The sequence below is a fragment of the Massilia sp. GCM10023247 genome, assembly GCF_042653325.1.
In the GTDB taxonomy this organism is placed as follows: Bacteria; Pseudomonadota; Gammaproteobacteria; order Burkholderiales; family Burkholderiaceae_D; genus Telluria.
This window is the reverse complement of the sequence record NZ_JBHSIB010000025.1, coordinates 1-57,671: the sequence shown is the minus strand read 5'-3', so window position 1 is coordinate 57,671 and position 57,671 is coordinate 1. Positions and strand designations below refer to the sequence as shown.

At 67.7% G+C, this 57,671-nt stretch carries 43 protein-coding genes (1 of these 43 running past the window's edge); 18 read left to right on the top strand and 25 right to left on the bottom strand.

What is annotated here, in order from left to right; translation table 11 throughout:
- Positions 1-145, top strand: partial view of a glucose-6-phosphate dehydrogenase gene (gene zwf / locus ACFPAH_RS20875; RefSeq protein ID WP_379749188.1) — the final stretch only. Its footprint begins 1,322 nt before the window's first position; 145 of the gene's 1,467 nt are visible here — the last part of the coding sequence; its start codon lies off the left edge, out of view; its stop codon occupies positions 143-145.
- Positions 146-185: 40 nt separating this feature from the next.
- On the opposite strand, the gene ACFPAH_RS20870 is transcribed toward zwf, so the two are convergent.
- The 6 genes from ACFPAH_RS20870 to ACFPAH_RS20845 form a co-directional block, all read right to left on the bottom strand.
- Complete coding sequence (locus ACFPAH_RS20870) at positions 186-683, bottom strand: DUF421 domain-containing protein (protein ID WP_379749186.1); 498 nt, start codon at positions 681-683, stop codon at positions 186-188.
- 101 nt (positions 684-784) lie between these two features.
- On the bottom strand, positions 785-1,468 hold the full coding sequence (locus ACFPAH_RS20865) for an SOS response-associated peptidase (RefSeq protein WP_379749184.1): 684 nt from the start codon (positions 1,466-1,468) through the stop codon (positions 785-787).
- A 109-nt stretch (positions 1,469-1,577) separates the two neighbouring features.
- Positions 1,578-2,417, bottom strand: a complete 840-nt coding sequence (locus tag ACFPAH_RS20860; protein ID WP_379749182.1) for an SDR family NAD(P)-dependent oxidoreductase — start codon at positions 2,415-2,417, stop codon at positions 1,578-1,580.
- A gap of 47 nt (positions 2,418-2,464) precedes the next feature.
- Positions 2,465-4,162 (bottom strand): class I adenylate-forming enzyme family protein, encoded by a 1,698-nt coding sequence (locus ACFPAH_RS20855; protein ID WP_379749180.1) that lies wholly within the window; start codon positions 4,160-4,162, stop codon positions 2,465-2,467.
- A 94-nt stretch (positions 4,163-4,256) separates the two neighbouring features.
- Positions 4,257-5,786 (bottom strand): acyl-CoA carboxylase subunit beta, encoded by a 1,530-nt coding sequence (locus tag ACFPAH_RS20850; protein WP_379749178.1) that lies wholly within the window; start codon positions 5,784-5,786, stop codon positions 4,257-4,259.
- A 380-nt stretch (positions 5,787-6,166) separates the two neighbouring features.
- Entirely contained in the window at positions 6,167-7,783 is a 1,617-nt protein-coding gene (locus ACFPAH_RS20845; protein WP_379749176.1) for a methyl-accepting chemotaxis protein, read from the bottom strand.
- Between the two features lie 355 nt (positions 7,784-8,138).
- Between ACFPAH_RS20845 and ilvD the strand changes: the two genes are divergently transcribed.
- Both ilvD and leuA read left to right on the top strand, forming a co-directional pair.
- Positions 8,139-10,001: a dihydroxy-acid dehydratase gene (ilvD, locus tag ACFPAH_RS20840; RefSeq protein ID WP_379749174.1), complete on the top strand. Its 1,863-nt coding sequence runs from the start codon at positions 8,139-8,141 to the stop codon at positions 9,999-10,001.
- Positions 10,002-10,647: 646 nt separating this feature from the next.
- Positions 10,648-12,342: a 2-isopropylmalate synthase gene (leuA, locus tag ACFPAH_RS20835; protein ID WP_379749172.1), complete on the top strand. Its 1,695-nt coding sequence runs from the start codon at positions 10,648-10,650 to the stop codon at positions 12,340-12,342.
- A gap of 42 nt (positions 12,343-12,384) precedes the next feature.
- On the opposite strand, the gene ACFPAH_RS20830 is transcribed toward leuA, so the two are convergent.
- Together ACFPAH_RS20830 and ACFPAH_RS20825 are read right to left on the bottom strand one after the other, a co-directional pair.
- Positions 12,385-12,849, bottom strand: a complete 465-nt coding sequence (locus tag ACFPAH_RS20830; protein WP_379749170.1) for a nucleoside deaminase — start codon at positions 12,847-12,849, stop codon at positions 12,385-12,387.
- A gap of 17 nt (positions 12,850-12,866) precedes the next feature.
- Positions 12,867-13,547, bottom strand: coding sequence for an ankyrin repeat domain-containing protein (locus ACFPAH_RS20825; RefSeq protein WP_379749168.1), 681 nt, complete (start codon positions 13,545-13,547; stop codon positions 12,867-12,869).
- A 154-nt stretch (positions 13,548-13,701) separates the two neighbouring features.
- On the opposite strand from ACFPAH_RS20825, the gene ACFPAH_RS20820 reads away from it, so the two are divergent.
- The gene (locus ACFPAH_RS20820) at positions 13,702-14,343 is read left to right on the top strand and encodes a class I SAM-dependent DNA methyltransferase (protein WP_379749166.1); all 642 of its coding nucleotides are present in this window, start codon (positions 13,702-13,704) and stop codon (positions 14,341-14,343) included.
- Positions 14,344-14,373: 30 nt separating this feature from the next.
- On the opposite strand, the gene yddG is transcribed toward ACFPAH_RS20820, so the two are convergent.
- From yddG to ACFPAH_RS20770, 10 genes are all read right to left on the bottom strand, one after another.
- Positions 14,374-15,279: an aromatic amino acid DMT transporter YddG gene (gene yddG / locus ACFPAH_RS20815; protein ID WP_379749164.1), complete on the bottom strand. Its 906-nt coding sequence runs from the start codon at positions 15,277-15,279 to the stop codon at positions 14,374-14,376.
- A gap of 149 nt (positions 15,280-15,428) precedes the next feature.
- Entirely contained in the window at positions 15,429-17,636 is a 2,208-nt protein-coding gene (locus ACFPAH_RS20810) for an OsmC domain/YcaO domain-containing protein (RefSeq protein ID WP_379749162.1), read from the bottom strand.
- Between the two features lie 148 nt (positions 17,637-17,784).
- The gene (bla, locus tag ACFPAH_RS20805; protein WP_379749160.1) at positions 17,785-18,669 is read right to left on the bottom strand and encodes a subclass B3 metallo-beta-lactamase; all 885 of its coding nucleotides are present in this window, start codon (positions 18,667-18,669) and stop codon (positions 17,785-17,787) included.
- A gap of 118 nt (positions 18,670-18,787) precedes the next feature.
- Positions 18,788-20,353, bottom strand: coding sequence for a dienelactone hydrolase family protein (locus ACFPAH_RS20800; RefSeq protein WP_379749158.1), 1,566 nt, complete (start codon positions 20,351-20,353; stop codon positions 18,788-18,790).
- 114 nt (positions 20,354-20,467) lie between these two features.
- Positions 20,468-21,856: a hypothetical protein gene (locus ACFPAH_RS20795; RefSeq protein WP_379749156.1), complete on the bottom strand. Its 1,389-nt coding sequence runs from the start codon at positions 21,854-21,856 to the stop codon at positions 20,468-20,470.
- A 12-nt stretch (positions 21,857-21,868) separates the two neighbouring features.
- On the bottom strand, positions 21,869-22,300 hold the full coding sequence (locus ACFPAH_RS20790) for a DUF305 domain-containing protein (protein ID WP_379749154.1): 432 nt from the start codon (positions 22,298-22,300) through the stop codon (positions 21,869-21,871).
- A complete protein-coding gene (locus tag ACFPAH_RS20785; protein WP_379749152.1) occupies positions 22,297-23,103 on the bottom strand; it encodes an anti-sigma factor family protein in 807 nt (268 codons plus the stop codon). Before ACFPAH_RS20785 ends, ACFPAH_RS20790 begins: the two co-directional genes overlap by 4 nt.
- Entirely contained in the window at positions 23,100-23,609 is a 510-nt protein-coding gene (locus ACFPAH_RS20780; RefSeq protein WP_379749151.1) for an RNA polymerase sigma factor, read from the bottom strand. The genes ACFPAH_RS20785 and ACFPAH_RS20780 overlap by 4 nt, the downstream gene beginning before the upstream one ends.
- A 29-nt stretch (positions 23,610-23,638) precedes the next feature.
- Positions 23,639-24,016 carry a hypothetical protein gene (locus ACFPAH_RS20775; RefSeq protein ID WP_379749149.1) on the bottom strand — a complete coding sequence of 126 codons (378 nt, stop codon included), beginning with the start codon at positions 24,014-24,016 and terminating at the stop codon, positions 23,639-23,641.
- Between the two features lie 142 nt (positions 24,017-24,158).
- Positions 24,159-24,590, bottom strand: coding sequence for an HIT family protein (locus ACFPAH_RS20770; protein WP_379749147.1), 432 nt, complete (start codon positions 24,588-24,590; stop codon positions 24,159-24,161).
- A gap of 419 nt (positions 24,591-25,009) precedes the next feature.
- On the opposite strand from ACFPAH_RS20770, the gene ACFPAH_RS20765 reads away from it, so the two are divergent.
- The 3 genes from ACFPAH_RS20765 to ACFPAH_RS20755 all read left to right on the top strand — a co-directional run bounded on the left by ACFPAH_RS20765 (position 25,010) and on the right by ACFPAH_RS20755 (position 34,128).
- Positions 25,010-29,581, top strand: a complete 4,572-nt coding sequence (locus ACFPAH_RS20765) for an AAA domain-containing protein (RefSeq protein ID WP_379749145.1) — start codon at positions 25,010-25,012, stop codon at positions 29,579-29,581.
- Positions 29,582-30,511: 930 nt separating this feature from the next.
- Positions 30,512-33,100 (top strand): hypothetical protein, encoded by a 2,589-nt coding sequence (locus tag ACFPAH_RS20760; protein ID WP_379749143.1) that lies wholly within the window; start codon positions 30,512-30,514, stop codon positions 33,098-33,100.
- A complete protein-coding gene (locus ACFPAH_RS20755; RefSeq protein WP_379749141.1) occupies positions 33,097-34,128 on the top strand; it encodes a ComEC/Rec2 family competence protein in 1,032 nt (343 codons plus the stop codon). Before ACFPAH_RS20760 ends, ACFPAH_RS20755 begins: the two co-directional genes overlap by 4 nt.
- A gap of 152 nt (positions 34,129-34,280) precedes the next feature.
- On the opposite strand, the gene ACFPAH_RS20750 is transcribed toward ACFPAH_RS20755, so the two are convergent.
- Positions 34,281-34,742, bottom strand: a complete 462-nt coding sequence (locus tag ACFPAH_RS20750) for a universal stress protein (RefSeq protein WP_379749139.1) — start codon at positions 34,740-34,742, stop codon at positions 34,281-34,283.
- A gap of 237 nt (positions 34,743-34,979) precedes the next feature.
- Between ACFPAH_RS20750 and ACFPAH_RS20745 the strand changes: the two genes are divergently transcribed.
- The 9 genes from ACFPAH_RS20745 (at position 34,980) to ACFPAH_RS20705 (ending at position 45,377) form a co-directional block, all read left to right on the top strand.
- On the top strand, positions 34,980-35,999 hold the full coding sequence (locus ACFPAH_RS20745) for a hypothetical protein (RefSeq protein ID WP_379749137.1): 1,020 nt from the start codon (positions 34,980-34,982) through the stop codon (positions 35,997-35,999).
- A 173-nt stretch (positions 36,000-36,172) separates the two neighbouring features.
- Entirely contained in the window at positions 36,173-36,676 is a 504-nt protein-coding gene (locus ACFPAH_RS20740) for a universal stress protein (RefSeq protein ID WP_379749135.1), read from the top strand.
- A gap of 61 nt (positions 36,677-36,737) precedes the next feature.
- On the top strand, positions 36,738-39,287 hold the full coding sequence (locus ACFPAH_RS20735; protein ID WP_379749133.1) for a cation-translocating P-type ATPase: 2,550 nt from the start codon (positions 36,738-36,740) through the stop codon (positions 39,285-39,287).
- Positions 39,288-39,334: 47 nt separating this feature from the next.
- On the top strand, positions 39,335-40,159 hold the full coding sequence (locus ACFPAH_RS20730) for a universal stress protein (protein ID WP_379749131.1): 825 nt from the start codon (positions 39,335-39,337) through the stop codon (positions 40,157-40,159).
- A gap of 176 nt (positions 40,160-40,335) precedes the next feature.
- Positions 40,336-40,767: a universal stress protein gene (locus tag ACFPAH_RS20725; protein WP_379749129.1), complete on the top strand. Its 432-nt coding sequence runs from the start codon at positions 40,336-40,338 to the stop codon at positions 40,765-40,767.
- Positions 40,768-40,779: 12 nt separating this feature from the next.
- Positions 40,780-41,622, top strand: coding sequence for a universal stress protein (locus ACFPAH_RS20720; RefSeq protein WP_379749127.1), 843 nt, complete (start codon positions 40,780-40,782; stop codon positions 41,620-41,622).
- 31 nt (positions 41,623-41,653) lie between these two features.
- On the top strand, positions 41,654-42,709 hold the full coding sequence (locus ACFPAH_RS20715) for an NAD(P)-dependent alcohol dehydrogenase (protein ID WP_379749125.1): 1,056 nt from the start codon (positions 41,654-41,656) through the stop codon (positions 42,707-42,709).
- A 28-nt stretch (positions 42,710-42,737) separates the two neighbouring features.
- Positions 42,738-43,559, top strand: a complete 822-nt coding sequence (locus tag ACFPAH_RS20710) for a universal stress protein (protein WP_379749123.1) — start codon at positions 42,738-42,740, stop codon at positions 43,557-43,559.
- A gap of 18 nt (positions 43,560-43,577) precedes the next feature.
- Complete coding sequence (locus ACFPAH_RS20705) at positions 43,578-45,377, top strand: PHA/PHB synthase family protein (RefSeq protein WP_379749212.1); 1,800 nt, start codon at positions 43,578-43,580, stop codon at positions 45,375-45,377.
- A 6-nt stretch (positions 45,378-45,383) separates the two neighbouring features.
- Here ACFPAH_RS20705 and ACFPAH_RS20700 read toward each other — a convergent pair whose 3' ends face one another.
- The gene (locus ACFPAH_RS20700) at positions 45,384-45,971 is read right to left on the bottom strand and encodes an NAD(P)H-dependent oxidoreductase (protein WP_379749121.1); all 588 of its coding nucleotides are present in this window, start codon (positions 45,969-45,971) and stop codon (positions 45,384-45,386) included.
- Entirely contained in the window at positions 45,968-48,652 is a 2,685-nt protein-coding gene (locus tag ACFPAH_RS20695) for a GNAT family N-acetyltransferase (protein ID WP_379749119.1), read from the bottom strand. Before ACFPAH_RS20695 ends, ACFPAH_RS20700 begins: the two co-directional genes overlap by 4 nt.
- 381 nt (positions 48,653-49,033) lie before the next feature.
- Here ACFPAH_RS20695 and mgtA point away from each other — a divergent pair, with 381 nt between their 5' ends.
- A complete protein-coding gene (gene mgtA, locus ACFPAH_RS20690) occupies positions 49,034-51,610 on the top strand; it encodes a magnesium-translocating P-type ATPase (RefSeq protein ID WP_379749117.1) in 2,577 nt (858 codons plus the stop codon).
- 7 nt (positions 51,611-51,617) lie between these two features.
- On the opposite strand, the gene ACFPAH_RS20685 is transcribed toward mgtA, so the two are convergent.
- The gene (locus ACFPAH_RS20685; protein WP_379749210.1) at positions 51,618-52,607 is read right to left on the bottom strand and encodes a zinc-dependent alcohol dehydrogenase family protein; all 990 of its coding nucleotides are present in this window, start codon (positions 52,605-52,607) and stop codon (positions 51,618-51,620) included.
- A 220-nt stretch (positions 52,608-52,827) separates the two neighbouring features.
- Between ACFPAH_RS20685 and ACFPAH_RS20680 the strand changes: the two genes are divergently transcribed.
- Positions 52,828-53,313, top strand: a complete 486-nt coding sequence (locus ACFPAH_RS20680) for a hypothetical protein (protein WP_379749115.1) — start codon at positions 52,828-52,830, stop codon at positions 53,311-53,313.
- Here the strand turns inward: ACFPAH_RS20680 and ACFPAH_RS20675 are convergent.
- The 3 genes from ACFPAH_RS20675 to ACFPAH_RS20665 all read right to left on the bottom strand — a co-directional run.
- Positions 53,242-54,369 (bottom strand): ABC transporter permease, encoded by a 1,128-nt coding sequence (locus ACFPAH_RS20675; RefSeq protein WP_379749113.1) that lies wholly within the window; start codon positions 54,367-54,369, stop codon positions 53,242-53,244. The genes ACFPAH_RS20680 and ACFPAH_RS20675 overlap by 72 nt on opposite strands.
- Before the next feature lie 2 nt (positions 54,370-54,371).
- A complete protein-coding gene (gene rbbA / locus ACFPAH_RS20670) occupies positions 54,372-57,098 on the bottom strand; it encodes a ribosome-associated ATPase/putative transporter RbbA (protein ID WP_379749110.1) in 2,727 nt (908 codons plus the stop codon).
- Positions 57,088-57,671: HlyD family secretion protein (locus ACFPAH_RS20665; protein WP_379749108.1), on the bottom strand; the 584-nt coding region annotated here is incomplete at its 5' end. The genes rbbA and ACFPAH_RS20665, both read right to left, overlap by 11 nt.

The following is a 57,671-nucleotide window of genomic DNA, read 5'->3' as shown; positions in this document are numbered from 1 at the left end:
AGAGGCGGCATGGGCCTGGGCCGACCCGATCATCGAAGGCTGGGGCACGCTGGACGAGAAGCCGCACCCCTACGCGGCCGGCTCCTGGGGTCCGCCGGAGTCGTTCGCGCTGCTGGCGCGCGACGGGTTCAGCTGGATCGAGTAAGCCGCCTGGACGGCGCGGGTGCAGGACGCCGCCGCCGTCCTCAGCCCTCGCCCGCCTTGACCACGGTAATCGGGCCCTCGCCCTCGATGGTCGCGCTCTTGACCTGGTCGAGCGAATCGAGGCCCTGGCGGCGCAGCGCGCTCATCAATTCCTCCTCGGTGACGAATTCGCGCCGCATGTTCCTCCTCAGCATTTCACCGTTGCGCACGATCTCGATCGGCGGCGAGGACACCAGTTTCTCGATGAAGCGGAAGCGGTAGCTGCTCGCATTGACGATGTAGTTCCAGCCCATCAGGACCACGACCAGGATCAGGCCTTCGCCCACCGAGGTGTACTCGCCGAATCCGTTCGAGGCCGCTTCCGCGATCAGGAGCAGGAAGATCAGGTCCATCGTGGCGAGCTCGCCGCCGGTCCGGCGCGGCATCAGGCGCATCAGGAACAGGATCGCAAAGTACAGGACGGAGCCGCGCACGAACAGCTCCAGCAGCGGGATGTCGACCACGAACAGCGCGGACCAGTCGTCGGGAAACCAGGTCATCGTTCTCTCTCGAAAAATGGGCCGGCACGCGGAAGCCGGCCCGACAGTGCTACTCTAGAGCCGCCCGGCATTTGGTGACGTCCTGTTGGGCTCTGCCCCCTTCAGAACAACTCGAGGTTAGGCGACGGCTGCACGGCCTTGCGCGCTGCCGCCGGCGCCGGCCAGTCGCGCATGCGCGCCGCCGGATAATGGCGCAGGAAGCTGCGCGCCGTCTCGATGTCGGAACAGGCCAGCCAGTCGCCGATCTCGTCCTCGGGCAGGATCACCAGCGAGCGCTTCTCGTCGTCCGGCCTGTGCATGCGGCGCATCAGCGGATGCTCGTCCGCATTGATCGTGATCTGGGTGAACGAGGACTGGCTGGCGCCGTCGTCCTCAAGCCATTCGCGCCATAGCCCGGCGACGAAAAACAGCGATTCGTCCGCCATGCCGATCGCATGCCGCACGGCGCGCCCGCTCTCGTAGCAGGGTTCGTAGAACCAGGCCATCGGCACCGCGCACAATTGCAGGCGGCGCCAGGCCGGCGCGAACGAGCGCCGCTCGCCGAGCGACTCGGCGCGCGCGTTCATGGTATCGAAGGGTTTGATCTCGGGCGGGATGCGGCGCCGCGGCACCATGCCGTAGCTGGCCAGGCAGGCCTGCGGCCGCCCGTCGGCCCCAAGGCGCAGGATCGGCGCCAGGTAATCCTTCCAGGTCTCTTCCGGCCAGCGCCAGTCGGCGGGGAGATCGCTGAAGGCGCCGAGCCGGCCGAATTGCTCGGGTGTGGGGGGACGGTAGTTGACGCACATGATGGGTTGGAGTCGGAGAGCTGCGGAGACGCTCGATCGCCGGATTGTCGCGCAAAACGGCGTTCCGGTCACGCGGCACCGCGCCGCCCGCCCCGGGGGCGCGTTCGCGCTATTGCTGGCGCCGTGGCGTCGGCAGGTGTCCACCGTCGACATAGATGTTCTGCCCGGTGATCCATTCGCCCTGATCGCTGCACAGGAACGCGACCAGGTGCGCGATGTCTTCGCCGGTGCCTGCGCGCCCCAGGGAGATGTAGGCAGCGACCATGTCGTCCCACACCTTACCGCGCGGCACGTCGTCGAGGCGGCTGGTCTCGACGATGCCGGGCGCAATCACGTTCACCCGGATTTTCTTCGGCCCCAGTTCGCGCGCCATGATGGTCGTCAGGCCATTGATGGCCACCTTGGTGGTGGCGTACGCGCTGGTGTCGGGCGCCAGCAGTTGCGCTGCCAGCGATGAAATGTTGATGATCGCGCCGCCTTCGCCCTGCTCGCTCATGTGCCTGGCGAAGGCGCGCGACATATAGAAGGTGCCGTTCAGGTTGGTATTCATCACCCGTTGCCAGGTTTCGATCGACAGCTCCGTGGCAGGGACCCGGTCTCCGCCACGGGTAGCGCCGGCATTGTTCACCAGAAAATCGACGCGGCCGAATTCGTCGACCACGCGCGCGAGGAGCGCATCGACCGCCTCCGGCTTGCTGACGTCGGAGACGACCGGCAAGGCGCGGCGGCCGAGCTGGCGGATTTCGTCGGCCACCGAGTCGATATCGCGCCAGTTCACCGCGCGCTCGTCGTCGGGATACATTTCCGGAGGGCGGCCCGTGCCGGTCAACACGACATCGCAACCGGCCTGCGCCAATGCCAGCGCAATCGGCCGGCCGATGCTGCGCATCCGGCCTGCGCCGGTCACCACGGCTACTTTTCCTTCGAAACCGGTCAGGGTATACGTCATGTCGCTTCCTTTATGAATGGCTGAACTGTGGACACTGCAAGGCTGAATCAGGCGGCGACGCTGGCGCCATCGACTTGTGTGAGAAATTGCCGGCGCAACTCATGGCGCATGACCTTGTCGGTCGCATTGCGCGGCAAGGCATCGAGAAACCAGACGGCGCGGGGGACCTTGTAGGCGGCGAGCCGCTGCCGCAGGTGCGCGTGCAGGGCCTCCTCCGCGAGCGTTGTGCCGTCGAGCAGGACGACCGCGAGCACGACCTGTTCCCCGAGCCGCTCGTCGGGCACGCCGAATGCGGCAGCCTGCGCAACACCGGCATGCTCCATCACCGCGGCTTCCACCTCGTTGCACGAAATATTCTCGCCGCCCGAGATCACGATGTTCTTCTTGCGGTCGACCACGTGCAGGTAGCCGTCGGCATCGACCCGGCCGATGTCGCCGGTTCTCAGCCAGCCGCCCTGCAGGACGTCGGCCGTGGCTTGCGCCTGCTTGCAGTACCCGCGCATCAGCATGGCGCCACGCATCAGGATCTCCCCTGGCTCGCCGGCAGGCAGGTCGGCATCCTCGTCGTCGACGATGCGGACATCGACCGAAGGGAAGACGCGCCCGGATGCGGTCACGTGCGTGTCCAGCTCCTCGCCGGCGATCGTGCACACGGTCCCGCCGCACTCGGTCATGCCGTATCCGACGCCCAGCACGGCCAGGGGGAAAGCCGCTGCGATCTCCTTGTAGAGTACCGGCGCGAACGCCTGCCCGCCGGCGCCGACCGACAGCAGCGAGCTCACATCCCGCGCGCTGGGGTCCAGGCGCAGCATGTCCCAGTACATCGCAGGCGCGCCCGAGAACGACGCAATGCGCTCGCGCTCGATCAGCGCCAGGGCGGTGGCCGCATCCCATTTGGGGAGGATGACGATCTTGCCGCCACGGAGCAGGCTGGCCAGGAAGACGGCATAGCAGCCGCTGACGTGAAACAGCGGGAATGCCAGCAAGGACGCCGGCTGGCTGGGGGCGGCCCCGCCCAGGGCATCCTTGCCGCGGCGCGCGACGATGTGCGGACCGACCAGGGCGCCGGACAGCTGGATGTGCATCAGGCCCGTCGCCACGGCGCGCTGGCTGAACAGCGCCGCTTTCGACTTGCCGGTGGTTCCCGAGGTGAACATGACGATCGCTTCATCCTCGGGCTGCAGCGCCATCGGCTCCAGTTGCGCGTTCTCCCATCCCCGGCATGCATTGGCGAAGCCGATCCAGCCGGGCCGGGCGGCATGGCCCGTGGCGGCATCGCCGGCGACGATCATCAAGCGCGCGCCGCCGTCGGCCGCCAGGGGCGCGCGCCGCTCGTCCGCGATGACCGCGACACTGTCCGTCTCATCCAGGGCCGCGGCGATCTCCGGCGCGGTCCCGCGGCTGTTGACCAGCACGGCCGTTCCGCCCAGGGCCGTCACCGCAATGAAGGAGATCATCCATTCGGGCCGGTTGCTCATGACAAGCGCGATCCGCTTGCCGCGCAGGTCGGGCCCGCCGATGTCCTGCGTCAGGAAGCGCCCCAGCGCAGCCGCCTTGCCGAGCGCCTCGGCATACGACATGGGCATGCCGTCGAGGATGGTGAAGGTCCGCTGCGCGTGGGTGGCAGCAGTCCGGTAGACGTCGCCCAGGTCCTGCGGCCCGTTGCAAAACACACGGCACGGCTGTCCCTCGACCTCGACGGACCGCATTTCGAACGCTGCCCCCGGCGCCGTCAGCGCGTTCATCGCAGCGTCGACTTCCGTGTTTGTCCCCATGTTTGTCATGACGTTTGTCCCTGTTGTTGGTCGGTTCTCGAATAGGTGGCGGTCTTGGCGGCGATCATGGCGTGATGCCGGGGACCCGTCGCGGGCTGCGGGCCTGCGCGTGCCGGCCGGCGCCGAGCGACAGGCCGCGCAGCAGGGCATTGCGCAGGTCGCGCGGATCGATCACGTCGTCGTAGACCATCCTGTCCGCGACGCGGAAGGACTCGCCTGCCTGTTCGGCTTCGAGTCGCGCGCGCGTGGCATCGTCGAGTTTCGCCGAGTCGGCGCCGCCGGCGACCGGCATGGAGCCGAGCGTCACCGCAGGCAGGGCGAGCGACAGGGTCTGGCCGTCGAACGGATTCATCGCCATGATCGAGGAGCCGAATCCGAAGGCTTTACGCATGGTCACGTGCAGCTTCGGCACCTGCAGCCGGCGCTGCGCGACGAACATGCGCGCCGCATGGCGCAGCACGCCGGACTGCTCTGCCCTGGTCCCGCCCATGACGCCAGGGTTATCGGCCAGGAAAATCATCGGCAGGCCGAACGCACTGGCCACGTCCATGAAATGGGTGGCCTTGTCGGCGCCGTCGGCATCGATGGAGCCGGCCATCACGCTGGGGTCGTTGGCGACGATGCCGACGCTCTCGCCGCCCAGGCGGGCGAGCGCCACGATGACCGACGCACCGAACTGGGGCTGGATCTCGAGCAGGCTGGCGTCGTCCACCAACAGCTCCAGCACCTTGCGCATCCGGTAAGGCGTGCGCGCGTTGGGGCTGACCAGGTCGAGCAGGGCATCGAGGCGACGTTCGCCGATATCGCCGCTATCGCCGCCATTGCGCCTGGGGGCACGCTCCCAGGCGTTCAGGGGGAAGTAGGACAGGTAGCGCCGCGCGAGCGCGATGGCTGCCTCGTCGTCCGCGGCAAGGTTGTGGGCAACCCCCGAGACTGCCACGTGCACCTGGGGGCCGCCGAGCTGCTCCTTGGTCACCGACTCGCCGGTGGCCGCCTTCACCAGCGGCGGGCCGGCGGCGAACATCGATGCCGCCTGCGTCATGATCACGAAATCGGACATCGGGGCGGTCAGCGCGCCATGCCCGGCAGCGGCGCCCATGACCAGGCAGACGATCGGGACCTGGCCGGAAAGGTCGGCCAGCCCCTGCAGATCGTTCGGGCGCCGTCCCGCATGGGTGTTGGTCAAGCGGTGCCCTGCCCCTTCGAGCATGAAGACCAGCGGCACCCGCTCCTGCGCCGCGAGCTGGGTGAGGCGATATCGCTTGTCGGCAGTCGCGTCGCCGATCGAGCCGCCGAGTACCGTAAAATCCTCTGCACCGGCCAGGGCGGGCCGGCCGTCGATCATGCCGAATCCGGCGACCAGCGCGTCGGCGCCGACGGGCCCGGAGCCGGCCGCTGCCATGCCGCCGGCGAAAGCGCCCAGCTCCACGAAACTGCCCGGGTCGAACAGGCGTGCCAGGCGCTGGCGTGCGTCGAGCTTGCCCGTGTCGCGATGGCGCTGGACCTTCTCCGGGCCACCCATGGCCTGCGCGGCTGCGCGCCGTCGCTCGAGCTCCTGCAGGACTGGCTCCCACTCCTGATACCTGGTCGTCATCGAAGTCCCATCGTGAATTGGACGATAGGGACCCGGGCTGAGCCGATGCCCAGACCCGAGCCCGCCGGCTTGGATCAATACGCGTCTGATTATTCATGCGGCAAGAAACAAAACCATCGTCCGATAAGACTACGGAAGGTTTTTCGAAGGGGGATAAGTCGACAGAAACAGGGGACGCGGCCCGGGCGGTGGGCAACCCGGGCATATCCGTGCGGGGAACACGGACAGGGAGTGAACAAGGAAATTCAGGAGGCCGGCAGCAAGCAGCCCGGCGCAGTGCGCCGCTCCTTGCGCGGTTGCGCGTCCGGGCGGCAACGCTGCCCGGACGGCAGTCGCTCAGCTTCCGGCGCCTGATGGCCGGGCCGGCGGGCGCGGCGCCGTCAGGCCGCGATCAGCCGGGGTGCGCCGGCTCGCTGCGTCCCCAGGCGCGGCGGCTGGCCGGCGGCGGACGGGTCGACCGTGAAGGTGCTGACCAGCCGGGCCAGGGCCGCGGCCTGGTCCTCCAGCGAGGCCGCCGCCGCCGCTGCCTCTTCGACCAGGGCGGCGTTCTGCTGGGTGACGCTGTCCATCTGGGTGATGGCGGCGTTTACCTGCTCGATGCCGAGGGTCTGCTCGGTGGTGGCCGAAGCGATCTCGGACATGATGTCGGTCACGCGCGTGATGCCTTGCACGATTTCCTGCATGGTGGCGCCGGCCTGGTCGACCAGGCGCCCGCCGGCGCCGACCTTTTCCACCGAGTTGGTGATCAGGGTGCGGATCTCCTTGGCCGCCCCGGCCGAGCGCTGGGCCAGGTTGCGCACCTCGGAGGCGACGACCGCGAAGCCCCGGCCCTGCTCGCCGGCGCGGGCCGCTTCGACCGCGGCGTTGAGGGCCAGGATATTGGTCTGGAAGGCGATGCTGTCGATCACGCCGATGATGTCGCCAATCTGCTTCGAGGACGCATTGATCGATTCCATGGTCGACACCACTTCGGCGACCACCGCGCCGCCGCGCACGGCGATCTCGGAAGCCGAGCGCGCCAGCGTGTTGGCCTGGCGCGCGCTGTCGGCGTTCTGGCGCACGGTGCTGGTCAGTTCTTCCATCGAGGACGCCGTCTCTTCCAGGGAACTGGCCTGCTGCTCGGTGCGCGCGGAGAGGTCGAGGTTGCCCGACGCGATCTGCTGCGAGGCGGTGACGATCGCCTCGGTCCCGTTGCGCACTTCGGCCACCGTCTTGAGCAGGCTGGCGTTCATGACCTTCAGCGCGGCCAGCAGGTCGCCGACCTCGTCGCGCGAACTGACCCGGATGTCGGCAGTGAGGTTGCCGGAGGCGACTTGCTGCGCGAGGGAGACGGCGCGCGCCAGCGGGCGGGTGATGCTGCGGGTCAGGAAGATGCCGAAGAGCGCGCCGCAGAGGATGGCGCCGATGCCGATGCCGACCAGCAGGCGCACGGCTTCCTCGGTGATGGCATCGATCTGGCTGTTGGCGCTCGCGAACAAGCCCTCCTGGAAGGCGACGACCTCCTCCACCGCGCCGACGTAGTCCTTCATCGCCGGCGTGACGGTGGTCGCGGCATAGGCCTTGAGTTCCTGGTCGAGGCCACCGAGCGCCGCCTTGCGCTTGAACGCCTGGTCGCGCACGGACGTGTAGTGCTTGCGCCGCTCGGCCACCTGGGCCAGCAACTGCTTGCCTTTCTCGCTTACCACCAGCGATTCCAGCTCCTTCTGTACCGTCGACACGCCGGCGCTGACGGCCTTCATGTCGCGCTCGTATTGGCTCTCGTCCGCGGGATCGGTCGCCTGCAGTTTCGCCAGCGTGCGCACGCTGTTGGTGGCGATGCCGCCCAGCCAGTCCTTGGCGAGTTTGACCTTGTGGCTGGTCGCCGCCATGGTGTTCTTGGCCTCGGCGATACGGTTCATCTGCCACAGCGCGCTGCACAGCATGAGGACCAACAGGAAGAGGATGGCGGCGAAGGCGCTGCCGAGACGGGTACCGATACGGAGATTAGAGAGGACCATTGTTTCAAACCATGAGTAAGTCGAAAGAGGTATGCGTTACGACAAGGATCTTGCGGATACACCGCAAGCCGCATGCCGATTTTTTAGAGGCTACACTCAATTTGTTGCTCGGATTCAATTCAACCAAGAAAAATTGTTGTTGCTTATCGACAAGTTAATAAACCAAGTGGGAAAAACAACGATTCGGTAGTGTATTGACATCATCGATGCGGGAAGGGTAGTTGCTAATCGACACAGGTCCAATGTCGGTCGATACGCAAAAAGAATCACAGGGCTCTCCATCATATATTAGACAAATCACCGGCGATCCGGCACCGTAGTGTTTTCACATTCGACCGCTACGCCAGGAGATTGCATGCCGACTTACCGTTCCCACACCACCACCCAGGGCCGCAACATGGCGGGCGCGCGCGCCTTGTGGCGCGCCACCGGCATGAAGGATGGCGACTTCGACAAGCCCATCATCGCCGTCGTCAATTCCTTCACCCAGTTCGTGCCCGGCCACGTGCACCTGAAGGACCTGGGCCAGATGGTGGCGCGCGAGATCGAGGCGGCGGGCGGCGTGGCAAAGGAATTCAACACCATCGCCGTGGACGACGGTATCGCCATGGGCCACGGCGGCATGCTGTACTCGCTGCCCTCGCGCGACCTGATCGCCGACTCGGTCGAATACATGGTCAACGCCCATTGCGCCGACGCGATGGTCTGCATCTCGAACTGCGACAAGATCACGCCCGGCATGCTGATGGCCGCGATGCGCCTGAACATCCCGGTAGTGTTCGTGTCCGGCGGCCCGATGGAAGCGGGCAAGGTGGTCAAGGTGGTCAACAACGACCGCAAGGTCATCAAGCTCGACCTGGTCGACGCCATGATCAAGGCCGGCGACAGCAGCGTCTCGGACGCCGACGTGGCCGAGATCGAACGCTCGGCCTGCCCTACCTGCGGCTCCTGCTCGGGCATGTTCACGGCCAATTCGATGAACTGCCTGACCGAGGCGCTCGGCCTGTCCCTGCCCGGCAACGGCACCGTGCTGGCGACCCACGGCGACCGCAAGGAACTGTTCCTGCGCGCCGGCCGCCTGATCGTCGAGCTGGCCAAACGCCACTACGAGCAGGACGACTATTCGGTCCTGCCGCGTTCGATCGCGACCAAGGCCGCTTTTGAGAACGCGATGGCGCTCGACGTCTCGATGGGCGGCTCGACCAACACGGTGCTGCACCTGCTGGCCGCCGCCCACGAAGCGCAGGTCGCCTTCACGATGGCCGACATCGACCGCATCTCGCGCCAGGTGCCCTGCCTGTGCAAGGTGGCGCCGATGACCGACAAGTTCCACATCGAGGACGTGCACCGCGCCGGCGGCATCGTCGCCATCCTGGGCGAACTGGCGCGCGCCGGCCTGCTCGACACCTCGCTCCCCACCGTGCACAGCCCGACCATGGGAGACGCGATCGCGAAGTACGACATCCGCGTCAGCGACGACCCTGCCGTGCACCAGCTGTTCCGCGCGGCGCCGGGCGGCGTGCCGACCCAGGTCGCCTTCTCGCAGTCCGAGCGTTTCGACAGCAACGACCTCGATCGCAGCGCCGGATGCATCCGCGACCGGGCCCACGCCTACTCGCAGGACGGCGGCCTGGCGGTCCTGTACGGGAACATCGCCGAGAAGGGCTGCATCGTGAAGACGGCCGGCGTCGACGAGAGCATCCTGAAGTTCTCCGGCAAGGCGCGGGTGTTCGAAAGCCAGGACGCGGCGGTCGACGCCATCCTGGGCGACACTGTGCACGCGGGGGACGTGGTCATCATTCGCTACGAAGGCCCGAAAGGCGGCCCCGGCATGCAGGAGATGCTCTACCCGACTTCCTATATCAAGTCGAAGGGCCTCGGCAAGACCTGCGCCCTGTTCACGGACGGGCGCTTCTCGGGCGGCTCGTCGGGCCTGGTAATCGGCCACGCCTCGCCGGAAGCGGCGGAAGGCGGCGCGATCGGACTGGTCGAGGAAGGCGACATGATCGATATCGACATCCCGGCGCGCACCATCGACCTGCGCGTGTCCGCCGAGGTGCTGGCGCACCGGCGCGCGGCAATGGAGGCGCGCGGCGCCGATGCCTGGCAGCCGGTCGGGCGCGATCGCTACGTGTCGCAGGCGCTGCAGGCCTATGCGGCCCTGACCACCTCCGCCGACCGCGGCGCGGTGCGCGACCTGGCCCAGCTGAAACGCTGATCGCTCCTGCGCACCCTATTCATATGAATCCTGAATAAGGGACATAACGAACGATCATTGGATTTATATGCTGCGCGGCAGCATAATCAACCTGTCTCCACTATTCTCCTCCAAGAAAATAGTCTTCAAGCCCGCCGCTAGCGGGCTTTTTTTTTGCTTCGGCGGCGCGGCCTGCCTCTTCCGGAAACACTTGACAAGCCAAGCGCCCGCCGCTTAGAGTGAAGTCAATGTTCACCCAACTGCACCTGTCGACTGTCCTACCGCTAACCGGCCTGCTGCCGGCGCTACTACTACGCGCCTGAAGTTTGTCCGCGTCCGGCCCTGCCGGTTTCAAGTAGCTACAGGATTCGACCGATGTTCGCACTGCCGCATTCCCTCCAAGTTCTCCCTCAGTCGCTCAACCCGAGCGCGCACGCCTTCGTTCGTCTCCTGCGCCAAGCGCCTAACAAAACCTTCAGGGCAAGGCGCATCGTCGAAGACAGTACGCTAGTACGGCGAGACGAATGCAACGCCGCCATGGAGGTTTTGTTAGGCGCGCTAAAACTACCGATCGGTTGCCGGGCCTAGCGTTTCCGTGGCCCGTCCGGCAGCCTGCCGCCACTCCCGCGCCGATCCCGGCACAGAAAAATCTTTAGCAGGAGCTGACATGTTGACCAACCCATCCGCCAAATACCGTCCTTTCGCCGCCGTCCCACTGGCCGACCGCCAATGGCCGAGCAACACGATTACCCGCCCGCCGATCTGGATGAGCACCGACCTGCGCGACGGTAACCAGGCGCTGATCGAGCCGATGAGCCCCGAGAAGAAGCTGCGCTTCTTCGAGATGCTGGTGAAAATCGGCGTCAAGGAGATCGAGGTCGGCTTCCCCTCGGCCTCGCAGACCGACTTCGACTTCGTGCGCATGCTGGTCGAGGAAAACCGCATTCCCGAGGACGTGACCATCATCGTGCTGACCCAGGCGCGCGAGGAACTGATCCGCCGCACCGTGGACGCCGCGGCGGGCGCCAAGCGCGCCATCGTCCACATCTACAATTCGGTGGCGCCGGTATTTCGCCGCGTCGTGTTCGGCATGGGGCAGGACGAGATCGTCAACATCGCCGTCACCGGCACCCGCCTGATCAAGGAACTGGTGGCGGCTCACCCGCAGACGCAATGGGGCCTGGAATACTCGCCCGAATCCTTTTCGACCACCGAACTGGAATTCTCGAAGCGGATCGTCGACGCCGTCAGCGCCGAATGGCAGCCGACGCCGGCCAAGCCGATGATCGTCAACCTGCCCTCGACCGTCGAGGCCAGCACGCCGAACGTCTATGCCGACCAGATCGAGTGGATGTGCCGCCACCTCGAACGGCGCGAGTCCCTCGTCATCAGCGTCCACCCGCACAACGACCGCGGCACGGCGGTGGCGGCCGCGGAGCTGGCCGTCATGGCCGGCGCCGACCGCGTCGAGGGCTGCCTGTTCGGCAATGGCGAGCGCACCGGCAACGTCGACCTGGTGACCCTGGCGCTGAACCTCTACACCCAGGGCGTGCATCCAGGCCTGGACTTTTCGGACATCGACGCCGTGCGCCAGCTGGTCGAGGAGTGCAACCAGTTGCCGGTCCATCCGCGCCATCCGTATGCCGGCGACCTGGTATTCACCGCCTTCTCGGGCTCGCACCAGGATGCGATCAAGAAGGGTTTTGCATGCCAGCAGCAAGACGCCATCTGGGAAGTGCCCTACCTGCCGATCGACCCGGCCGACCTCGGGCGCAGCTACGACGCCGTCATCCGCGTCAACAGCCAGTCCGGCAAGGGCGGCATGGCCTACCTGCTCGAACAGGAATACGGCCTGGCCCTGCCGCGCCGCCTGCAGATCGAATTCTCGCGCGTGGTGCAGGGCCTGGCCGACGCCAGCGGGCGCGAGATCGCCGCCGCCGACATCCACGCCCTGTTCACCCGCGAATACCTGGAGCAGGACACGCCTTACGGCTACCGCTCGCACCGGATGACGGACAAGGGCGGCGCCGGTTCCGCCAATGCGCCGGTCCAGGTCGATGTCGCCATCGCCGACGGCGCGGTACAGCGCGCGCTGCATGGCAGCGGCAACGGCCCGATCGACGCCTTCGTGCAGGCGCTGGGCATGGACATCCGCCTGATGGATTACCACGAGCATGCGATCGGCTCCGGCGCCGATGCGCGCGCCGCCTGCTATGTCGAACTGCGTGTCGGGAATGGCCAGACCCTGTTCGGGGTCGGCATCGACAGCAATATCGTGACGGCCTCGTTCAAGGCGGTGCTGTCGGCGGTGAACCGCCACGTGGCGGCGCAAGGGGCGCCGGTCACGGCGCTGGCGGCCTAGCAGCCGTCGTCGAGCGAAAGCGGCGCAGCGCCAGGGGGCGCGCTAATGCCGCTCTCGCCAGTGCGCGTACAGGTCTTCCCTGCCCTCGAGCCGCGCCGGCACATGGCGGATGCGCATCGATTGCTCGGCGAACGGCTTGGCGAGATCGGCGTAGACGTCCGCGGTGGACAGGCCGAACGGGCTGCCGTCCTCGTTGGAATAGGCGTAGGTCACCTCCGCCACCCCGGCCAGGCGCATGGCCGCCATGCACATCGGGCATGGGTGGCCGCTGGCGAACACGGCGCAGCCGGCAAGCGAGGGCGAGCCCAGTTGCCGGCCCGCGGCCCGGATTGCCAGCAGCTCCGCATGCGCCGTGGGGTCGTTGGTCTGCGCGATCTCGTTGACGGCACTGGCGATGACTTTGCCGTCCTTGACGATCACCGCGCCGAACGGGCGCCCGCCCTGGTCGACATTGGCATAGGCCAGCGCGATGGCCTGTTCGAGAAAATCCTGTTCCATCTGTTTCATTCCTTCTCCTTTCGAATTCAGCGCGCGCCGGCGCCGAGCAGCAGCTGTTCGATCCGGCGATAGCCCCGCGTGCGCGCATGCTGGAGGGGTGTGACGCCCTCGCCGTCGGCGAGATTCGGATTCGCGCCGGCCTCCAGCAGCACGGCGACGATCTGCTGGTGGCGTTCGCCCCCGTTGCCGAGGATGATCGCTTCGAGCAAGGCCGTCCACCCCAGCTTGTTGACGTGGTCGACGGCGACGCCGGCATCGATCAGGGTCTTGACCGCTTCGACATGGCCGCGCTCGGCGGCCGGAATCAGGGCCGTTCCCCCGTAGCGGTTGGTGCTATTGAGATCGGCGCCGTGGGCCAGGGTCATTTTCAGGATGGCGAGGTGTCCCCTCGCGCCCGCATACAGGTAGGGGCTGTCCTGGATCCGGTCTTTCGCGTTCACATTTGCGCCCGCCTCGATCAGCGCCCTGGCGGCGCCCACCTTGTTGGCCCTGGTCGCGACGAGCAGCGCGGTGGCACCGGAACGGTCTCGCGCATCGAGCGCGCTGCCCTGTGCCAGCAGCCGGCGGATGGCGGCAACATCGTCGCGTTCGGCGGCGGCATGCAGCGCATGCTCATCCTTGGGCTTGGCGGAGGTGGAGGCGGAGGCGGAGGCGGAGGCGGCAAGCGCCAGCAGCACGCCGCCGAGCACGGCCAGTAACTTGTTCATGGGGTCTCCAGGTGGATAGCGTAAGCGGAGATACAGCCCGCCATGGGCTGGCCGGACATAAGATTATGGCATGCGCGCCTCCGCAGCCGTCCGCCTCCCGTGCGGGCCGCGCGAGCGCGCCCTTGCCGATCGGCCGCCCGTATATACTTGCGCCATGAACGATCGCGCAGGGCACACTCCGGATCCGACCGCTGCCGCCTACGACATGCTGGCCGAACGCTGGCTGGACGCCGCATTCGACCAGGCGAACGGCCTCGCCCAGCATCGGCGGGCGCTGGCTTTCCTCGAAGGCGACAACCCAGGCTGGGCGCTCAACGCCGGCTGCGGCTGCAGCACGCGCTTCAACAGCTTGTTGCGCAACCGTGGATTGGCAATCGAAGGCGTGGACCTGTCCGCGCGCATGCTGGCCCTGGCCGCGAACGCCGATCCGGCCGTGCTGCTGCACCAGGCCGACATCCGCAGCTGGCCGCTCCCGCGGCGCTACCGTTTCATCTCGGCCTGGGACAGCATCTGGCACGTGCGGCTGGACGAGCAGCGCCCCCTGATGCTCAAGCTCATGCGCGGCCTGGAACCGGGCGGCGTGTTCGTCTTCTCGGCAGGCGGACTGGATACGGCGGGCGAACATGTCGACGCGAGCATGGGACCCGCGCTCACTTACAGCACGCTCGGCATCCCGGGCCTTCTCGCCCTCATCGGCGAAGCCGGATGCGTGTGCCGGCATCTCGAATTCGACCAGTACCCCGAAAAACATCTCTACATGGTCGTACAGCGCTCCGACTCCCGTCCGCGACGATAACGCCGGCCGGTTCGTGCATGGGGTCGGCGCTCAGGTGGCGGCCTGCCGCGCGGCCTTCGCGCGGGTCGCCATCCAGCACAGGACGGCGCCGCCGCAGACCATGGCCGCGCCTTGCCAGAAGGCGCCCGGCAAGTGGGTGCGCAACAGCAGCGACGACAGCGCGGCCGACAGGACCGGAATGAAATAGGACGCCCCTGCCAGGATCGTCACGTTGCCGTGCAAGATGCCCACGTTCCAGGCGCCATAGCCGAAGCCCATCGCCCCGGCTGCCAGCACCAGGTAGACGATGGCCTCGAGGCTGAAGTCCATCCGCCCGCCGCCCTCGAGCAGGTATTTGACCCACAGGCTGGCGGACACCAGGATGAAAAACAGCGTCACGCCGTTCTTGCCGCCGGCGATACGCGCCGTGACCGTGCAGTAGCCGGCCCAGATCAGCGCGCCGGCGAAAGCCAGGCCATAGCTGAGCGGGTTGTCGCGCACGTTGGCCAGCATGCCGGCCGCATCGAAACCCTGCTCGCCGCCCAGCACCCAGCAGATGCCCACGATCGAGAGCAGGAAGCCTGGCACGATGAGCAGATTGGTCGGCTGCCGGTTGAACAGGATCGCGGCGACGATGGTGAAGGTCGGCCACAGGTAGTTGACCATGCCGACCTCGATGGCCTGGCGCGCGTTGTCGGCGTAGCCGATCGAGAGCGCAAGGCACAGTTCATAGGCCACGAACAACAGGCTGCCCCATACCAGGTAGCGGCGCGGGAATTCGCCCAGCTTCACGTGCCCGACCGACAGCAGCAGGAACACCGAGGCCAGGCTGTACATCATGGCAGCCCCGCCCGTCGGACCGAGGTGCTCGCTGACGCTGCGGATCAGGCCGACGATAGAACTCCACAGCAGGACGGCCACCAGGCCGATCATGGTCGCCTTGTTCGTATTTTTCATCACTGGATTCCGATGTATGTGGGCGCGTCGATCCAACCGGTCCTGATCTCGGTGTGACTCGCAAGTCACCGCCTGGACATCGGGGACCGCCCCCTCGTCAGCGAGGGACAGCTACTCAGGCCGGTCCAGGAGGTGCGCGCCCGGCGGCCTTACCGCAGGTTCAGCCCTGCCGCTTTCGCCCGCGCCGCGTGCAGCTTGCGGTAGCTGTCGATCAGGCGATGATGCCGGTCGAGCCCTTCCAGCTGCATGCTGGTCGGCGTCAAGCCGAAGAAGCGCACGCTGCCGTCCAGCGCCCCCAGCGCCGCGTCCATGCGGACGTCGCCGAACATGCGGCGGAAGTTGTGCACGTAATCGTCCAGCTCCAGCTCATCGTCGAGTTCCACTTCCAGCACGACATTCAGGGCCTGGTAGAACAGGCGGCGTTCGACCGTATTGTCGTTGTATTGCAAGAAGGCGCCCACCAGTTCGTGGGCGTCTTCGAATCGCTGCAGCGCGAGGTTGATCAAGAGCCGTAATTCGAGCACCGTCAACTGGCCCCAGTCGGTGTTCTCGTCGAACTCGATGCCGATCAGGGTGGCGATGTCGGCGTACTCGTCCAGCTCGTTGTTCTCCAGGCGCTCGAGCAGCGCCGCCAGGGCGTCGTCGTCCAGGCGGTGCAGGTTCAGGATGTCCTCGCGGAACAGCAGCGCCTTGTTGGTGTTGTCCCAGACCAGGTCTTCGACCGGATAGACCTCGGAATAGCCGGGGACCAGGATGCGGCAGGCGATGGCGCCCAGCTGGTCGTAGACGGCCGTATAGACTTCCTTGCCCATGTCGGCGAGGATGGCGAGCAGGGTCGCCGCTTCCTCGGCATTCGAGTCCTGGCCCTGGCTCGAGAAATCCCACTCGACGAAGTCGACATCCGATTTGGCGCTGAAGAAGCGCCACGAGACCACGCCGCTGGAATCGATGAAGTGCTCGACGAAGTTGTAGGGCTCGGTCACGGCTTCGCTGGCGAAGGTCGGCTGCGGCAGGTCGTTCAGGCCCTCGAAGCTGCGCCCCTGCAGCAGTTCCGTCAGGCTGCGTTCCAGCGCCACCTCGAAGCTCGGATGGGCGCCGAAGGAGGCGAACACGCCGCCGGTGCGCGGATTCATCAGCGTGACGCACATCACCGGATACTGTCCGCCCAGCGAGGCATCCTTGACCAGCACCGGGAAGCCCTGCTCTTCCAGCGCCGCGATGCCCGCGAGGATGCCCGGGTATTTCGCCAGCACTTCGGCGGGCACGTCCGGCAAGGCCATTTCGCCCTCCAGGATTTCGCGCTTCACCGCCCGCTCGAAGATCTCGGACAGGCATTGCACCTGCGCTTCGGCCAGCGTGTTACCGGCACTCATGCCATTGCTGGCATACAGGTTCTCGACCAGGTTGGACGGGAAATACACGGTCTCGCCATCCGACTCGCGCACGAAGGGCAGAGAAACGATGCCGCGTTCGGCATTGCCGGAATTGGTGTCGACCAGGTGCGAAGCGCGCAGCTCGCCATCGGGGTCGTACACGTCCAGGCAATAGGCGTCGAGGATCCCCGCGGGCAGCGCGTCGCCTGGGCCTGGCTGGAACCAGCGCTCGTTCGGATAATGCACGAAGGGCGCGTTGGCGATGTCCGCGCCCCAGAACACGCCGGCATAGAAATGGTTGTTGTTCAAGCGCTCGATGTATTCGCCGAGGGCCGAGGCCAGCGCGCTTTCCTTGGTCGCGCCTTTGCCGTTCGTAAAACACATCGGCGAGTGCGCATCGCGGATATGCAGCGACCAGACGTTCGGAACGATGTTGCGCCAGGAGGCGATTTCGATCTTGATGCCCCAGCTCGCCAGCATGGCCGACATGTTGGCGATGGTCTGTTCCAGCGGCAGGTCCTTGCCCGGGATATAGGTGCGGGCTTCGGCACCGGGCTGCAAGGTCAGCAAGGCCTGGGCGTCGGCGTCCAGGCTCTCCACTTCCTCGATCACGAACTCGGGCCCCTGCTGCACCACTTTCTTCACCGTGCAGCGCTCGATCGAGCGCAGGATGCCCTGGCGATCCTTCTCGGAGATATCCGCCGGCAGCTCGACCTGGATCTTGAAGATCTGCTTGTAGCGGTTTTCCGGGTCGACGATATTGTTCTGCGAAAGGCGGATGTGTTCGGTCGGGATGTCCCGGGTATTGCAGTACAACTTCACGAAGTAGGCTGCGCACAGGGCCGACGAGGCCAGGAAGTAGTCGAAGGGGCCAGGGGCCGAGCCGTCGCCCTTGTAGCGGATCGGCTGGTCGGCGATGACCGTGAAGTCGTCGAACTTGGCTTCGAGACGCAGCTTGTCGAGAAAGTTGACCTTAATTTCCATGAGAGAATCCAGACTGTTTGCTCAAAATGATATGGCCGCCATTATCCGTTGTTTCGTCCGCATCGCCTAGGCGAAAATAAAAAAGCCCTGTAAAAACAGGGCTTTATGAATGAGCAACGGCGGTCTTATGTACCGCTGTGCATGCACCTCACTGGTTCGCCTTGCCGCTGTGTGCAGCCGCCGCGTCGTCGGCCAGCGTTTTTGCCAGCCAGGCACGCGCCTTGGCGGCGTAGTTCCGGCACGCGTCCTGGTCGATAAAGGCGGCGTTGCCGAGTGCCGGCTGCCTGGCCTTGCGCTCCCACAGACCGCCCAGTTCCGGGTGGGCGGCCACCAGCACGTCACACTTGAGCGACGCGACCGTGGCGATGGATCGCTCGACGGCTGCCTTCGCATCGGGGTAGCCGGGGTTGGCGCTGAAGCGCACCCGGTCGCCGGACAAGGCATACAGGCTGTCCGCATACACCATATTCGCCGTCCGTCCCTTTTCCGTCGATTGCCAGGTCCAGCTGGTGCCTCCTTTGGTGTGCCCCGGTGTGAAGTGCGCGGTGAGCGCGATCGGCCCGAGCCGGACTACTTCGCCGTCCTGGACCGCGCGAATCTTCGCGACGGGCGCCATCGGAACCAGGCCGGCCAACTGCGGGTCGGTGTTGTCGGGCTGGCCGCTTGCGATCACGGCCAGCGAAGCCGGGCTCGCCAATACCGTGGCACCGCTCAGCTTCTGGAGTTCGGCAATGCCGCCCGCATGGTCGTGGTGGGCATGCGAATTGAGGATGTAGCGGATGTCCTCGACCTTGAATCCCAGGCTGCGGATGTTTTGGACGAGCCGGGCGGGCGACTTCGGCCCGCCGGTGTCGACCAGGACATGACCGGCGGCAGAAGTAACCAGCAGCGCGCTGAGGCCGCCCGTACCGACGTAATAGGTATTGCCGTAGACGGCAAACGGTTCCTGCGGGGCGTACCACTCCGCTGCGCTGGCAGGCACCAGGGCAGCGGCGAGGACGATAGCGGATAAGCAGACAGGGGTTTTTTTCATTTTTATAAGGCCGAGGCGCGGCCTAGCTTATGTGTCTATTCCGACCTGGGCCGGGCGTGCAAGCGGCGTTCATTGTAGACCGAAGCGGCCGCCTGGCGATACGCCCGCACCAGCATCCTTACCGGCCGCGTACTGTGCTGCCGGCACCGAGCAGCTCCAGCCGCTGCTGCGCATTCTTGTTGTTCGGGTCGAGTTCGAGCGAGCGGCGATAGTGCTTGATCGCCGCAGCCTTGTTGCCGGCTTCGGCATAGCCCTCGGCGAGGCTGTCGAAGGCGTTGGCGCTGTCCGGATACACGAGCGTGGCAAGGCGGAAGATCTGGACGGCCTGCTGCGGCTGGCCGGCCGCTGCCAGTCCATAGCCCCAGGCGTTGAGCTCGGCTTCAGGCAGGGTAAAGGTCTTGTCGCGCGCGCGCAGCGCCTCGTAGGCGGCATGCGCGTGCTCGAAACCGCGGCGCGCCAGCTCGGCTGCCAGCTCGCTGCGGCTAGCCGGTCCCGGCTCTGCCGGCCGTGCTTCCAGCGTGGCCGCGTAGGCCGGAATGCCATGGCTTGCCGGCGTGGCGGCCAGCCAGGTACGGGCCGCGCCGTCGTCCTTCAGGTAGGCGTCGAGGAAATGCAGCACGTAGTCGGCAACCCAGCCATGGGCGCGGTTCACGTCTGCGCGCGGGTACTGGTTGAACATCGTGTCGGGCGCGAAGCGCAGGTAGGTCGACGAGAAGGCGAAGTGCTGCATCGGGTACATCGTCAGCTTGTACAGGTCGGCATGCTTGACGTCGTTGAGGAAGCCCGACACCGGCTTGCCCCGCTTGGCGAGCAGTTCCATCGAGGGCGGCCGTCCGCCGGCGAACAGCATCGGCAGGCGGATGGTGGCCGGGGTGACGTACTTCGCGGCGGCGATCAGGTCCGGATAGGCGCGCACCGAGCCATCGAGGTCGACCAGCGCCTTGATGCGCGGGTCCTTCGCGGCCGCGAGCACGTTCGCCAGCCCGCCCCAGCTGTAGCCAACCAGGGCCAGGCGCCCGGGGTCGGCCTCGGGAAGGGAACGGGCGTAGCGGACCAGGAACGCGATATCGGCCGCCTGCGTTTCCGCGCCCTCCAGGTCGATCGGCATCTCGCGCGAGCGCGTACCCATGCTGGGACTGGCGACGACGATATAGCCATGACTGGCCAGGTATTCGCACAGGTCGGCGTTTTCGGCGGCCGGCGCGCTGAGGCTGGGAGCGTAGAGCACGACCGGGAAGCTGCCCTGCGCGGCGCCGGCATCGCCCTGGGCGCGCATCGGGTCGCGCAGCGCGGCCTCTCCCTGCTCCGCGCCCGATACGGGAAAATAGTTGCCGCGGACAACATTGTCCGCAAACTTGGCGGCCTGGGCCTCGGTGCGGCTGAAGTCGTCCTCGCTCCCGGTCAGCTTCAGGTAGTCGCCGTAGACCAGGGGCTTGCCGGGCCCGCTTGCCGGGTACCAGACCAGGGTCTGCACCGGCCGCGCCCGCTCACCGTCGTAGCGTTTGCCGCTCAAGGGATCGACCCCGGTGCGGTAGGCACGTGTATGGTCGTACTGGTGCACCGCCTTGAATCCGACCGCGAACGGGCCCGGCGGGTTGGGGAAGGCAAACCGGGATGCAGGCTGGCTGGCGCCTGCCGGAAGGGCGACGAGAACGCTAACAAAAAGCAGGACAAAGACACGCATGGTGGGCTCCCTTGTTGTTGAGCTCCCCATACTAGACCATTTTGTCTAGATGCGCGCATGATTTTATCGGCAGCCCGGGATCATGGCTGCCGGGGTTCCACCTGCCCTGCCCGGCTAGCGCACGCCGACCAGCACCGCCCGCTCCGGGTCGGGCGCCGCATTGCCTTCCATGACGACGATCCGGCTGGCGGCGTCCGGTTGCCCGGCCGGCGCCGTCGACAGCGCGCGCATCGGGCCGATCGCGGTGCCGTTGGCGCCGCCCATCGGATTGGTCTCGAAGACCGCCACCGGCCCCTGCTGCCCGCTGGCGTAGACGCTGTAGACGGTCTTGGGCTTGAGCTTGAACAGCGATACCTCCAGCGCATCGGTCAGTCCCAGGTTGCGCGCGACGATAAAACCCTTGCCCTCGCCCGACACCGGACGCAGCGCAATATTCACCGGGTCCTGACCGGTGCGCGCGACCAGGTTGTCCTTGCCCGCGCCCGAGGGTACCGCGCGCGACACGTAGACCAGGGCCTGGGGCGCCTGGCCGACCGGCACCCGGGCCACGACCTTGTTGCTGGCCGTGTCGATGACGTCGACCGCATCGCCGTTCTCCAGGCCGACATAGACCCGGCTGCCGTCGTCGGACGACCACATGCCATGCGGCAGCGCGCCAACGGGGATGGTCGTCACCAGTTCCGCCCGGGGTCCGGTCCGATACACCTTCACCGCGTTCTCCCCGCCTATCGACACATACGCCAGCGTGCCGGCCGCCGTGTTCGCGAACGACAGGTGGTTGGTGATCATGCCCGTGTCGAAGACCTCCTTCACCTGCATAGACCCGGTATCGATGCGCGTGACCTTGCCGACGTCCTTGTGGGTCATCCACAGCTCGCCGCCGTCGGGCGTGAATTGCAGGAAGGGCGAGAACGGACTGACCACGTCGATCGTCCGGATCACCTTGTGCGACCGGACGTCGATCACCGACACCACGGGCGAAAAACTGGACACCACGAAGGCGCGCTTGCCGTCGGGATGGAACAGCACCATCCCCGGACCGGGCGCGACCTCGATGCGCCGCGTTTCCTTGAAGGTCTTCGGGTCGATCACCGACACGTAGTTCTCGCCGCGCACCACCACCCAGACCTCACGCCCGTCCCGGCGATAGAAACCCTCGTGCGGCGAGCGGCCGATGTAGGCGACGCCCTTGACCTTGTTGGTGGCGGTATCAATGAAGCTCACCGAATTGGAGCCGTTCGAGATCGCGATCAGGGTGCGGTGGTCCGGCGAGAAACCCAGGCCGTGCACATTGATCTGGCCCTTGTAAAGCGGCGAGAGGATGTCGGGCCGCTGGTTGCCGAGGCGGATCTGGCCCAGCAAGGCGTTGGTCGACGGATCGATCACCGAGACCGTGTTGCTGTTCTGGTCGGCCGTGTAGACCCGGTCCTGCGGCGCCGGCGCGGCCTGCGCAAGCGCCGCCAGCAGGAGCGCCGGGACAGCGAGTAGCGAGCGTGGGTTCATGTCGTTCCTCTCTCAAGGTGTGTGGATGCGCGCAGGCGCGGCCTTGCGGCGCAGCCATGCCTGCATGACCTGGATCTCGTTCTGCTGCTCGGTGATGATCCCTTGTGCCAGGTTGCGCAGCTCGGGATCGCTGGTGCGCAGCAACAGGGCCTTGGCCATGTCGATGGCGCCCTGGTGGTGCGGGATCATCATGGTCACGAAATCGTGCTCCGGCACGCCGTTGGTCGGCGCGCGCCGCATGCCGTCCTCCATCACCGCCATCGCATCGTCCATCAATGCGGCGAAGGGTTTGGCGGTACTGGCGACGAATACCGGCGGCGCGGCGGAGGCCGGGGCGTTCCTTCCATGTTCATGCGCCGGCTGGGCGCCCGCGCCGTTCACGGGCGCCGCGAACGCCGCGACCGCGGCGCAACTGAGCAGGAGGGCAAGTCGATGTCGGATCATTGCTTTCTCTCCAGTTGGTCGTAGACGGCGACGGCAATCGTTGCCAGTTCCTTCCTGTCGGCGCCGGCCGACAAGGCATAGCCGAACTTGCCGTCGATCCAGTAGAACACGCTCACCGGCCCCTCTTGCGCGAAGCGGAAGCCGGTATCGCGATTCTGCGACTGTTCGGTGGAGACATACAAGGTGAGCCGCTTGCCGGCCGCGTTGTGGTACATGAACTGCGCAACAGGCCCGCTCTGGCCGGGCAGCAGCCGCCCGCCGATCAGCTCATAGCCGAGCTTGCCCAGGCGCGGGGGCCGGATCGGGGTACCGAGCCGTTTCGACAGCCAGGTCACCAGCTGCGCTTCCTGGTCGGCGCCGATCTCGACCGGATGGCGGACATCGGGGCTGTAGACCACGTGCGCGATGGCGGCCTGGCGCGCGAGGGCGGCCGGCGCGGACGGCGCGCGCCCGGGCACGCCCAGGCCCGCAAACGTCTCCGGCATGCCGGCCGCGCCGCGCAGCATCCAGCCGCCCACGCCGCCGAGCAGCGCAATGGCCAGCGCGGCCGCGGCGCGCCCGGCGAGCCCGGCCTGCCAGGGCCTGGGGCGGGCTGCGCCGGCGATCGCCTGCGGCAGCGCTTCGTCCAGCACGGGATCGAACAGGCGCCGCAGCTCGAGGTTCTGGGCGCGATAGGCATCGACCCGCGCCGCCTCCTCCGGCCGGGCCGCAAGCCAGGCCGCGATCTCGGCCTGGCGCGCAAGCGGCAACAGGCCATCGACATAGGCGTGCAGGTCCGCTTCGGTGACTGGCAAGGTATTCATTTGACCACCTGCAGGGGCGCGACGGGCGCGGCCCTGCCTTCCATTAGTGCGCGCAATTTCTCGCGCCCGCGCGACAGGCGCGACATCACGGTTCCCAGGGGCAGGCCGAGCGTGCCGGCCACCTGGTCATAGGTCATTCCCTCGAGCGCGACCAGCAGCAGGATCTCGCGCTGCTCGGCGGGCAAGAGATCGAGCGCGGCCTGCATGTCGCGCAGTTCCAGTGCCGCGCCGTGGTTGACGGCGGGCGCCTGGTGCTGGTCCGCCTCTTCCAGCGGCGCGGTCTGCAGCCGCCGCGCGCGCAGGTGGTCGACGTGCAGGTTGTGCATGATGCCGAACAGCCAGGCGCGCATGTCGGCGTCGCGGCGCCACTCGGCAATCCGGCTCCAGCCGCGCTCGACGGTGTCCTGGACCAGGTCGTCCGCGCCATTGCGTTCGCCCACCAGCGCCCGCGCGTAGCGGCGCAGGCGCGGGATGCAGGCAATCAGCTCGAGACTCGGATCAGGCATGGCGACAGGGAACGAGGATGCAACGCGGCTCAGTCGGTCACGATGTGCCAGACATTCTTGACATTGTCGCCATTGCGCTCGCCGGGGCGCGTGTCCTGGGCGTACAGGTAGAGCGGCTTGCCGTTACGCGCCAGTTGCCTGGTGCCGTCGTCGCGCACGACGACCGAATACGGCGCCGCATACGTGGCGGCGGTGGCAGGCACGGCCGGCCACATCGTGGCGCAGGGTCCCGCGCAGGCGCTCTTGCCGCTGCCGGCCACGTCCTTGTCGAAGGTGTACAAGGTCATGCCCGCTTCATTGACGAGCGCGCCGTCGGCCTGCCTGGGCATAGTGCCTGCCGTGGATGCGCAGGCCGACAAGACCATGGCTGCGCCCAGGGCGCCCAATGCTGCACGAATCGATACCATGACAATCTCCTGATGTGGGGTGGGAACACTGTCGTATACGTGCAGGACGGGAAGACTATTCCATGCGGGCGAAAATATTTAGTTGACCATGGTTGCGGAGCCCGCGCGAAGCTTGCGGCAAGCGCCTCCTTGCCGGCCCGGCTCAGGACATGGCAGCGACGATGCGCTCGGCAATCGCTCGCAAGGCTTCGGGATCGGCCGGAACGGCAGCATGCGGCACCAGGGGCGCCGCTTCGCTTCGCGGGACGATATGGAAATGCAGATGGGGCACGGTCTGGCCTGCCGCGCGTCCATTGAACTGCGCGACCATGATGCCGGGCGCGCCCATCGCTTTCTTTACCGCGGCGGCGACCTTCTTGACGGTCCGGATGCAGGCCGCGGCACTCTCGTCGGACAGCCCGAACAGCTCGACGGCAGGCTCCTTCGGCAGGACCAGCACGTGGCCGGCGGCCTGCGGCATGATGTCCATGATCGCCAGCGTGGCGGCGTCTTCGTACACCCGGATGCAGGGCAGCTCGCCGCGGAGAATCCGGGCGAAGGGATTATCGGGATCGTATGCGGTGCTATCGGTCATGCGTTGCTCCATGGGCTGGTAATCGGCGGTGCTTGAACGGGTCGATTATGCCGCATGAGGCGCCTGGCAAGAAAACACGCGTCGCCGGCTTCCGCGTCCGGGCCGACATCCTCCGGTGATACGCACGCACACCTGAGCAACAACGCGTCATGGTTCCCTCTGTGCCTACCTGAAAACCGCCGTGGCGCATCCGCCGTTCTGTTGAGTTCGAAGCGCAATAACCCGTGGCCACAAGGTAAAATTGTAAAAACTCAAGGAAACCCTCCTCCGCATTGATAAGGCTTCAATAAGCCGGTAGGCTGAGCAATTACATGCACCTGAGCAATACGTAACGAAACCATGCGCCAGTGCGCGCTTCGCCTGTCGCAGCCACTCCGGATCCAACGCCCTACCCTATCTGCCCAGCCGGCAAACCCACTATGCAAACCCCTGCCCAGCTCATGAGCGGGTTGCTCGACTATCTCGTCGAGCAAGCCAAAGACATCGACCCTGCCGCTTTCACGCTGTCCAGGCTGACCGAATTCAAGAAGACCTATGCCGACCTGTCCACGCTGCCCTGGGTCGACTTCAATCCCGACGCCGCCGAAGGTAACGCATGGCTGCGTGTGCATCGCCTGGAGGCGACCCGCGCGCCGATGCTGTCCGAACCGGAGCTTGCCGCCTTCCTGACGATCGGCGACGACCCGGCTGCGGCTGCGCCCGCCCCGAAGGAAGCTGCGCTGGCGGGCGCGCGCGACGCCGACGCCAAGGTCGTCGACGAGGACGAAGCCGAGCAGCGCGACGTGGAGCGCCGCGCCCGGGTCGGGCACCTGCTGCAGGCTTACCTGCCGCACTGGCATCACTGGGCTGCGCGCGAAAAGCCCCGGCGCCAGGTCATGTCCCTGTATGCGGATCTGTTTGCCTTGAAGACGCGCCTGGAGTCCCAGGAAGCGGTCCGTCCGCTGGAACTCGTATGGGGCATGGGCGTCTCGTCCTGGCGCGTGCCAAACGTGGACCGGACGGGCTCGCCAGGCACCGTGGATTTTCACTATCCGCTGATCACGCAGGCGCTCGAGATCGATATCGACAGCGCCTCCCATGCGATTACGCTGGGTCCACGGCAAGCAGAGCCGCGGCTGGAACTGGACGCCTTTGCCGCCTGCGATGTCCCCGGCATCGGCGATATCGAGAGTGCCGCCCGCTCGCTGCTTCACGCCGGCGCCGGCATGGACGTCTCCCCCTTCGATCATGCGTCGACCGAGCCGATCCTGAAACTGGTGGCGGGCAACATGACAGCCTCGGCACGCTACGAGCGCGAAGCCACCAGCGTGCCCGCCGCGGGGGCAGACCTGGTGGTAACGAACCAGTGGGTCGTGTTCGCCCGCCCGCGCGCCACCCATTTCCTCACCGAGGACATCGCGCGGCTCAAGGAGCGCATCGTGCATGGCGCAAGCGCCGGGCAAGACCTGCCCGCCGGACCGATGAGCATTGTCATGAAACCGCTCGAGGCGGTCATCGAGCATGCGCCGATCGCGTTCCGCGGCCTGTCCGGCCGGGCGATCGTCAAGGGAGAGCCGCGTGAGCTCTACTTCCCGCTGCCTTACAACCGGGAGCAGGAAACGATCATCCAGCAGCTCGAACGCTCGCCAGGCGTCGCCGTCCAGGGGCCGCCCGGCACCGGCAAGACGCACACGATCGCCAACATCATCAGCCACTACCTGGCATCGGGCAAGCGGATCCTCGTCACCTCCAAGGGCGAGCCGGCGCTGAAGGTCTTGCAGGAGAAAATTCCCGAATCGGTCAGGCCGCTGACGGTCGCCCTGCTGTCCGGCGACAAGGAAGGCATGCGCCAGTTCCAGGCCTCGATCGAAGCCATCATCCATACGCTCACCCACCTCAACACCGGCCTGGAGCAGGAGAGAATCGCCACCTGCCGCCTGGCGCTCGACCGGACGCACGCGGAGATGGCGCAGATCGATTCCCGCATCGATGAGATTGCCCATGTCCAGCTGGCGGAAATCGAAGTGGACGGCGTCGCCATGCGCGCGCAGAAAATGGCCGAGCTGGTCATCGACGGCCGCGCGCAGTTCGGCTGGTTCGACGACGAGCTGACGCTGGCGCCGCACCATGCTCCGCCCTTCAGCGACGAACAAGGCATGGCCTTGCGCGATGCCCGGCGCCGGCTCGCCGAAGACCTGGTGTATTGCCAGGCCCGGGTTCCGGCATCGCACACCCTGCCCGCGGCCGCCGACCTCGGGCAGCTGCACGAGGTCCTGCAGACGATGCGCGAGATCGAGCGCGACGAAGCGAGCGGCGCGCTGCTGCCGCTGCGCGCGCCGACGCTTGATGTGCTGGAACAGGCCCGCGCGCTCCTGGCCGCGCTGGACGGTTCGCTCGCGCTGGTGCGCGAGCTCGAGGAGTCGGGGATGGAATGGGCATTCTCGCTGCGGGATACATGCCGCCGTCCGCAGTTTGCCACCGAGCGCGGGTCGCTCGAAGCCCTGTTCCCGGAGGCGGATGCCTTGCTTCAGGCGCGTGCCGAATTCATGCAAAAGCCGGTGACGGCGTCCAGGGAGGCGCTGGAGCATCCGAAGGCGCAGGAAGCGATTGCCCGCGCAGTCGACACCGGCAAGCCGTTCGGCCTGCTCGCCTTTGGCGCCGGCGACATCAAGCCGCACGTGCACGCCATCCGCGTGGCCGGCCTGGCCCCAGCTTCGAGCGCCGATTGGGCGCACGTGCAGCGCTTCGCCGCGCTGCATTCGCGCCTCCTGTCGTTCGTCGTGCGCTGGAATGCCTTCGCAGAACTGCTGTCGCTGCCGGTGCTGCCGCCCGAGGTGGCCCAACTGCGAACGATCGAATCGATTGCGCTGACCGCGCGCGCCGCCCACACGCTGGCCACTACGCACGACGTCCACCTGCCGGCCCTGGCCGAACGGGTATTCGCAAACGTGCCGAAAGAAGACCTGCTGGGACGCCAGGCGGAGCTTTCGCGCGTGCGCGAACAGCTGCGCCGCCACCTGACCCGCGCCGAACTGGCCCAGGCCACGGGCAGCCTCGCGGCGTTGCAGGAAAAGCTGGCAGGCACCGAGGGGCCTGTCTCGGTCCGCCTGCGCGCGCTGGTCGAGCAGGCACTCGGCCAACCCGACCTGCCTGGCGAGAAGCTCGCCGGCGACTACGTCACCCTCCTCGGCGAGGTGCGCCGGATCGAGGGCCTGGCGCCAGACCTGGCCACCGTGCGGGCCCTCGCCGGCGAGATCGAACGACACGGTGCGCCCAAGCTGGCGGCCCGGGTGACGATGGTCCCGTCGGGCGCCGCCGGCGACGACGCCGTTTTTCCCGTGCGCTGGCGCGACGCCTGGAACTGGGCACGCCTGCGCACCCACCTGGACGAGATCGACGGCCGGGACGAAATGCGCGCGCTGGCGGCGCGGCGGCGCGACCTGGAGAAGGCGCTGGCGCGCCTGTATCAAGACCTGGTGTCGACATCGGCATGGCTGCAGACCAAGCGCAACGCCGGCCAGAACGTCCTGAGCGCGCTCGAGACCTACCGCACCGCGATCCGCAAGTTCGGCAAGGGAACGGGCGTCAACGCCGCCCGCTACCGGCGCGATGCGCAACAGGCCATGGTGGACGCGCAGGCAGCCGTGCCCTGCTGGATCATGAGCCATGCCCGGGTGTCCGAAACCCTGCCCGCGACCCTTGGCGCCTTCGACCTCGTGATCGTCGACGAGGCCAGCCAGTCGGACCTGTGGGCCCTGCCCGCGGTCCTGCGCGGCAAGCAGATCCTGGTGGTCGGCGACGACAAACAGGTCTCGCCGGAGGCCGGCTTTGTCTCGGGAGCGAAGATTACCGAGCTGCGCCGGCGCTTCCTGGCCGGCCAGCCCTTCGAAGCCGTGCTCACCGCCGACATGTCGCTCTACGACATCGCTTCGACCGTGTTTGCCGCCTCCAAAGTCATGCTGCGCGAGCACTTCCGCTGCGTGCAGCCGATCATCGCCTACAGTAACCGCGTGTTCTACAAGGACTTCATCCAGCCGGTGCGCGTCCCGAGGGCGTCCGAACGGCTGGACCCGCCCCTCGTCGACGTCTACGTCGCCGGCGGCTACCGGTCGACCAAAGGACACAATCCTCCCGAGGCGGACTTCATCGTCGCCGAGATCGACGCCATCCTGCGCGATCCCAGGCTGGCCGGCCGCACGCTGGGCGTCGTGTCGCTGCTCGGACCGGAGCAGGCGCAGCTGATCGACAAGCAGGTACGCGCCCGCTGCGATGCCGTGGAGCTGGCGCGGCGCCAGTTTGCCTGTGGCGATGCGCGCATCTTCCAGGGCAGCGAACGCGACATCGTTTTCCTCAGCATGGTGGCCGACAGCGAGAACCACCATGCCCTGTCCGGCGTGATGTACGACCAGCGCTTCAATGTCGCCGCCTCGCGCGCACGCGACCGGATGTATCTGGTGCGCTCGGTACGGCTGGAAGAGCTGTCGACCCTCGACCTGCGGCGCACCCTGGTGGAGCACTTTGCCCAACCCGTGGAGAGCAACGAGGAAGCGGGCAGCCTGATCGAGCTGTGCGAATCGGGCTTCGAGCGCGATGTCTATACCGAGCTGTTCAATCGCGGCTATCGGGTGGTCCCGCAGGTGCCCGCCGCAGGCTACCGCATCGACATGGTGATCGAAGGCGCGGACGACCGGCGCCTGGCGGTCGAGCTCGACGGCGACGAATTCCACGGCCCGGACCGGTGGCAGGCCGACATGGGGCGCCAGCGCGTGCTCGAACGCGCCGGCTGGACCTTCTGGCGCTGCTTCGCCTCGACCTGGTCATTGCGGCGCGAGGCCGTGCTCGGCGAACTGCTCGCGCAGCTGGAGAGCATGGGCATCGCACCCCTTGGCGCCATTGCGCGGATTCCCTCGCTGGTCGAGTACCGCGAATGGGGGCGCGGACAAATGACGGCCGAAGACGACGCCGCTGCGCAAATGGTCGAGGCGGCCGTTGCAGGGGCGGATGCGGGTTGAGCGATGACGGCTTCGCTCCAAGGCGGCGCGCAAGTGGCCTAGGTGCGCGGCCTTTGTCCGGAAAAACCCAGCGGGGAATGGGTCTTTGGTCGGAGGCGCTCGCTCCATTTGATACCGGCCTCGGTCCCCGTCAACGTTTCTTGCCGTTGGCTGCCAACCGGTGGCAGTCCTGCTAGTTCTACAAACCTGGACAAAGAAAATCCTTTGAATTAGGGGTTTCGATTGGCTCAATTGCCTTAGCTGGGCAGCTATTGCGTAGCCCCGAATCATTCCATTCGGAACATCAAAGACTCTGAGCCTCCCATTTTCTGTTGTTTTCTGTTAATTAAAAAGCTCGACGCATATTGAGCACTATCCGCGAAAAAGCGGCTGCAGGGCCAGCAGCGATTACTGCTGTCCGCCCCTTACCGAGTATTTCTAGGTACGGATCAAGGTCCGGGTGCCTCCAATGCGCTCGAACAGAGGCCCACATGCAGCCCGGCGCCAGTTTTCGAGAATTGGCACCGCCGACTCGCCACCGAACGGTTCACAGTCGGAATCCTCTAACTTCTGAAAGCGGCACCCTCCTATCAGGCGTGCACCTTGTTGATTGGGCATGGCATAGCTAATAGCCTGCTCAAAACGTTAGAACAGCGCCATGAGGTGTGCCGTTCCTGTTGCTCTAGAGGTAGCAACCCGGCGTCACAATAATGAAATTGTCGGAGTGCGCAGTGACCGTAGCGCGCTTACCATTCCTACGGCGCCAAGTCCGGGTCCAGCCCCATCTCAAGTGCAAGCGGTTCCGGTTGCCGCACTGACGCCAGCTGTCACCGAGCAACATAAAAACCTGGTGATCTTCCCATGCGGTGCAACCTACTTTCAGTCGCCAAATCACAATAACATTAAGCAAGGAAGTTTTCCCAAGTGGAAAATTCTTGCAGTAGTGATAAGATGCACGCTGGTTTTGGTAAGTGGACAAAGATGATTACTGATGATAACGAGTGGTTAGGCGAACAAGCATCGGCAGGGCCAATGGTTCGCGCGGGATTGGGTATCCTGTTGGCGAGGGGTGATTGGACGTGGTGGCATCATCCGGGCGCTGTGTCAACGTTCATGCTGGACGCAGTTTCAGCGTCTGGCGTTGCCGAATGGGGCGGCGACCCAGCAGTATTGGATGCGTCAGAATGGCTCGATGTTAATATTGCACTTGAGATAGCCAAATCCTTTCGAGTCGTGCTCGCCCGACGCGGTGGAGACCTGCGGCTCAAGATTCAACGGGCCGTATATTCTTGGGACGCCATCTCGCCCATCGCTATTTGCGACGACCTCGCGCGCGCCTTCGACCGCGAACGTATCTTCATCGATTGGCCGTCCGACCGCCGGCCCCGCCGTCCAGTCGCCTCTACAAAGCAGGGAGTGAGCGTCACCTCGTCTGAATACCTGGTTGAAAAGACGGGCTCACTCATTAAGTCACTCCCAGGTGCCACCTGGACTCCGCCAGTTCAACCCGCCACCATCGCTGTGATAACACTCGATGACATCTTGCAGAACCAGTTCTCGAGTGAGTTGCTAGTAATCCTGGATACTTCTCGAGAGGCGGTGATACCTCACATCGATACGATACGGGCGGGGACCGGGGCGCAGTGCGCCATTTTTCTGCCTGCTGACCAGCCCAACATCGAGCGTTGGTTGGAAATTTTCGGCGCTCGTATCGCGGCGCATGTAGCGATTGATCTTGCGCTAAGTGAGGCGAACAAGGAAGTTGAGCGAGGTGGATTTTTCTTAGCATCGACCCAGACATTCATGACCAAGTCCAACCGCACGTTTTTCCCTCCGACCACGCGGCGGGCAGAACGAAATGAACGGGAGGATAGCCCACAAACAACCAGTTCGGCATCGGTCGCAAAGCGACTAAGGCGAAGGTCGCAGCCGTTGCCTAATCTAGAGATCGACGGGGTAAGAATGGAGGCACCGCCTCCCGCTATTCGAGTCATGCACACACGGGTCGAGCACGAGGGCCTGCTTGTAACAGCGTTCCCACTGGTTGGAGTTGTTGAGATTCAGCTCAGCATTCAGCCGGTTACTCCTCTCAAACGCGGCATCGTTGCTTTTCCCGACGAAAATTTGGACTGGAAAGAAGATAAAAAATCATTGCAGGTGCATCTACTCGAAGTTGGTTCTTTACCGAAGTCGACCGCGTTGCTTTTGCCTCGCACTGGCGAATCGCCCGCAGCGATTTTCGATTATGAGATATCCCCCGACCGTGCAATCGATATGCGTTTCGTTGTCAGTGAGGGCGCGTGCATTTTGCAGACAGCAAGGTTACAAGGGCGTGCTGGCGCCCCAATTGAGTTCTTTGTAGAAGCGTTCAATTCGCCTGTTGACCACGACAAGAATGGCTTTGATGTTGCCTTACTCGTCAACAGCAGTCTAGGTAACACGCCAAGCGCAACCATCCTAACGCGCGACGGAATACATCTCAAGGAACTCGAATACCGCGAGATGATGGCCACCCGCGAAGAGCTGCGGGCGACCCTTGAGGCATGTCTATCGCCCGACGCCGCGTTCAGTTCATCACTCTTCAATCTGGCGAATTTCGGCAAACTCCTGTTGGATGCGTTGAGAGATCTAGTCCCTCACTGGCCAACAACGATGACTAGGATACAACTGACCACACCATCTAACGAGCATTTTCCGATTGAGTATCTTTACGATGGCGACATTCCCGATAACGAAGACGCCACGTTGTGCGATAACCGCGCGGCCTGTCTCATCGCGGGCACTGCAATAAAGAACTGCGAGATCCGAGCTGAGCGGCAACAGTTGTGCCCGATGGGCTTCCTGGGCATCACATCGGTAATCGAGCGCCGTACTTGGGACCGGACTATGGGCAAGAGACTATGGCTGAAGCAAGCCACTAACCAGGCCAAGCGTAGCCGAATATCTGACTTGCAGCGAGCACTGTTCGCCACTTCCAACAAGGCGGACGAATTCGATGACGATCACGTACCGGCAGCATTTGTCGTTACACGCACGCCAGATCTGGAAGCATTGATCAGCGGCTGGCGCAGGAACAACTGGCACGATTGGAGCCAATCCATTGCTGCGATACATCCCAAATTGCTGGTTTTAATTCCACACATCGAAAACAATCATCTCTATATTGGCGACGAGCAGAAACTCGCGTTCGGATCAGTGCGCCGCTCGCATATCGGAAACTCCGAACCCGTCGTTATCGCAATCGGATGTAATTCCGCCATCGGACTCACCTCTAACACTAGCTTGCCTGCCATATTGTTGCGCGAGGGAGCCAAAGTGGTAGTTGCCGCGCTTACTACCGTCCTCGGCCGCTTCGCAAATATCGCGGTCGCCGACCTGACCAAAAAACTGATATCGGCATCGGTAGCAAGCTCGCCAGTAACCATTGGCGAACTAATCACCGGCCTGCGCCGCGAATTCCTCGCAAGAGATAATGCTTTAGGCATGGTGTTGATTGCTTTCGGCGATGCGGATTGCTGCCTAGGAGAGCAGTCACCATGACTAGCTTTTTTGAAGTAAAACTGATCCAAGCCGAACACGGCGATGCGATCCTGGTGAGCTATGGCGAAAATCCCGTCCGTCACATTCTAGTCGATGGCGGTCCCGCGTCGTCACTACCGAATCTACTTGAAGTCCTTTCCGCATCGCGTACCAATGGCACCTTGACCCTTGAGGCGATTGTCGTTACCCATTATGACTTCGATCATATTGGCGGAATTATCGCTTTACTGGAACAAATGCCGGACTGGGTGGTCGTCAATGACATTTGGTTCAACGGGTATAAACACGCGTTGCCGCAGGACTTGCTCGGGCCACGGCACAGTGAAGCCTTGACTGACCTCATCGTGAAAAACCGACTGCCGTGGAACAAGGCCTTTAAAGAGCATGCCGTGTGCGCCTGTTCTCCTGGAAGTATTGACCTGCCGGGAGGCATATCAATCTGGGTGTTGTCACCAACGAAAAAGGAATTGGCCGCGTTGGCGAAACAATCGCCCGCACAGTTGCTGAGCGACGGTAATTCAGGGCTGCGGGATCGACTTGGACGTCGGGATGCCTGGCCGCCGCCGCCGTTCTCCAGTCTGGTCGGAAAGCGTTTTCTGCCAGACCAGTCCGTATCAAACGCGAGCAGTATCGCCCTCTTACTGAACTACGGAGACAAGCAGATCCTGCTGTCCGGCGATGCGCACGCTGATGTGGTCTGCTCCTCACTGGCCTACTATTGGCCGAGACAGAAGGTTAAACTCGATTTATTGAAGGTATCGCACCACGGCAGCCAAGCCAATACCTCCGCAGATTTCTTGAGAAGGATAGAATGCAAGCGTTTTGCCTTCAGCACGAACGGCAAGATACATGCACATCCCGACCAAGCCCTTATCGCCCGGCTCATCGGGTCCATTAGCAATCCAGAACTCATTTTTAACTATGCTTCGCCATGGGTGAACAGGTGGAGGAACCGTCCGGCGGCATGGCCGAAATACTTAACCTCATATCCGAGCGCTGACGATGCCTTTGTACGTGTAGCCGTCTGAATTTGACGCCGCTAGCTTTCCGCCTTGCGTCTCAGTTTGCCTGTGCAGTGCGAGGCCGGTGAGGGTCGCGCGCTGCGACGGAGGCGAACCGGTGGCCGGGACCAAAGTCGATTCCGACAATTTCTCGGTTCCGCCTGATATGCGTGACAAGCTCAGAGCGTGTGTTCCGGCCTGCCGGCATCGCGCAACATCAGGACCGGCACCGGCGAGTAGGCCAGCACTTGCTGGGCCACGCCGCCGGCCAGTCCCGGCGGAACGATGCGCCCGCCGCTGGCGCCGAGGACGATCAGGTCGCACGCGTTCTCCTCGGCGACATGGATGATCTCGTCGCCCGGAAACGGCGAGATGGCGGTCACCGTACGGCAGGCAACGCCCGCCTCATGGGCCAGGCCGGCCACCGTCGCCACGTGTGCGATCGCCTCCTGGTGCGCCTCAGCCATTGCCGCCTCGATATCCGCTTTCGTCTCGCGTCCGGTCAGCCGCACCGGATACGGAGGCGCGGCCGAGAAAGCCAGGACTTCCGCCTTGCCGCCCTTGGCGAGGGAGATCGCGGCACGTGCTGCTGACTCAGCCAGCCAGGAGCCATCGGTCGCGATCAGGATTCTCCGAAACATGGTTCTGCCTCCAGCGGCTGGTCATTGTAGGGCGTGTGGATTCGACATCAGAATGATCGTTGCAAGGTGCAAAAGCTTTGACCTGAATCAAATTCCTCGAATTGCTTCCCGGCCGGAACCGTGCGGCAACGCTGCCATAAGCCGCGCACCTATGATCGGGATCAAATCCGACGGGGCCACGAATCCTAGCCTCTGGACTCGTGCTACTTGTGCGACGCGTGACGTCAGGGGACAGACATGGACTTGCTCGTCAAATCGGTTTCCGCGGGAGCGGCAGCCTTGGCCCTGCTGGCTGTACCTTCGCCTGCGCCAGCCGCAGACGGCAAGGGCACGGCCAGGATGTACCGCGTCGTCGTGACCGAATTCCCGGTCCACGACATCAATAACCAGGGCCAGGGGATCGGCAACTTCGTCACCTCGACCGGGGTGACGCACGGATTCATCGAAAGCGGCGGCGTGCGAACCGACCTCGGCACGCTCGGCGGCTACAGCACGGCCGGCGCCATCAACGACCGCGCCGAGGTGGCCGGGCTGTCGCTCGGTCTCGATGGCCGAGTCCACCTGTTCCTGTGGGCGCGCGGCACGATGCGCGACCTTGCCGTGCTTGGCGGCAGCGCGAACGTGACCGGGCTGAACAATCGCGGCGAGATCACGGGCAATCATACGCCCCCGGGCCGCGGCAACGTGCCCTTCCTGTTTTCGCACGGCAGGCTGCGCGAACTGCCTGCGGCCGATCCGGGCTACCTGGCCTACTCGCGGGGCATCAACGACCGCGGCCAGGTGGTCGGCATTGCCGGCGCGGAGCAGGCCGTGGTCTGGATGCGGGGCCGCGTGCGGCTGATCGGACCCCGTATCGCGCCCTGGAGCTTGCCGGAGGATATCAACGAGCGAGGCGACATCGTCGGCTCGGCCGGCCTGCCGGGCGCGGCGTCGCCCTCCGACGGCAAGGCCTTCCTCTACAGCAACGGGCAGACGACCGACCTGGGCACGCTGGGTGGCCCCTTCGCCTTCGCCGTCGCCATCAACAAGCTCGGGCAGGTCGTGGGGGGCGCCAACATCCGCTGGCTGGAAACGCGGGCCTTCCTGTACGAGCGCGGCCGGCTCTTCAACCTGAACGACCGGCTCCTGCCGGGCAGCGGCTGGCAGCTGGAGGCAGGTGTCGACATCAACGATCGTGGCCAGATCCTGGCATGGGGGTTTCGCGCCAACCAGTACCGGATCGTGCGCCTCGACCCTGTTCGCTGGAACCCGCCGTGACGGCTTTTTTGGCGAGCCGCGTTCTCGGATCCTGGTCGGGTGTTTGATCTGCATCAAGGACGCGACAATTCGCAGCGCGCATTCTGGCGGCGACGCCAAGCGCCCTGGGCAGGCATGCGCTGCCGGGACACCTACAGGGACGTACAACACGGATCTACAAGGGGGAAAATGCCATGTACCAACGGATTCTGGTGCCGACCGACGGTTCTGCCATCGCAACGGTGGCCGTGAACGCCGCCATTGCCTTTGCGCGCGCCTGCGGCGGGAATATCGTCGCGCTGTCGGTTGCCTATCCCGAACCCGTGCTGCTGTCGGCGGAAGGCGCGGTGGCGGCCGGCACCAGCCTGGGCGTCGACGTCCTGCTGGAGCAGGCGGAACACCATGTGGCCCAGGTTGCCGAGGCCGCGCGCAAGGCCGGCGTGGACTGCACGGCGCTGACGGCGTATGGCGCTTCGCCTGCCGACGAAATCATTGCCGTCGCGAAACGCCAGCACTGCGACCTGATCTTCATTGCATCGCACGGCAGGCGCGGCCTGAGCCGCCTGATCGCAGGCAGTGTGACCCAGCGTGTGCTGGCCTATTCGCCGGTCCCGGTGATGGTCTACCGGCCGGACGCGGCGCATGGAAATGGCCGCGAGCCGTCCCGCGCCGCGGACGGCTCGCAAGCGTCCGACTGATGCACTGCCGGCAGCCATCGCAGGCTTGCGCCCTCGCCGCCATGGCGGGACAGGCGCCCGCATGAACGCACCGGACGCCCACGCCGGGCTCGACCCGGACGAAGCGGCGCGCAGGCTGTCCGAGGACGGTCCGAACGCGCTGCCCTCGACGGCGCGGCGCGGCTGGTGGGTGATCGCGGCGCAGGCCGCACGCGAACCGATGTTCGTGCTGTTGCTCGCCGCCGGTGCGCTCTACCTGGTGCTGGGCGAGCGGTCAGAGGGCATCCTGATGTTCGCCCTGGTGCTGGCCACGCTCGGCATGACCCTGTATGAGGAGGGCAAGGCCGAGCGCGCATTGAGCGCCCTGCGCGACCTGAGCACGCCGCGCGCCCTCGTCATCCGCGCTGGAACCAGGCTGCAGGTCGACAGCCGCGAGGTCGTCGTCGGGGATCTGTGCGTCATCGGCGAGGGCGACCGCATCCCGGCCGACGGGCTGCTGGTCGCAGGCCAGGACGTCCAGGCCGACGAGTCCCTGCTGACCGGGGAGTCCGAACCGGTCGCCAAGCGTCCGGCGCCCGCTTCACCCGCGCCGGCCGCCGCTCCCGGCGCCGACCAGCCCGCGGCCATGTTCTCCGGCACGCTGGTGGTGCGCGGCCACGGCCTGCTGCGCGTCACCGCCACCGGCGCCGCCAGCGCCATCGGCAGCATCGGCCAGTCGCTCGCCGGCCTGGTTCCCGAGCGCTCGCCGCTGCAGCGCCAGATGGCCTCCGTGATCGCCCGCTTCGGTGTCGCCGGCGCGGCGGTCAGCCTGCTGCTGGTCCTGTATTACATGGCCCAGGGCGCCGGCCTGCTGCAGGCGCTGCTCGCGGGCCTGGCGCTGGCGCTGGCCATGCTGCCGGAAGAATTCGCCGTCGTCCTGGCCCTGTTCCCGGCCTTGGGCGCCTCGCGCCTGGCACGCGCGAAAGTCCTGACCCGCCAGCTCAGCGCCATCGAGACGCTGGGGGCCACCACGGTTTTGTGTGTCGACAAGACCGGCACCCTGACCGAAAACCGCATGCGGGTTGCCGCGCTGTATGCCGATGGGGTCGAATGGCAGGCCGGCATGCGGGGCGGAGAAGCCCTCCCGGGCAGCCTGGCCGTCCTGCTCGACGCCGGCATACTCGCCAGCCGCGCGGACGGTTTCGAGCCGATGGACCAGGCCCTGCACCGGCTGGGCGCCGACTTTCCTGACGCCGCCGAACCCGGGCGCGCCGGCTGGACGCTGGCGCGCGAGTACGGCATGAGCGCCGAGTTGCGCGCCGTCGCCCATGGCTGGCATCCGGGCGCCGGGCCGCAGGCCGTGGTGGCGGCCAAGGGCGCGCTCGAGGCCATCGCCGACCTCTGCCATTTGACGCCGGCATCGGCCGCGCCCCTGTTCGCCGCGGCCGATTCCATGGCCGCGCGCGGCCTGCGGGTACTGGCGGTGGCCCGGGCCAGGCATCAGGCCCCGCCCTGGCCGGACGCGGTCCACGACTTCGACTTCGTTCCCCTCGGGCTGGTCGGCTTCGCCGATCCGCTGCGCGAAGGCGTCAGGGAGGCGGTCGGGGAATGCCGGGCGGCGGGCATGCGCGTCATGATGATCACCGGCGACTATCCGGCGACTGCGCTCAACATCGGACGCCAGGCGGGCCTGGCCGGCCAGGCGCCGCTGAGCGGGGCGCAGATCGCCGCGGCCGGCGACGCCACGCTGGCCGAGGCGCTGCGCGCGACCGACATCTGCGCCCGCGTCGCCCCCGAGCAGAAGCTGCGCATCGTGCGCGCCCTGCAGCGCGACGGCGAGGTGGTCGCCATGACCGGCGACGGCGTCAACGACGCGCCGGCCCTGCAGGCGGCCCACGTCGGCATCGCCATGGGCCAGCGCGGCACCGACGTCGCGCGCGAGGCCGCCGACCTGGTGCTGACCGACGACCACTTCGCCTCCATCGTGCGCGCCGTGCGGCTCGGCCGCCACATCTACACCAATATGCGCAAGGCCATGGTCTACATCGTCGCCGTGCATGTGCCGACGGCTGGCCTGGCGCTGTTGCCGGTGATGCTGGGCTGGCCGGTCGTCCTGTATCCGATCCACATCGTGTTCCTCGAGCTGGTGATCGACCCGGCCTGCGCGCTGGCCTTCGAGAACGAGGCCGAGGAACCGGACCTGATGCGCCGCCCGCCGCGCGCGCGCAACGCCCCCCTGCTGGACCGGCAAGCGCTGGTGCTGGCGCTGGCCCAGGGCCTGACGGTGCTGGTGACCGTGATTGCCGCCTACGGCTGGGCGCTCGACGCGCTCCCCGCGGGCCAGGCGCGGGCCTTTGCCTTCGCCGCGCTGGTGGCCGCCAACGTCGGCCTGATCTTCGGCAACCGCTCGCGCGCCCTCACCCTGTTCGAGGTCGTGCGCCGCGCCAACCGGGTCGCCTGGATCGTCGCCGGCGCGGCGCTGTGCGCGCTGGCTGCGGCCCTGTACGTGGAAGCGCTGGCGCGGCTGTTCCAGTTCGACGCGCCGCCGCCGCAGTACGCATTCGCGGCCGTGGGGCTGGGGCTGGCCGCCGCCCTGCCCTTCGACCTGCTCAAGCTGGCGCGGCGGCGCCGGCCGCGCGCCTTGCCGGCTTGACCGCACACGACAACCCAACCGCAAACGGAGCGAGAACGGAGCCAGACATGGACTACAAGACGATCCTGGTACACGCCGAGGCGACCCCACAGGGCGAGGCGCGCATCGCCCTGGCGGCGCAACTGGCGCTGCGCCACGACGCACACCTGGTCGGCGTCGCCCTCACCGGGGTGTCGCGCTTTTACTACCGCGAAGCCGGCGCGGACCTGGCGCGTACCGTGCTCGCGCCGCTGATGGACACGCTGTACCGCCGCGCAGAACAAGCGCTGGAGCGCTTTATCGGACTGGCGGCGGCTGCCGGGGTGCCCTCGTTCGAGCAGCGCCTGGTGGACGACGAGGTGGGCGCCGGGCTGGCGCTGTCGGGGCGCTATGCCGACCTCGTGGTGCTGGGCCAGACGGACCCCGGCACGCCGGCGCCGGCGACGGGCGGCGACCTGGCCGCGCACGTGCTGCTGGCCTGCCCGCGGCCGGTGCTGGTCGTTCCCTATATCCAGCGCGACGCCAGCGCAGGCCGGCACGTGTTGCTTGCCTGGAACGGCAGTGTCGAAGCAACCCGGGCACTGGACGGCGCACTGCCCTTGCTGCGCCGGGCCGCGAGCGTCACCGTGGCCAGCTTCTGCGCTCCCGACGCGCCCGCAGCCGGCCCGGAGCTGCAGGCCTACCTGAAGCGGCAGGGAATCGGCGCCGAATGCGTCGTCCAAGCGGCGCGGCTCGACAGCGGCGAACCGCTGCTGTCGCTGGCGGCCGAGCGCGGCGCCGACCTGCTGGTGATGGGCGGTTATGGCCGCTTGCGGCTGAGCGAACTGCTGCTCGGCGGGGTGACGCGCTCGATCCTGGGGGACATGACGGTTCCCGTGCTGATGGCGCACTGAGCCGCAAGCAGATATACGGATAGTCGTCTAGTGCCTTGGTTAAAGTTCCTTCGATCAGTCCAATGCATTTGATCCAGATCATGGCAGTCGACTGCCGTGACCGGGAAACTGTGTCAGAGACGATACCGGTCCGCTGGCCCGGGCCAAAACAGGATAGTACCAACGTGGAGAGTCGGATGACAAAGCGGATACTCGTTCCTACCGATGGCAGCCCCGCCTCGACGGCCGCGGTCGACGCGGCGATGGCGTTTGCGCACGATAGCGGCGCGCAGATCGTCGGCCTGCACGTGGTTCCGTTGCGTCCGCTCCTGAGCGAGGGGATGGGCGTCGTCGCCGCCCCGGAAAGCGAAGACCAGGCCCGGGCATGCCTGGCCGATGTCGAGCGCCGCGCCGCCCAGGCAGGTGTGGCCGCCCAACTCCTGACACGGCGTGCGGATGCGCCCAGCGAAGCCATCCTCGAGCTTGCCCGCGACCTCGATTGCGGCCTGATCGTCATGGCCCTGCGCAGCAAGCGCACCGGCCGCGGCTCGCTGCCGGGCAGCCAGACGGCAGCGGTGCTCGCGCACAGCGCCGTCCCGGTCATGGTTGTTCCCTGCCACGCCACCTGAGAGGCCAGCCCCATGCATTTCAAGACCATCCTCGTGCACGTCGACCCGTCACGCCACGCTCCCGCGCGCATCGAGCTGGCCGCGGCACTGTGCGCCGAACATGGCGCCCATCTGGTCGGCGCGGCAATGACCGGTATTTCGCGCGCCGTCTTCCCGGACGGCTGCGATGCCGCGCCGGGAACCCTGCTTGCCGGCTATGTCGATCCGCTGGTGCGCACGGCCCGCCGTGCACTCGATGCCTTCGAGCAGATCGCCCGGCGCCACGGCCTGTCGCACGAAGCACGGCTGGTGAGCGACCAGGCGCCCGAGGCGCTGGCCCTGCTGGCGCGCTGCGCCGACCTGGTGGTGCTGAGCCAGGACGATCCCGACGAAAGCCTGGGTTACCTGCCGCCGGCCTCGCGCATGCCCGACCATGTGGTCTTCAATGCGGCGTGCCCGGTGCTGGTGGTGCCGCGCGCCGCCGCCGCGGCAGCCTGCCCGCGCCGCATCCTGCTGTGCTGGAACGGCAGCCGCGAGGCGGCGGTCGCGATGGCCGCGGCGCTGCCCCTGCTGCAGCGCGCCGCCCAGGTCGCCCTGGCCGTGCTGACGCCGGTGTTCCCGAGCGATCGCCTGGGACAGGCGGAACTGGACGACGCCCTTGCCTTCCTCGGGCGCCATGGGGTGCGCGCCGAGCCCGTGCTGCGCGATCCGCACGGCGACACCGGCCGCGCCATCCTCGCCCTCGCGGCCGAGCAGGGCTGCGACCTGGTCGTGATGGGCTGTTACGGGCATACCCGTTTCCAGGAGTTGCTGCTGGGCGGCGCCAGCAGGACCGTCCTGCGGGAGGCGGCGCTGCCGGTACTGATGGCGCGCTGAGCCGCCCCGCAAACCCGACAAGGAGCAAACGATGACGAACATGAATGCAGCCGTCTTCACGGGCCCCGGCCGGATCGTGCTGGGCCGCAAACCAGTCCCGCGTGCCGGTCCCGGCGAGGCGATCGTCAAGATCACCATGACCACGATCTGCGGCACCGACGTCCATATCCTCAAGGGCGAGTACCCGGTGGCCGACGGCCTGACCATCGGCCACGAACCGGTCGGCGTCATCCATGAACTGGGCGCCGGCGTCACCGGCTACACGATCGGCCAGCGCGTCGTCGCCGGCGCGATCTGCCCCTGCGGCCAATGCTTTTCCTGCCTCGACGGCCACCAGGCGCAGTGCGGCGGCCATGCGATCGGCGGCTGGCGCTTCGGCAATACCATCGACGGCTGCCAGGCCGAATATGTCCGGGTCCCGTTTGCCATGGCCAACCTGGCGCCGATCCCGGATGGCCTGAGCGACGAGCAGGTCCTGATGTGTCCGGACATCATGAGCACCGGCTTCGGCGGCGCCGAGAGCGGCGGCATCCGCATCGGCGACACGGTGGCGGTATTCGCCCAGGGCCCGATCGGCCTGTGCGCCACCGCCGGCGCGCGCCTGCGCGGCGCGTCGCGCATCATCGCCGTCGACCGGCTGCCGGAACGGCTGGCAATGGCCAGTCGCCTGGGCGCCGACCACGTGATCGACTACAGCCAGCGCGACCCGGTCGAGGAAATCATGCGCCTGACCGACGGCGTGGGCGCGGACGTCGCCATCGAAGCCCTCGGCACCCAGCAGACCTTCGAGAGCTGCCTGCGCTGCCTGCGGCCCGGCGGCACCCTGTCGAGCCTCGGGGTCTATTCCGGCAAGCTGACCCTGCCGGTGGACGCGTTCGCGGCCGGGCTGGGCGACCACCGCATCGTCACCACCCTGTGCCCGGGCGGGAAGGAGCGGATGCGGCGGCTGATGAACGTCGTCGCCTCCGGGCGGCTCGACCTCCAGCCGCTGGTCACCCACCGCTTTCGCCTGGAACAGATCGAGGAGGCCTACGAACTCTTCGCCAACCAGCGCGACGGCGTGCTGAAAGTCGCGATCGTTCCCTGACCAGTACCTTCCCCCGAAAGGAATTGCCATGTACAAGACCATCCTCGTCCACGCCGACGACAGCCCTGCGATGGAGAGCCGGCTGAGCGCTGCTGCCCTGCTTGCGAACGCCCATGGGGCGCACCTGGTCGGCGCCGCCGCGACCGGCATGTCCTGGGCCGCGTTTGCCATGCTCAACGGCTCGATGGGCGTCATGCCGGGCGCCGACTACGAAGTGTTGCGCACACAGGGCCGCAAGTGCCTGGACCAGTTCGCCGAGCGCGCGCGCCGGCACGGCGTCGAGTCGCTGGAAGGCCGCCTGGTCGAGGACCAGAACGGACCTGCCCTGCTGCTGCAGTCGCGCTATGCCGACCTGTTGGTGGTGAGCCGGGACGATCCGGCCTCCACCGTGCGCGGACTGCCGGAATACCTCGCGCTCCACGGGCCGCGGCCCTTGCTCGCGGTCCCGCCCTCGTATGCGGGCGCGCCGATCGCCGACAGCATCGTCGTCGGCTGGGACGGCAGCGTGCCGGCGCTGCGCGCGATCTCCGGCGCCTTGCCGCTGCTCGCGCGCGCCCATAGCGTGCGCCTGGCCGTGATCAATCCCGAGCAGGAGAGCGGCATCCACGGCGACGAACCCGGCGCCGACATGGCCCTGTACCTGGCGCGTCACGGCGTGCCCGTCGAGGTCGTCGTCGACCGGACCAACCTGCCCGCAGGGGAAGCCCTGCTGCGGCTCGCCGACGCGCATGGTGCCGGCCTGCTGGTGACCGGCGCATTCGGCCACAGCCGCTATCGCGAAATCGTACTCGGCGGCGTCACCCGCATCCTGCTCGAGCGCACCACGCTGCCGGTGCTGTTTGCCCACTGATTACCCTGATCGACACCGATCCACACTCGACGAGCGCACATGAACCGACCCGGCTTCCCTCCCGCCGCCACGCCCGAACGCGACGCCAGTGCCTGGCAAGGCACGCACCACGAATATCCCGAGACCGCGGTCGAGCACGCGGCGGCCGACCTGGCGGTGAACGCCTGGCTCGGCCGCTTCACCGGCCACGTGTCGCCGGCGGCGCTGGCCCTGGCCTGGCTCGACTGGAGCAGCCACCTGCTGCTGTCCCCTGACAAGCAGTCCGAGCTGGCAAACCATGCCTTCTCCGCCGCCTGGCGCTGGATCGAGTACTGCGGCGGCGCCGCCACCGCCAACCTGGCCGGTCCGGTCGCCCCGCTGGCGCAGGATAAACGCTTCGTCGACCCGGCCTGGCAGCGCTGGCCCTGGAATGCGCTGAGCCAGGGCTTCCTGCTGCAACAGCAGTGGTGGCACCGCGCCACCAACGGGGTGCGCGGCGTCTCGCGGCACCATGCCGATGTCGCGACCTTCGTCGCGCGCCAGTTGCTCGACTGCGTGGCGCCGTCGAACTTCGTGGCCACCAACCCGGTCGTCCAGCAGGTTACGTTCGAGCGGGGCGGCACCAACCTGGCGGCGGGCGCGGCACGCGCGATCGAGGATGGCTGGCGCGCCGTGGCCGGCCAGGCCGCCGCGCCCGGCCTGCTGCCGGGGCGCGACGTGGCGATCACCTCCGGCAAGGTCGTGCTGCGCAACCGCCTGGCCGAACTGATCCGCTACGACCCGGCGACGCCGCAGGTGCATGCGCTGCCGCTCCTGATCGTGCCGGCCTGGATCATGAAGTACTACATCCTCGACCTGTCGCCGGCCAACTCGCTGGTGCGCTACCTGGTCGGCCAGGGGCATACGGTGTATGTCATCTCATGGAAGAATCCGGGCGCGGCCGAACGCGACCTCGGCCTGGACGATTACCGCCGCCTGGGCGTAATGGCAGCGCTCGATACCATCGTGCAGGAGACGGGCGCGCCGCAAGTCAACGCCTGCGGCTACTGCCTGGGCGGCACGCTGCTGGCCATCGCGGCCGCCGCCATGGCGCGCGACGGCGACCGGCGCCTGGCCAGCCTGAGCCTGCTGGCGGCCCAGGTCGACTTCACCGAACCGGGCGAGCTCTCCCTCTTCATCGACGAGAGCGAGGTCAACTTTCTCGAGGCGACGATGTGGAGCCAGGGCTACCTCGACACCCGCCAGATGGCGGGCGCCTTCCAGCTGCTGCGCTCGAACGACCTGATCTGGTCGCGGCGCTTGCGCCACTACCTGCTCGACCTGCCCGAACGCGAGAGCGACCTGATGTCCTGGAATGCGGACGCCACCCGCATGCCCTACCGCATGCACTCGGAATACCTGCGCCGCCTGTTCCTCAACAACGACCTGGCGAGCGCGCGCTACCTGGTCGACGGCAAGCCGGTCGCGCTGCCCGATATCGAGGTGCCGATCTTCGCGGTCGGCACCCGCACCGACCACGTCGCACCCTGGCGCTCGGTCTACAAGATCGGGCTGCTCACCGATTCCCAAGTGGATTTCCTGCTCACTTCCGGGGGCCATAATGCCGGCGTGGTGGCGCCGCCGGGCGAGGACGGACGCAGCTACCAGCTGACGACCCAGGCGCCCGACGCGCCCTACGTCGACCCCGAGCGCTGGCAGCGCGAAGCGCTGGTCTACGAAGGCAGCTGGTGGCCGGCCTGGGAGACCTGGCTGGCAAGGCATGCCGGACCGCTGACCACTCCCCCGCCCCCGCCGGCCGGCGGCGAAAACGCGCCGGGACGCTACGTGCTGGAACCTTGAAGCCCGTCAGCGGGCCGCGGCGCCGAGCTGGCGCAGGTGGTCGCACCAGCGCTCGACCTGCTGCGGCGTCAGCGCCCCGGCGCCGCCGACCAGGCTGGTGCGCACCGGTTTGATGCCCGCGAAACCGAGGATATTGCGCTGCAGGGCCTTCAGGCTGTGGGCGCGGTAGAAGACCCGGTAGAGCGCCGCCGGCATGCCCATGGTGACGACCACCCGCGCGCTGCGTCCGCCCAGCAGCCCCGCGTGCAGGGGATTGCGGACGTCTGTCGCGATCGCGAAGCCGGGCCGCGCCACCTGTTCGAGGAAACCCTTCAGCAAGGCCGGCATCTCGCCCAGCCACAAGGGATAAATCAGGACCAGGTGGTTGGCGTGCGCGATCGCGCCCTGCGCCGCCGCCAGCTGGGCCGGCACCGCGCCTTGCTGCCACTCGTCCGCGCTGCGCAGCAGGGGAAAGTCGATGCGGGCCGGTTCCACCGTCTCGACCGCATGGCCGGCGCCGCGCGCGCCGTCGGCATAGGCCTGCGCCAGGGTATGGCACAGGTGGCGCGCATGGCAGTCGGGATGTCCCTGGATGATGAGGATGCGCCGCTTCATTGGGTCTCTCCTTTCGTGTCGAGCACGCGCCGCAGCGTCACCGAGCCGCCGGGGTCGAAGCGGACCGAAAATCCATGGCGGCGCGCCAGCGCGTGCATGCCCAGGTTTTCGGCGAGCGCGACGCCGGTGATCTCGCGCAGGCCGCGCGCGCGGCAGTAGTCGACCAGCGCCGTCATCAGGATCGTGCCCAGGCCCTTGCCCTGCAGGTCGGAGCGCACGACAATCGCGAATTCGCCGGCGATGCCGTCGGGATCGACGGCCACCCGCACCACCCCGAGCGTCTCGCGGCCTTGCGCGGCCGGCCGCGTCAGGATGAAGGCCATCTCGCGCGCATAGTCGATCTGGGTAAAACGCGCCAGCTGCGCGTCCGACAGCTCGCGCGCGCTGCCGAACATGCGGAAGTGGACGTCCTGCGGCGTGAGCGCGCGGAAGAAGGCCTGGTGCGCCGGAGCGTCCTCGGGCCGGATCGGGCGCAGGGTCAGCGGGCCGAGGCTGGTGTCGACCTGGCGCTCGAGCGCATCCAGATACGGCAGGATCGCCAGGCGGTCCAGCGGATCGGCGCCGTCGGCAGGCGCCAGGCGCATGCGCGCGTCGAGCGCGAGCACGCCGTGGCTGTCGGCCAGCAGCGGATTGATGTCGAGTTCGCACAGCTCGGGCAGGTCGGCCGCCATTTGCCCCACCCGCACCAGCACGTCGCACACGGCCTCGAGGTCGGCCGGCGGCGTGTCGCGGAAACCGGCCAGCAGGCGCGCCACCCGGGTGCGCGAAATCATGTCGCGCGCGAGGACCCGGTTCAGCGGCGGCAGCCCGACCGCCTGGTCGGCATTCGCTTCTACCGCCACCCCGCCCTGCCCGAACAGGACGACCGGCCCGAACACCGGGTCGAGCGACAGGCCGACGATCAGCTCCAGCGCCTGCGGGCGCCGGGCCATGGCCTGGACCGTGAAGCCGAACAGGCGCGCTTCCGGACGCAGTGCCCGCACCCGCTCGCGCATGCGGGCCGCCGCCGCGGACAGGGCCTGGGCATCGTTCAGGTCGAGCACGACCCCGCCGACATCGGACTTGTGGGGAATGTCGGGCGACACGATTTTCAGCGCGACCGGGTAGCCGATCCGGCGCGCTGCCGCCAGCGCATCGACTTCGTCCGGGACCAGCTCGGTCGCCACCGACGCGATGCCGTAGCATGCCAGGAGCTGCTTGGCGTCCGCTTCGCCCACGGACAGGCAGCCGGCGGCCATTAGGCGCCCGACATGGGCGCGCGCCGCCACGCGGTCGGGCGGGGCCAGGCGGCCGGCGGCCGGCACCTGCATGAGCAGGGCCTGGTTGCGACCGTAGTCGATCAGCTGCATGAAGGCGCGGACCGCCTCTTCCGGGGTATCGAAGAGCGGCAGGCCGGCGTCCAGGCACAGCCGGCGCGCTTCCGCCACGCTGGCCCCGCCCAGCCAGCAGCACAACACCGGCTTCGCGGCCGCCCGCAGCAGCGGCAGCAGCACCCGCGCCACCTCGGCCGCCGGGACGATCGCGGTCGGCGCGTGGATCAGCAGCACGGCGTCGGCGTCGGGCGAAGCCAGCAAGGCCTCGAGCGCGTGGCGATAGCGCGCGGCCGGCGCGTCGCCGACGATATCGACCGGGTTGCCCCGCGACCAGTTGGACGGCAAGCCCTCGTCCAGCCGCGCCAGCGTGGCGTCGCTCAGCCGCGCCAGGGTGCCGTGGGCGTCGGCCAGGGCATCGGTCGCCATCACGCCGGGGCCGCCGCCGTTGGTGAGGATCGCCAGGCGTCCCGCGCCCGGCCGCAGGCGGTGCGCCAGCATCGCCGTCGCGTCGAACAGTTCGGCCGTCGTATGCACGCGCAACATGCCGGCCCGGCGCAGCGCCGCATCGACCACCAGGTCGGCCCCGGCCAGCGCCCCGGTGTGGCTGAAGGCGGCGCGCGCAGCCTCCGGCGCCCGGCCCGCCTTGACGATCACGGTCGGCTTGGCGCGCGCCGCGCCGCGCGCCGCCGAGAGGAACTTGCGCGCCTGGCGGATGGTTTCGGCATACACCAGGATGGCGTCGGTGCCGGGATCGCCGGCCAGGTAGTCGAGCAGGTCGCCGAGGTCGACGTCGGTGCCGTCGCCCAGCGAGATGAAGGAGGAGAAGCCGATCCGGCGCTCGCGCGCCCAGTCCAGCACGGCCGTCACCAGCGCCCCGGACTGGGCGACAAACGCCATCCGTCCGGGCAGCGCCGCCGCCGGCGCGAAGCTGGCGTTCAGGCCGATGCCGGGCACCAGCAGGCCGACGCAGTTCGGGCCGAGGATGCGCAGCAAGTAAGGCCGCGCCGCGTCGAGCATGGCCTGGCGCAGGGCGGCGCCGCCCGGTCCCGGCGCGTCGAGGCCGGCGCTGAGGACGACCACGGCCCGGCAGCCGAGCGCGCCAAGCTGGGCCACGATGCCCGGCACCGTCGCCGCCGGCGTGCACACCACGGCCAGCGCCGGTGCGCGCGGCAGGCGCGATACATCGGGAAATACTTGCAGCCCCAGCAGCTCGCCGTACTTCGGATTGACGGGCCAGATCTCGCCGCCAAAGCCGCCGCTGACGAGGTTGGCCAGCACCGTCGCGCCGACGCTGCCGGCGCGCGCCGACGCCCCCACCAGGGCCACCGCATCGGGCGTGAAGAAGTGAGTCAGGTTGCGGATGCTCATCGGGTTCTCCTGCGCCTTGTCAAAGTAGCCGAAGTCCGAGCTTACCTCGGCAGCCGCCGCAGGAACAGGCCGGTATTTGACTTGGATCAAACACCTACCACATCCGGGCGAGCACGCATTCCACGAACCTGCTTGACCTGACCCGGCGCCGCCATCCGGCGTCCGGCTTTGCGTGCAAGGACCTGTCCGCCAAGCGCATTTGATGCAAATCAAGTACAAAGCCCGGGCGCACGCCGACACTGGCCCTTCCAGCACAATCCGGCTGGCGCCTCATCCAGGCCCGGCCGCAGGCGGCGCGGCGCGCCCCCGCGTCCCCGCGCTCCCTTTACCAGCGAGGCAGGAACGGTGGGCCAGATGGGGGAACGAGACAGGTCACCGGGCGTGCCTTCGGAACCGGCCGCCGCGGCCCGCATGGAAGCCGGCATGGCCCTGGCCGCGCTCGGCTCGTCGGCGGCCGGGCTGGCGCCCGGCGAGGCGGCGGCACGCCTGGCGCGCCACGGCCGCAACGCCGTCGCCGACCGCAGCGAAACGCATCCGCTGGCCATGTTGCTGGCCGGCTTCGCCCGGCCGCTTCCGCTGCTCCTGCTGGCCCTGGCCGCGCTCGACCTCGCCACCGGACAGGCCGCCAGCGCCGCCGTGATCGCCGCCATCGTGGTGCTCTCCATCCTGCTCGGCTTCGTCCAGGAGCACCGCTCGCGGCGCGCCGTCCAGCGCCTGCGCGCGCTGGTGCGCACCGACGTCCAGGTGATCCGGCCGGGGCCGGACGGCAGCCCTGCCGCCCCGTGCGCCTGCCCGCTGGAAGCGCTCGTCCCGGGCGACGTGGTGGCGCTCGCCGCCGGCGACCTGGTCCCGGCCGACCTGCGCTTCCTGGAGGCGGTCGACCTGTTCGTCGACCAGTCGGCGCTGAGCGGCGAAGCGCTGCCCGTGGCGAAGCACGCACGTGTGCTGGCGGACGGCAGCGCGCCCGACGACCTGGCCAATATCGGCTTCATGGGCACCCACGTCACCAGCGGCAGTGCCCGGGCGCTGGTGATCGCGACCGGCGCCGCGACCCAGTTCGGCCGGCTCGCCGCGCTGCTGGCCGAGGCGCGCGAGCGCACCGCGTTCGAGCGCGGCATCGACCGGGTGGTGGCGCTGCTGCTGCGCTTCATGCTGGCGATGGCGCCGCTGGTGTTTGCGATCAACTGGGCGACCAAGGGCGAGCTCCACCAGGCGCTGCTGTTCGCGACCGCGGTGGCGGTCGGCCTGGCGCCGGAAATGCTGCCGATGATCGTCACCGTGAATCTGGCGCGCGGCGCGCTGCTGCTGTCGGGGCGCGGCATCATCGTCAAGCGCCTCGGCGCGGTCCAGAGCCTGGGGGCGATCGATGTCCTGTGCACCGACAAGACCGGCACCCTGACCCAGGACCGGGTGGTGCTGGAGCGGCACGTCGACATCGCCGGCAAGCCGTCCGAGCGCGTCCTCGACTACGCCTACCTGAACAGCTTCTACCAGACCGGCCTGCGCAACCTGCTCGACACGGCGGTGTTGCGTCACGCACACGTCCACGCGCGCGTCGCGGCCGGGGCCGACTGGCGCAAGGTCGGCGAAATCCCGTTCGACTTCGAGCGCCGCCGCATGTCGGTGGTACTCGAGCGCCCGGACGGCGGGCGCCTGCTGATCTGCAAGGGTGCGGTCGAGGAGATCACCGGCGCCTGCACCAGTGCCGAGCTGGACGGCAAGCGGATAGCCTTCGGCGCCGGCCATGCGGCCACGCTCGGCAGCGTGGCCGAGGGCTTGAACGGCGAAGGCCTGCGCGTGATCGCGATCGCCTTTCGCACCCTGGCCCCCGACGAGTGCTGCCTGGCCGAGGCGGCGCTGGAACGCGACATGGTGCTGCTCGGCTACACCGCCTTCTTCGACCCGCCCAAGGAGTCGGCGGCACCGGCGATCCGGGCGCTGGCCCGGCACGGGGTCGCCGTCAAGGTGCTCAGCGGCGACAATGCCGCGGTCTGCGCCCACGTCTGCGGCCTGGTCGGCATCGATGCCGGCCGCATCCTCGACGGGCGCGCCGTCGAGCGCCTGGACGATGCCGCGCTCGGCCCGGCGGCCGCAAGCGCGACCGTCTTCGCCAAGCTGACCCCGCAGCAAAAGACGCGCGTGATCCGGGCCCTGCAGGGCCGGGGCCGGGTGGTCGGTTTCCTGGGCGACGGCATCAACGACGGCCCGGCGCTGCGCTGCGCGGACGTCGGCATTGCGGTCGATACCGGCGCCGACATCGCGCGCGAATCGGCGGACCTGGTGCTGCTGGAGAAAAGCCTGGTCGCGGTCGACGACGGGGTGCTGGCCGGACGCATCGTCTTCGGCAACATCGTCAAGTACATCCGCATGAGCGCCAGCTCCAACTTCGGCAACATGCTCAGCGTGCTCGGCGCCAGCGTGCTGCTCCCCTTCCTGCCGATGGCGCCGCTCCAGGTGCTGCTCAATACCCTGCTCTACGACTGCTCGCAGACGGCGCTGACGACCGATCGGGTGGACCCCGGCTACCTGGCCCTGCCCCGGCGCTGGGAAGTCGACAGCATCCGCCGCTACGTGCTCTGCTTCGGGCCCATCAGCTCCCTGTTCGACTATGCCACCTTCTCCCTGCTCTGGTTCGGCGTGGGAGCGGCCGCCAACGTGGCGCTGTTCCAGACCGGCTGGTTCGTCGAATCGTTGCTGTCCCAGACCCTGATCGTGTACGTGATCCGTACCGGCCTGCCCGGCGGCGGCGCCACGCGCCCGTCCGCGCCACTGGTGGCAGCCAGCCTGCTGGTGTGCGCGCTCGGCCTCTGGCTGCCGGGCTCGCCGCTGGCGTCCCTGTTCGGCTTCGTGCCGCTCCCAAGCGCCTACTGGGGCGGCCTGGGCGCGATCCTGGCCGCGTACGCGGGGCTGACCGTGTTCGTCAAATCCTGGCTGATCCGGCGCTTCGGTATCGGCTGAACGGGTTTCACAGGCCCGGCAGCAGCACCGCCGCGCCGGCGATGCGGCCGGCACGCAGGTCGGCCAGCGCGGTGTTGGCCGCTTCGAGCGGATAAGGCAGGACGCTGGTCGCGACTTCGCCATGGGCGACCAGGCGCAAATACGCCTCGCCGTCGGCGCGCGTCAGGTTGGCGACCGAGCGCAGGCAGCGCTCGCCCCACAGCAGCGCATAAGGGAATGCCGGGATGTCGCTCATGTGGATGCCGGCGCAGACCACGGTGGCGCCCTTCGCGCAGGCCGCCAGCGCGCGCGGCACCAGGTCGCCGGCAGGAGCGAACAGGATGGCGGCGTCGAGCGGCGCGGGCGGATCGACGTCCGCCGGCCCGGCCCAGTGCGCGCCCAGGCTGCGGGCAAAGTCCTGGGCAGCCGTGTCACCCGGGCGCGTGAAGGCGAACAGTTCGCGTCCCTGGCGCCGCGCCAGTTGCGCCACCAGGTGGGCGGCGGCGCCGAAGCCGTACAGCCCGAGCCGGCGCGCCGGGCCAGCCAGGACATAGGCACGGTAGCCGATCAGCCCGGCGCACAGCAGGGGCGCGGCGTGCGCGTCGTCGTAGGCTGGCGGCAGCGCGAAGCAGTAGCGCTCGTCGGCCAGCGTGTACTCGGCAAAGCCGCCGTGCCGGTCGTAACCCGTGAACGTGGCGCGATCGCACAGGTTCTCGCGCCCGCCCCTGCAATACGCGCAGGCGCCGCAACTGCCAGCCAGCCAGGGCACGCCGACGCGGGTACCGATGCGAAAGCGTCCCGCTTCCCTGCCGCCGGCCACGACCGTGCCGACGATTTCATGGCCGGGCACGAGCGGAAGCAGGTGCGGCGCAAGCTCGCCGTCGACGATGTGGAGGTCGGTGCGGCAGACGGCGCAGGCGGCCACCCGGATCAGGACATCGTGCCCTGCCGGCCGGGGAATGGGCAGGCGCGCCGCTTGCAGGGGCGCGCCGGGCGCGCCGAGCAGCATCGCCCGCATCGTTGCGCCGGCCGCGGGCACCATTGGAGCACTCGGCTTGCTTGCCATGACGGTCTCCTGTCCTGAACCGAAACGGACACGGGCAGGCCCGCTTCAGGCCCGCGCGCGCCACCTGCCTTTCATCCTACCAGGCGAGGCATCAGCCTTTGATGCACATCAAAAAAATTTGGAGCACGAACCGGGACACTCCTTATCTTGATCCACGATACCGGGGCACAGCATGAAACTTGCACGATTCCACATGGTTCCCCACGTCGCCTGCGCCGCGCTGCGCCAGCGCCGCGGCCGGCTCCTGGCGCAACTGGCGGTCCTGCGGGACAGTGCCGACGCCGGGTTCGCGCAAGGGTTCCCGGCCCTGGTGGCGGCAGTCGAAGCGGCCTTCCGCCACGAAGAGGCGCTCCTCGACCTGCTGGGCGAGGCCTGCCTGCGGCCACGCCGCGCCGACCACGCCGTCATCCTGTGCGCGCTGCACCGCGCCGCCGCGCGCGTCGAAGCGGGCGAACCGGCGCTGGGCCGCCAGGTGGCACAGGCGCTGGACGCCATCCTGCGCCAGCCCCTGCCGGTCCCGGCGCCAGGCCACCTGCGGGCCCAGCCCCTGGTACGCCACGCCCACTGGGCGGCGGCGCGCATGCCCTCAGTCGGCGCGCATCACCTTGCCGAAGCGCGCGAGCGAGATCCCGAACAGGACGCCGCCGATTCCCAGTAGCGCCAGGAACGGGCGCCATACCGTCTCGAGCCCGGCGCCGCGAAACAGGATGGCCTGGCTCAACTCGACAAAATGGGTGGTCGGCGCCAGCAGCATCAGCTCGCGCAGCACGAAGGGAATGCTCTCGCGCGGCGTGTTGGCGCCGGACAGCATCTGGAGCGGCAGCAGCACCAGGATCACGAGCATCCCGAACTGGGGCATGCTGCGCGCCACGGTCGCCATCAGGATGCCCAGCGAGCAGGTCGCGAACAGGTGCAGCGCGCAGCCCGCCATGAACAGCGCGATCGAGCCTTGCACGTCCACGCCCAGCAGCGCGTGCAGGATCCCGAGCAGCGCCAGCAGCGCCGCCAGCATGACCACCGACGCCATCGCCCACAGCTTGGCCAGCACGATCTCGAGCGGCGAGACCGGCATCACCAGCAGGTGCTGTGCGGTGCCGTGTTCGCGCTCGCGGATCAGGGCCGCGCCGGTGACGATCACCGACAGCATGGTGATGTTGTTGACGATTTCCATCAAGCCGCCGAACCAGGAGGGCGCCAGCGCCGGGTTGAAGCGCGCGCGCAGCGCCAGCCCGACCGCAGGCTGCGCCGGGGCCCGCCCGCCGTACAGGAAGGACTCGACTTCGCCGAGCACGATCGCCCGGATGTAGCCGCTGCCGGTAAACGCCTGGCTCATGCGGGTGGCGTCCACGTTCAGCTGCAGGGTGGCGGCGCGGCCGGCCAGCACGCGGCGCTGGAAGCCGGCCGGAATCACCAGCACGAAGGTGGTCTGGCCCCGGTCCAGGCTGGCGTCGACCTGGTCGAGCGACAGCAATTGCGGCGGCATGAACAGCGGCGGCGCGAAGGCCGTGCGGATGCGCAGCGACAGGGGCGATACGTCCTCGTCGACGATCGCCAGCGCGGTCCGGCTCAAGGTGTCGGGCTGGGCCGTTGCCGCCACATACACACCGGCCGTGAAGGTGTAGGCGATCAGGACCAGCATCACCGGGTCGCGCGCCAGGCTCCACAGTTCCTTGATCCCCAGGCGCCAGATCTTGCGCAGCGATACGGCGCCCATCGCTAGCGCTCCTGGCGCGGCAGCGCGAGGATGGCCAGGCCGAGGATCACGGGCACGGCGGCCAGCAGGGCAAGGAAGTCGGGCGCCAGCTCGGCGAAGCCGAGCGCCTTGCTGAACACGCCGCGCGCGATCGTCAGCATGTGCGAGGCCGGGTAGGCTTCGCCGACCACCCTGCCCGCCCCCTGCAGCGCGGTCACCGGGTTGATCAGGCCGGCGAACTGGATGGCCGGCAGCATGGTGCCGATCATGGTAAAGAAGATGGCGCCGATCTGGCTGCGCGTAAAGCTCGAGGCCAGCAGCCCGATCCCGGTCGAGCAAATGCAGTAGAGAAAGGCTGCGACCAGGAAAGCCGGCACGCTGCCCTTGAGCGGGACGCCGAGCGCCGTCGCCGCTACCAGGCTCATGAGTACCGCGTTAACCATGGACAACGCGACATAGGGCGCCTGTTTGCCGAGAAGAAATTCACTGCGGCGCAAGGGTGTCACATACAGGTTGACGATCGAGCCCAGCTCCTTTTCGCGAACGACCGCCAGCGCGGCCTGCATGGCAGGCAGGTTCAGCAGGAGGATGGCGATGATGGCCGGCACCATCGCCGGCAGGCTGCGCACGTCCGGGTTGTAGCGAAAGCGCGTCTCGATCCCGACCGCCGGGACAGCCGCCGGCGCCAGTTCGGGCCGGCTTGCGAGCCAGTGCGCATGCAGGCCTTCGACATAGCCGCCGACGGTTTCGGCGCGTACCGGATTGGCGCCGTCGATCCAGGCGCCGACCTCGGCCCCGCGCCCGCGTTCGACGGCGCGCCCGAAGCCGGGCGGGATCTCGATCGCCAGAGCCAGTTCGCCCGAGCGCATGCGCCGGTCCAGGTCGTCGTAGGAGGAAAGCGGCGGCCGTTCGACGAAGTAGCGCGACCCGGCCAGGCCGGACGCGTAATCGCGGCTGAGCGCGCTGCCGTCGCGGTCGAGCACGGCATAGCGCAGGTCTTCCACATCCATGCCGATGCCGTAGCCGATCACGACCATCAACAGCAGCGAGCCGAGCATCGCGAGCGCCGCGCGCACCGGGTCGCGCACCAGTTCGAGCGTCTCGCGCCGGCAGCAGGCGGCAGCGCGCAGCAGCCGGCCGCCGCCGGCGGCCCGGTCGTCCCGGCCCGGCCGCGGCGCCGGCCAGCCTGGCGCCTGGGCAGCGGCTTCCTCCCCGCCGGCCTCGCGCAGCCAGCCGATGAAGGCCTGCTCCAGGCTGGCGGCCTGGCGCTCCTCGCGCAGGGCGCGCGGCGTGCCGCTGGCGAGCACCCGTCCGGCGTGCATCAGCGCCACCCGGTCGCAGCGCTCCGCTTCGTTCATGAAATGGGTGGAGACGAAGATCGTGACGCCGTCCTGGCGCGACAGCGCCAGCATCTGCGCCCAGAAGCCGTCGCGCGCGACCGGATCGACGCCCGAGGTCGGCTCATCGAGGATCAGCAGCTCGGGACCGTGCACCAGCGCCACCGCCAGCGACAGCCGCTGGCGCACCCCGAGCGGCAGCCGTTCCGGCAAGCTGTCGAGCACGCTCTCCAGGCCGAAGCGCCCCGCCAGCGCGGCGCAGCGCGCGGCCGCCTGCGCCTCGGGCAGGTCGAACAGGTGCGCGTGCAGCAGCAGGTTCTGGCGCACCGTCAGTTCCCCGTACAAGGAAAAACCCTGCGACATGTAGCCGACCCGCCGCCGCGCCGCGGGATCGCGATACGCCTGGGTACGCCCGAACAGGCGCGCCTCCCCGCTTGAAGGCGCCAGCAGGCCGGTCAGCATCTTCATGGTGGTGGTCTTGCCGCAGCCGTTGGAGCCGATGAAGCCGAAGATCTCGCCGCGTTCGATCCGGAAACTGACGTCGCGCACCGCCACGAATTCGCCGAAGCGCCGCGACAGGCCGCGCGCCTCGATCGCGGGGCCGTCTGTCGGCGCAGCACGGGCGCGCAGCGGCGGCGGTGGATGCGCCACGCCGCGCCGCTCCCTCGGCAGCAGCGCCACGAAGGCCTGCTCCAGGTTGCTGGTACCGGTGCGCGCCAGCAACTGGTCCGGACTGCCCTCGGCCAGCACCCGCCCGGCATCGAGCGCGACCAGGTGGTCGAAGCGGCGCGCCTCGTCCATGTAGGCGGTCGCCACCAGCACCGTCAGGCCGGGCCGGGCAGCGCGGATGGCGCCGACCAGCTCCCAGAACTGGGCGCGCGCGAGCGGGTCGACGCCGGTGGTGGGCTCGTCGAGGATTAAGAAGTCGGGCTCATGAATGAGGGCGCAGCATAAGCCCAGCTTCTGCTTCATCCCGCCCGAGAGCTGGCCCGCCGGGCGGGCGGCGAAGGGCGCCAGGCCGGTGCTGCGCGTGAGCAGGTCGATGCGCGCGCGCCGGGCTTGCTCGTCCTGGCCGAACAGGCGGGCGAAGAACTGCAGGTTTTCCTCGACGCTCAACGTGGGATACAGATTCTTGCCCGGGCCCTGGGGCATGTAGGCAATGCGTGGACAGACGGCTGCACGGAAGGCGGCGCGCCGCATGTCGCCCCCGAGCACCTCGACCCTGCCCTGCCTGACGCGGCGCGCGCCGGCCAGCACCGCCAGCAGGCTCGACTTGCCGACGCCGTCCGGCCCGATCAGCCCGGTCATGGCGCCGGCGCGCAAGGCCAGGTCGACGGTGTCGAGCGCGCTCACCTTGCCATAGCGCAGGGACAGGCCCGCGACCCGTGCCGCCGGGGCCGGTTCATCCCTCATCGCGGCCCCGCAGCGCCAGTTCCGGCGGCCAGGGCCGGCGCCGGTCGAGCCGGACCCAGGCCACGCCCGGCACGCCGGCCTTGACCTGGCTGGCGTACCGTTCGAGCAGGGAACGGTCGACCTGGGCCTTGACCCGGAACATCAGTTTTTCGCGCTCGCTGGCCGTTTCGACCGACTTCGGGGTGAACTGGGCCGTGCTGGCGACATAGGTGATCGCGGCCGGCACCACGAAGCCGGGTGCCGTATCGAGCCGCAGGCGCACTTCCGCGCCGAGCGCGAGGCGGCCGGCGGCGGTTTCGGGAACGAAAAAGCTCATGTAGACGTCGGTCAGGTCGATCAGGTTGAGCACCCTGCCGCCGGCGGGCAGCACTTCGCCGGGCTGGGCGACGCGGTACTGGATGCGCCCGGCGCGCGGCGCGCGCAGCACGCCTTCGCGCAGTTCGGCCTCGATGCGTGCCAGCGTCGCCTCGGCGGCGGCCACCGCCGAGCGCGCGCCGACCAGCTGGGCTGCGGCGGCATCGACCGCCGCATGGGCCGCCTCGCGCTGGGCCTGCGCCGCCGCCACCGCGGCCG

Bases quoted from the DNA above. Each gene is read 5' to 3' on its own strand.
- ACFPAH_RS20870 (WP_379749186.1), bottom strand. From the start codon at position 683: ATGACCTGGTTTCCCGACGACTGGTCCGCGCTGTTCGTGGTCGACATC.
- ACFPAH_RS20865 (WP_379749184.1), bottom strand. From the start codon at position 1,468: ATGTGCGTCAACTACCGTCCCCCCACACCCGAGCAATTCGGCCGGCTC.
- ACFPAH_RS20860 (WP_379749182.1), bottom strand. From the start codon at position 2,417: ATGACGTATACCCTGACCGGTTTCGAAGGAAAAGTAGCCGTGGTGACC.
- ACFPAH_RS20855 (WP_379749180.1), bottom strand. From the start codon at position 4,162: ATGAACGCGCTGACGGCGCCGGGGGCAGCGTTCGAAATGCGGTCCGTC.
- ACFPAH_RS20850 (WP_379749178.1), bottom strand. From the start codon at position 5,786: ATGACGACCAGGTATCAGGAGTGGGAGCCAGTCCTGCAGGAGCTCGAG.
- ACFPAH_RS20845 (WP_379749176.1), bottom strand. From the start codon at position 7,783: ATGGTCCTCTCTAATCTCCGTATCGGTACCCGTCTCGGCAGCGCCTTC.
- ilvD (WP_379749174.1), top strand. From the start codon at position 8,139: ATGCCGACTTACCGTTCCCACACCACCACCCAGGGCCGCAACATGGCG.
- leuA (WP_379749172.1), top strand. From the start codon at position 10,648: ATGTTGACCAACCCATCCGCCAAATACCGTCCTTTCGCCGCCGTCCCA.
- ACFPAH_RS20830 (WP_379749170.1), bottom strand. From the start codon at position 12,849: ATGAAACAGATGGAACAGGATTTTCTCGAACAGGCCATCGCGCTGGCC.
- ACFPAH_RS20825 (WP_379749168.1), bottom strand. From the start codon at position 13,547: ATGAACAAGTTACTGGCCGTGCTCGGCGGCGTGCTGCTGGCGCTTGCC.
- ACFPAH_RS20820 (WP_379749166.1), top strand. From the start codon at position 13,702: ATGAACGATCGCGCAGGGCACACTCCGGATCCGACCGCTGCCGCCTAC.
- yddG (WP_379749164.1), bottom strand. From the start codon at position 15,279: ATGAAAAATACGAACAAGGCGACCATGATCGGCCTGGTGGCCGTCCTG.
- ACFPAH_RS20810 (WP_379749162.1), bottom strand. From the start codon at position 17,636: ATGGAAATTAAGGTCAACTTTCTCGACAAGCTGCGTCTCGAAGCCAAG.
- bla (WP_379749160.1), bottom strand. From the start codon at position 18,669: ATGAAAAAAACCCCTGTCTGCTTATCCGCTATCGTCCTCGCCGCTGCC.
- ACFPAH_RS20800 (WP_379749158.1), bottom strand. From the start codon at position 20,353: ATGCGTGTCTTTGTCCTGCTTTTTGTTAGCGTTCTCGTCGCCCTTCCG.
- ACFPAH_RS20795 (WP_379749156.1), bottom strand. From the start codon at position 21,856: ATGAACCCACGCTCGCTACTCGCTGTCCCGGCGCTCCTGCTGGCGGCG.
- ACFPAH_RS20790 (WP_379749154.1), bottom strand. From the start codon at position 22,300: ATGATCCGACATCGACTTGCCCTCCTGCTCAGTTGCGCCGCGGTCGCG.
- ACFPAH_RS20785 (WP_379749152.1), bottom strand. From the start codon at position 23,103: ATGAATACCTTGCCAGTCACCGAAGCGGACCTGCACGCCTATGTCGAT.
- ACFPAH_RS20780 (WP_379749151.1), bottom strand. From the start codon at position 23,609: ATGCCTGATCCGAGTCTCGAGCTGATTGCCTGCATCCCGCGCCTGCGC.
- ACFPAH_RS20775 (WP_379749149.1), bottom strand. From the start codon at position 24,016: ATGGTATCGATTCGTGCAGCATTGGGCGCCCTGGGCGCAGCCATGGTC.
- ACFPAH_RS20770 (WP_379749147.1), bottom strand. From the start codon at position 24,590: ATGACCGATAGCACCGCATACGATCCCGATAATCCCTTCGCCCGGATT.
- ACFPAH_RS20765 (WP_379749145.1), top strand. From the start codon at position 25,010: ATGCAAACCCCTGCCCAGCTCATGAGCGGGTTGCTCGACTATCTCGTC.
- ACFPAH_RS20760 (WP_379749143.1), top strand. From the start codon at position 30,512: ATGCACGCTGGTTTTGGTAAGTGGACAAAGATGATTACTGATGATAAC.
- ACFPAH_RS20755 (WP_379749141.1), top strand. From the start codon at position 33,097: ATGACTAGCTTTTTTGAAGTAAAACTGATCCAAGCCGAACACGGCGAT.
- ACFPAH_RS20750 (WP_379749139.1), bottom strand. From the start codon at position 34,742: ATGTTTCGGAGAATCCTGATCGCGACCGATGGCTCCTGGCTGGCTGAG.
- ACFPAH_RS20745 (WP_379749137.1), top strand. From the start codon at position 34,980: ATGGACTTGCTCGTCAAATCGGTTTCCGCGGGAGCGGCAGCCTTGGCC.
- ACFPAH_RS20740 (WP_379749135.1), top strand. From the start codon at position 36,173: ATGTACCAACGGATTCTGGTGCCGACCGACGGTTCTGCCATCGCAACG.
- ACFPAH_RS20735 (WP_379749133.1), top strand. From the start codon at position 36,738: ATGAACGCACCGGACGCCCACGCCGGGCTCGACCCGGACGAAGCGGCG.
- ACFPAH_RS20730 (WP_379749131.1), top strand. From the start codon at position 39,335: ATGGACTACAAGACGATCCTGGTACACGCCGAGGCGACCCCACAGGGC.
- ACFPAH_RS20725 (WP_379749129.1), top strand. From the start codon at position 40,336: ATGACAAAGCGGATACTCGTTCCTACCGATGGCAGCCCCGCCTCGACG.
- ACFPAH_RS20720 (WP_379749127.1), top strand. From the start codon at position 40,780: ATGCATTTCAAGACCATCCTCGTGCACGTCGACCCGTCACGCCACGCT.
- ACFPAH_RS20715 (WP_379749125.1), top strand. From the start codon at position 41,654: ATGACGAACATGAATGCAGCCGTCTTCACGGGCCCCGGCCGGATCGTG.
- ACFPAH_RS20710 (WP_379749123.1), top strand. From the start codon at position 42,738: ATGTACAAGACCATCCTCGTCCACGCCGACGACAGCCCTGCGATGGAG.
- ACFPAH_RS20700 (WP_379749121.1), bottom strand. From the start codon at position 45,971: ATGAAGCGGCGCATCCTCATCATCCAGGGACATCCCGACTGCCATGCG.
- ACFPAH_RS20695 (WP_379749119.1), bottom strand. From the start codon at position 48,652: ATGAGCATCCGCAACCTGACTCACTTCTTCACGCCCGATGCGGTGGCC.
- ACFPAH_RS20685 (WP_379749210.1), bottom strand. From the start codon at position 52,607: ATGCGGGCGATGCTGCTCGGCGCGCCCGGCGCGCCCCTGCAAGCGGCG.
- ACFPAH_RS20680 (WP_379749115.1), top strand. From the start codon at position 52,828: ATGAAACTTGCACGATTCCACATGGTTCCCCACGTCGCCTGCGCCGCG.
- ACFPAH_RS20675 (WP_379749113.1), bottom strand. From the start codon at position 54,369: ATGGGCGCCGTATCGCTGCGCAAGATCTGGCGCCTGGGGATCAAGGAA.
- rbbA (WP_379749110.1), bottom strand. From the start codon at position 57,098: ATGAGGGATGAACCGGCCCCGGCGGCACGGGTCGCGGGCCTGTCCCTG.